General features: G+C 46.2%; 42 protein-coding genes and 1 tRNA gene (1 of these 43 running past the window's edge). 15 read left to right on the forward strand and 28 right to left on the reverse strand.

Translation table 11 applies throughout. The features are described from left to right. Positions 1-201 precede the first annotated feature (201 nt). Entirely contained in the window at positions 202-2343 is a 2142-nt protein-coding gene (locus QUA33_RS10450) for a phosphodiester glycosidase family protein (protein ID WP_333148547.1), read from the reverse strand. 115 nt (positions 2344-2458) lie between these two features. Continuing rightward, positions 2459-7945 (reverse strand): AAA family ATPase, encoded by a 5487-nt coding sequence (locus QUA33_RS10455; protein WP_333148548.1) that lies wholly within the window; start codon positions 7943-7945, stop codon positions 2459-2461. 1570 nt (positions 7946-9515) lie between these two features. Between QUA33_RS10455 and QUA33_RS10460 the strand changes: the two genes are divergently transcribed. Beyond that, a complete protein-coding gene (locus QUA33_RS10460) occupies positions 9516-14243 on the forward strand; it encodes a glutamate synthase-related protein (protein ID WP_333148549.1) in 4728 nt (1575 codons plus the stop codon). Between the two features lie 204 nt (positions 14244-14447). Here the strand turns inward: QUA33_RS10460 and QUA33_RS10465 are convergent, their stop codons facing one another. Then, positions 14448-14690, reverse strand: coding sequence for a hypothetical protein (locus QUA33_RS10465; RefSeq protein WP_333148550.1), 243 nt, complete (start codon positions 14688-14690; stop codon positions 14448-14450). 40 nt (positions 14691-14730) lie between these two features. Beyond that, positions 14731-14964 (reverse strand): hypothetical protein, encoded by a 234-nt coding sequence (locus QUA33_RS10470; protein ID WP_333148551.1) that lies wholly within the window; start codon positions 14962-14964, stop codon positions 14731-14733. A 330-nt stretch (positions 14965-15294) separates the two neighbouring features. Here QUA33_RS10470 and QUA33_RS10475 point away from each other — a divergent pair, with 330 nt between their 5' ends. Next, positions 15295-15564, forward strand: a complete 270-nt coding sequence (locus QUA33_RS10475) for a type II toxin-antitoxin system Phd/YefM family antitoxin (protein ID WP_006631613.1) — start codon at positions 15295-15297, stop codon at positions 15562-15564. Beyond that, on the forward strand, positions 15551-15829 hold the full coding sequence (locus QUA33_RS10480; protein ID WP_006631614.1) for a type II toxin-antitoxin system RelE family toxin: 279 nt from the start codon (positions 15551-15553) through the stop codon (positions 15827-15829). The genes QUA33_RS10475 and QUA33_RS10480 overlap by 14 nt, the downstream gene beginning before the upstream one ends. Positions 15830-15865: 36 nt before the next feature. On the opposite strand, the gene QUA33_RS10485 is transcribed toward QUA33_RS10480, so the two are convergent. From QUA33_RS10485 to QUA33_RS10495, 3 genes are all read right to left on the reverse strand, one after another. Beyond that, positions 15866-16045, reverse strand: coding sequence for a hypothetical protein (locus tag QUA33_RS10485; protein ID WP_333148552.1), 180 nt, complete (start codon positions 16043-16045; stop codon positions 15866-15868). A 2-nt stretch (positions 16046-16047) separates the two neighbouring features. Continuing rightward, positions 16048-17244, reverse strand: a complete 1197-nt coding sequence (locus QUA33_RS10490; RefSeq protein ID WP_333148553.1) for an IS4 family transposase — start codon at positions 17242-17244, stop codon at positions 16048-16050. 89 nt (positions 17245-17333) lie between these two features. Beyond that, entirely contained in the window at positions 17334-20576 is a 3243-nt protein-coding gene (locus tag QUA33_RS10495; RefSeq protein WP_333148554.1) for an Eco57I restriction-modification methylase domain-containing protein, read from the reverse strand. Positions 20577-20960: 384 nt separating this feature from the next. On the opposite strand from QUA33_RS10495, the gene QUA33_RS10500 reads away from it, so the two are divergent. The 3 genes from QUA33_RS10500 (at position 20961) to gcvT (ending at position 22734) form a co-directional block, all read left to right on the forward strand. After that, complete coding sequence (locus tag QUA33_RS10500) at positions 20961-21164, forward strand: hypothetical protein (protein WP_333079270.1); 204 nt, start codon at positions 20961-20963, stop codon at positions 21162-21164. A 153-nt stretch (positions 21165-21317) separates the two neighbouring features. After that, positions 21318-21390 (forward strand) — tRNA-Ala (locus tag QUA33_RS10505). A 192-nt stretch (positions 21391-21582) separates the two neighbouring features. Continuing rightward, positions 21583-22734, forward strand: a complete 1152-nt coding sequence (gene gcvT, locus QUA33_RS10510) for a glycine cleavage system aminomethyltransferase GcvT (protein ID WP_333148555.1) — start codon at positions 21583-21585, stop codon at positions 22732-22734. A 100-nt stretch (positions 22735-22834) separates the two neighbouring features. On the opposite strand, the gene QUA33_RS10515 is transcribed toward gcvT, so the two are convergent. After that, entirely contained in the window at positions 22835-23677 is an 843-nt protein-coding gene (locus QUA33_RS10515; protein ID WP_333148556.1) for an alpha/beta hydrolase, read from the reverse strand. Between the two features lie 59 nt (positions 23678-23736). On the opposite strand from QUA33_RS10515, the gene gcvH reads away from it, so the two are divergent. From gcvH to QUA33_RS10530, 3 genes are all read left to right on the forward strand, one after another. Continuing rightward, the gene (gene gcvH, locus QUA33_RS10520) at positions 23737-24126 is read left to right on the forward strand and encodes a glycine cleavage system protein GcvH (protein ID WP_333067642.1); all 390 of its coding nucleotides are present in this window, start codon (positions 23737-23739) and stop codon (positions 24124-24126) included. A gap of 311 nt (positions 24127-24437) precedes the next feature. Continuing rightward, positions 24438-27389, forward strand: coding sequence for an aminomethyl-transferring glycine dehydrogenase (gene gcvP / locus QUA33_RS10525; protein WP_333148558.1), 2952 nt, complete (start codon positions 24438-24440; stop codon positions 27387-27389). A 113-nt stretch (positions 27390-27502) separates the two neighbouring features. Next, a complete protein-coding gene (locus QUA33_RS10530) occupies positions 27503-27700 on the forward strand; it encodes a hypothetical protein (RefSeq protein ID WP_333148559.1) in 198 nt (65 codons plus the stop codon). A 9-nt stretch (positions 27701-27709) separates the two neighbouring features. Here the strand turns inward: QUA33_RS10530 and QUA33_RS10535 are convergent, their stop codons facing one another. The 12 genes from QUA33_RS10535 to nfi all read right to left on the reverse strand — a co-directional run bounded on the left by QUA33_RS10535 (position 27710) and on the right by nfi (position 41580). Next, positions 27710-27877 (reverse strand): hypothetical protein, encoded by a 168-nt coding sequence (locus QUA33_RS10535; RefSeq protein ID WP_333148560.1) that lies wholly within the window; start codon positions 27875-27877, stop codon positions 27710-27712. 192 nt (positions 27878-28069) lie between these two features. After that, positions 28070-28942, reverse strand: a complete 873-nt coding sequence (locus tag QUA33_RS10540; protein ID WP_333148561.1) for an MBL fold metallo-hydrolase — start codon at positions 28940-28942, stop codon at positions 28070-28072. 240 nt (positions 28943-29182) lie between these two features. Beyond that, positions 29183-30472 (reverse strand): HhoA/HhoB/HtrA family serine endopeptidase, encoded by a 1290-nt coding sequence (locus QUA33_RS10545; protein WP_333148562.1) that lies wholly within the window; start codon positions 30470-30472, stop codon positions 29183-29185. A gap of 531 nt (positions 30473-31003) precedes the next feature. After that, complete coding sequence (locus QUA33_RS10550; RefSeq protein WP_333148563.1) at positions 31004-32086, reverse strand: AI-2E family transporter; 1083 nt, start codon at positions 32084-32086, stop codon at positions 31004-31006. Between the two features lie 261 nt (positions 32087-32347). Continuing rightward, a complete protein-coding gene (locus QUA33_RS10555; RefSeq protein ID WP_333148564.1) occupies positions 32348-33418 on the reverse strand; it encodes a D-alanine--D-alanine ligase family protein in 1071 nt (356 codons plus the stop codon). A gap of 197 nt (positions 33419-33615) precedes the next feature. Continuing rightward, complete coding sequence (gene miaB / locus QUA33_RS10560; RefSeq protein ID WP_333148565.1) at positions 33616-34956, reverse strand: tRNA (N6-isopentenyl adenosine(37)-C2)-methylthiotransferase MiaB; 1341 nt, start codon at positions 34954-34956, stop codon at positions 33616-33618. A 256-nt stretch (positions 34957-35212) separates the two neighbouring features. Next, positions 35213-36355, reverse strand: a complete 1143-nt coding sequence (locus QUA33_RS10565; RefSeq protein WP_333148566.1) for a DNA cytosine methyltransferase — start codon at positions 36353-36355, stop codon at positions 35213-35215. Between the two features lie 197 nt (positions 36356-36552). Beyond that, positions 36553-36981: a hypothetical protein gene (locus tag QUA33_RS10570; protein WP_333148567.1), complete on the reverse strand. Its 429-nt coding sequence runs from the start codon at positions 36979-36981 to the stop codon at positions 36553-36555. Positions 36982-37130: 149 nt separating this feature from the next. Then, on the reverse strand, positions 37131-39134 hold the full coding sequence (locus QUA33_RS10575) for an FHA domain-containing protein (protein WP_333148568.1): 2004 nt from the start codon (positions 39132-39134) through the stop codon (positions 37131-37133). Between the two features lie 105 nt (positions 39135-39239). Further along, on the reverse strand, positions 39240-39770 hold the full coding sequence (locus QUA33_RS10580; RefSeq protein WP_333100794.1) for an FHA domain-containing protein: 531 nt from the start codon (positions 39768-39770) through the stop codon (positions 39240-39242). Positions 39771-40242: 472 nt separating this feature from the next. After that, on the reverse strand, positions 40243-40473 hold the full coding sequence (locus QUA33_RS10585) for a KGG domain-containing protein (RefSeq protein WP_006631632.1): 231 nt from the start codon (positions 40471-40473) through the stop codon (positions 40243-40245). A 453-nt stretch (positions 40474-40926) separates the two neighbouring features. After that, entirely contained in the window at positions 40927-41580 is a 654-nt protein-coding gene (gene nfi, locus QUA33_RS10590) for a deoxyribonuclease V (RefSeq protein ID WP_333072842.1), read from the reverse strand. Between the two features lie 628 nt (positions 41581-42208). On the opposite strand from nfi, the gene QUA33_RS10595 reads away from it, so the two are divergent. The 3 genes from QUA33_RS10595 to QUA33_RS10605 all read left to right on the forward strand — a co-directional run bounded on the left by QUA33_RS10595 (position 42209) and on the right by QUA33_RS10605 (position 47192). Then, on the forward strand, positions 42209-43042 hold the full coding sequence (locus QUA33_RS10595) for a prohibitin family protein (RefSeq protein WP_333100634.1): 834 nt from the start codon (positions 42209-42211) through the stop codon (positions 43040-43042). A 267-nt stretch (positions 43043-43309) separates the two neighbouring features. Further along, on the forward strand, positions 43310-46321 hold the full coding sequence (locus tag QUA33_RS10600; protein WP_445243234.1) for an EAL domain-containing protein: 3012 nt from the start codon (positions 43310-43312) through the stop codon (positions 46319-46321). A 133-nt stretch (positions 46322-46454) separates the two neighbouring features. After that, positions 46455-47192 carry a Uma2 family endonuclease gene (locus tag QUA33_RS10605; RefSeq protein WP_333148570.1) on the forward strand — a complete coding sequence of 246 codons (738 nt, stop codon included), beginning with the start codon at positions 46455-46457 and terminating at the stop codon, positions 47190-47192. 59 nt (positions 47193-47251) lie between these two features. On the opposite strand, the gene QUA33_RS10610 is transcribed toward QUA33_RS10605, so the two are convergent. Genes QUA33_RS10610 through QUA33_RS10620 form a run of 3 tightly spaced genes read right to left on the reverse strand, consistent with a single transcriptional unit; the run spans position 47252 to position 51298 of the window. Continuing rightward, positions 47252-48739 carry a DUF1802 family protein gene (locus QUA33_RS10610; protein WP_333148571.1) on the reverse strand — a complete coding sequence of 496 codons (1488 nt, stop codon included), beginning with the start codon at positions 48737-48739 and terminating at the stop codon, positions 47252-47254. Position 48740: 1 nt separating this feature from the next. Further along, positions 48741-50561, reverse strand: a complete 1821-nt coding sequence (locus QUA33_RS10615; RefSeq protein WP_333148572.1) for a hypothetical protein — start codon at positions 50559-50561, stop codon at positions 48741-48743. A 17-nt stretch (positions 50562-50578) separates the two neighbouring features. After that, positions 50579-51298 carry a hypothetical protein gene (locus QUA33_RS10620; RefSeq protein WP_333148573.1) on the reverse strand — a complete coding sequence of 240 codons (720 nt, stop codon included), beginning with the start codon at positions 51296-51298 and terminating at the stop codon, positions 50579-50581. A 145-nt stretch (positions 51299-51443) separates the two neighbouring features. On the opposite strand from QUA33_RS10620, the gene QUA33_RS10625 reads away from it, so the two are divergent. Beyond that, positions 51444-51686, forward strand: a complete 243-nt coding sequence (locus QUA33_RS10625; protein WP_333100629.1) for a hypothetical protein — start codon at positions 51444-51446, stop codon at positions 51684-51686. Positions 51687-51715: 29 nt separating this feature from the next. Next, positions 51716-52195, forward strand: a complete 480-nt coding sequence (locus tag QUA33_RS10630; protein ID WP_333148574.1) for a rhodanese-like domain-containing protein — start codon at positions 51716-51718, stop codon at positions 52193-52195. Positions 52196-52455: 260 nt separating this feature from the next. Here the strand turns inward: QUA33_RS10630 and QUA33_RS10635 are convergent, their stop codons facing one another. From QUA33_RS10635 to QUA33_RS10655, 5 genes are all read right to left on the reverse strand, one after another. Continuing rightward, positions 52456-52923, reverse strand: a complete 468-nt coding sequence (locus QUA33_RS10635; RefSeq protein ID WP_333148575.1) for an NUDIX domain-containing protein — start codon at positions 52921-52923, stop codon at positions 52456-52458. Positions 52924-52960: 37 nt separating this feature from the next. Then, positions 52961-53686, reverse strand: a complete 726-nt coding sequence (locus QUA33_RS10640; protein ID WP_333148576.1) for a peptidase — start codon at positions 53684-53686, stop codon at positions 52961-52963. A 91-nt stretch (positions 53687-53777) separates the two neighbouring features. Next, entirely contained in the window at positions 53778-54017 is a 240-nt protein-coding gene (gene secG / locus QUA33_RS10645; RefSeq protein ID WP_015175238.1) for a preprotein translocase subunit SecG, read from the reverse strand. 327 nt (positions 54018-54344) lie between these two features. Beyond that, positions 54345-55943 (reverse strand): 2,3-bisphosphoglycerate-independent phosphoglycerate mutase, encoded by a 1599-nt coding sequence (gene gpmI, locus QUA33_RS10650; protein WP_333148577.1) that lies wholly within the window; start codon positions 55941-55943, stop codon positions 54345-54347. A gap of 429 nt (positions 55944-56372) precedes the next feature. Continuing rightward, positions 56373-57044, reverse strand: coding sequence for a retropepsin-like aspartic protease (locus tag QUA33_RS10655; protein WP_333148578.1), 672 nt, complete (start codon positions 57042-57044; stop codon positions 56373-56375). A gap of 229 nt (positions 57045-57273) precedes the next feature. Between QUA33_RS10655 and QUA33_RS10660 the strand changes: the two genes are divergently transcribed. Next, positions 57274-57671: the 5' end (the start) of a hypothetical protein gene (locus QUA33_RS10660; RefSeq protein WP_333148579.1), read on the forward strand. 1504 nt of this gene lie beyond the right edge of the window; only the first 398 of its 1902 coding nucleotides appear in the window; it begins with the start codon at positions 57274-57276; the stop codon falls past the right edge of the window.

Here is a 57671-nt window from a genome sequence, read left to right on the forward strand (position 1 = left end):
CGTGATGCTATATCTGCCCATTCTTGTGGCTTTTTCATGCCTTCTCTTGTTCCCCAATCAAAGACCTGAATCCTTACGGTCTAACTATTACTCCCGGCTTAGCAAGGGGGGACAAGAGTTTTTAGGGTGCGTCAGTGCGGAGATTCTCAATTTTTGAGAAGATAACGCACACTGACGCACCCTAAAATTTAAGGTGACGGTTTATGGTTGAATGAAAATACCGATCGCATTATGAACTCTCGCAGCAGTTGACGGAGGTCGATCGAGCAAACTCCCTCCCAAATACAAACTCGTCGAACTTCCCCCATCCAAATTTAAAGCCTCCACAGCACCCATTTGCTGCAATATCTGCGCCAGTTCTGCGAAATTTGGCCCCGCCCCGCCCGCGCGATTGTGCACCGCTACAATCAGCAAATTCCCCGCAGCATTTCGCCCGATCGCACTTCTAATTGCTGTCTGTCTAACATACGCATCGCTAAACCCTTCCGCCTTCGCATCCAGCACAACTTGACTGTTTTGTACCAACACCGGCCCGCCGCCGAGAATGTACGGAAAACGGTTAAAATCAGCAGGAAAAGTGTTAGTTTCTAAACGCAATAAAGTGCCGATAGATAGTTCAGATGCAGGGAAAAAATCCGAACGCAAAACCAAAATATAACCGTTAGCTGGAATGGGAAAAGTTGTTGTTCCCGCCGCACCTCCGGGGGATTGGCTGACAACTCGCTCGCCCGCAACTGTCACAACTATTTCATTGCCAGATAACGGAGTATAAGTTGTTCCCCAATCAGGATTGTAGCGAGCTATTCCCGATTGCACGTAGGCACTATTGAGATGAGAAACGGGCAAAGGTTGATTTGCCGGAGTTATCACAGTTTCTTGCAAAGTTAAACGATCGATCGCAAATTCGCCCCCATCGTTCCAGGCGATCGCCCCCCGGTTCAATATCGGCCCCGAAAGCCATTTATTGTCCCGCCGAATTGCCCCTAAAGATAACCTATTAATTCGATTGAAAAAACCTGCATTAATCGCCGCAGCCGCTCCCGAAACTTCGGCTGTTTGCAATAAAGGTGCAGTCCCTTGATCTGTCTGCCGATTGCTGAGAATTGGTCTAATTTTTACACCAGCTTGACGCGGATTAACTTCTAGCCAAACTACCGGAAAACGACCAGTTCCTAAATTGTGATACTGCTGCCGCCACTGCACACCCGGCGCCCAAACAATGTTTTTTTCTACTAACCAATCTGGCCGAATGTCGATAACTAATCGATTGGGATTTCCCAGGCTGAAAACTTGCGGCCGCCAACCTAAAGGAATCGTCACTTTGACCTTGGTTTGAACGCCGTCAGGTTCGACTTTTAGTGATAGCAATTGTTGGCTGGTTGAGAAAGTCTGCTGAAGTAAGGCGGGTGCCACTTTGGCATCGATCGCGATCGACCATTCTTGACCGGCGATCGGCGCTGCGGGCGTTATTTGCACTGGGAGAGTGGGTTTTGTCGGGTCGTCTGGTGTTTCGAGGTTTGGCGCTGTATGGAGGTTGGGCAGTGGGATAGCGGGCTTTGTGGGGTCGTCCGTCGGGTTGGGTGTGGGTGTCGGCGACGGGATTGGTTTATTGACAAAGTTGACTTGCCAAGGGGCCGGTCGATCGAGATCTACTACAATGCGATCGCCCGATTCTATTTCCGCTTGCCGAATTCCGGTAACACTTGCAGTTTGAGAAGTAATTTTTAGAATATTCCCATCAGCAGATATCTCCCAGCCCGCAAGTCTAGCAAAATCGGTAACATCTAAGTAACGATACGAGCCTGTTGCCCGCGCTGCTAAGCTTTGAGCGCCGCTTAAAGATATCGAAAACCATTGCACCGGTTGTTTGGCACTGTCGGCGCTGCTAAGCAAATCCACTCCCCCACTTTGCATCAATCCAACGTCAGCAATCCAAGTTCGGAAATTCGCAGAAGTGCTGTTTGCCGGCTGCTGAGTCCAAGCTAGGGGCAGAATGCGACCGTTTAGAGAAACTTGGCGACCTTGTTTGATTGTGGAAGTTGGCGGTAGGGATTGAGTCAAAAACTTAAAGTCCGACAGGGGTTGAAACCCCTGTCTCATAGCTGAAGTTCTCTCAAGAGAACTATCGCTCCATATTTCAGTCGGTTTTAACCGACTTTCGCTATCAGCCAGGGAATTCATTCCCTGGCGGGATATCGAAGCATGAATCAGCGCAGCCCTCTCCCCCTGTTGTGCTCTTGCGGGTTGATTCCAGACTAAAGACGGGGCAGACGGGGCGATGGCCAGTACGGGTAAAATCGAGACTGACAATATGGAACGCCAACAGGACAAATTAAGTTTCACAGCTTAAAACTCACACTTTCACTTCTAAACGCATCGGTATCTAGAAACCCGGAATATCCGTATGTTTCTTCTTACTAAACGGTGCTAATTGCGCTAAAGCCCTACTACAAAAGGCTCACCCCGGAATAGAAATCACAAACTCCGAACCCTGCCCCAAAGAAGAATTTACGAGTAACGTACCTCCATGTTTTTCCACAACAATTTGGTGGGCGATCGACAATCCTAATCCAGTTCCTTTACCCACAGGCTTGGTTGTAAATAAATGGTTAAAGATGTTTTCCTTGACTTCGTTCGACATCCCCACTCCATTATCCTTAATGCAAATCAAAACCTGATTGTTGGATTCGATCAGAGAAGTTTGAACCGTGATTTGATTGGGTTGGGCTTTAATTTCACTAAAACTCCGCTCCTTATTTGACTCTTCCAGAGCGTCAATGGCATTAGCCAGTATGTTCATAAATACCTGGTTCAACTGTCCGGGAAAGCATTTCACTAGGGGCAAGTTACCATACTCTTTCACAACTTCAATGGCAGGGCGAAACTCGCTGGCTTTTAAACGGTGCTTGAGAATTAGCAGAGTGCTTTCGAGCCCATCGTGAATATTGAAAGAAACTGGTCGATCGCTATCTGCCCTGGAAAACGTTCTCAAACTCGTACTGATATTGCGAATACGCTCGACTCCCTCCTTCATCGAGCTAATCAATTTGGGCAAATCTTCTCGCAAATACTCCAAGTCTATATCCTCAATTTCTGTTTCAATTTCCCCTCCCGGATTGGGAAATTTTTCTTGATAGAGATCGATCAAATTGAATAAATCCCCCACGTATTCTTGAGCAGGTTGCAAGTTACCCGCGATAAAGCCTACGGGATTGTTAATTTCGTGGGCTACCCCTGCGACTAAATTTCCGAGAGCAGACATCTTTTCCCCCTGCACCAATTGCAGTTGCATCTGTTTGAGATCCTGGATAGACTGCTCCAGTTTTTGGGCATAATCCTGAGATTGTTGATAAAGTTGTTGAGATTGTTGATACAATCGGGCGTTTTCCAGCGAGATGGCCGCTTGGGAGCAGAGGATGTTGAGGAGGGCGACGCGATCGCCAGTGAAGGCCCCTGTCGTCAGATTATTTTCCAAATACAGAATTGCCATCATTTTGCCTTGATGGATAATCGGATTACAGAGGATGCTCTTAGGTTGATGCTGCTTGATATAGGGGTCAGAAGTAAACATTAATTCAGTCTTGACATCATCGAAAACTAGGGTTTTCTGGGTGCGTTTGACATAATTAATCACAGTCAGGGGAATTGATTCGCTCTCCTCAATCCCAATAGTTTCTTGCAGAAGACAACCTTGGCGATCGCTACAGTGGACGGCGATTGTCCAGTTGTCCTCTTCTTTCAAAATTAATACTCCTGTTTGAGCGCCTGCATTCTGAATCGCTACTTCCATAAGGGTAGTGAGCAATTGTTCCAGCTTAATTTCGCTAGACAAAGCTTGATAAGCTTTGATAACTGTTGGTAAATCTATTACTGTGGTACTCGTACTTCCAGCAATTGTTTGGCGATGACTAGAAATTAATGAATTCTCATAGGAAGTAGTACCTTTCTCGAACGAACCAGCATTCTCCTGTTTGAAGATAGGAGCCAGAAGTTCGGGATAGTGTTGCTCTAGAGCCTCGATTTTTGCTTTCGCTCCCCAACGAGCATAAGCATAGTACGCATCTATTAGATACACCTGGCCAAGTTTTTCTTTCCCCCATGCCAGATAGAATTTAGCAGCCAATTCATTCGCCAGAGCTTCTTCGTTGAGATAATCGTTTTCTTTAGCAAGAACAATGGCGCGATCGTAACTTTCCATCGCCTGCACATTTTCACCCAGCACTCGGAAGAGTTCGGCTTCCACTAGGTAACATTTGTGAGAGAAATTCATGGGGGCGTGATGTGCCCATTTATGAAGGGTTTCTTGGTTGCTTTTTACTTTTTGCAGATGTTCTTGTTTCTCTTCGGAGGAAGCCACATCGGTACAAACGCCCAGCCGTGCTAGAGAGTCATAAAAGTAGAACATCGGCACATTGAGCATACCTGTCACCGCGTCTAAATACTGTTCGGCTTGCCTAGAATTTTCTAAAGCTTGCTCGGTTTCTCCAAACAGGTAACACACAAGCAGCTTATGGAAGTACAAATAGTGGAGTCCGTTGCGATCGTTTGCTTGGATGTGAAAGGGGAGCATTTTTTCTTCATTGTAGGCATCTCCCACAAATTGACAGGGATTTTCCGATCGCCCCAGCAGGTTTAATAAAGCCTGATGAACGATTTGGGTATAATTTAACGCTACTTCTTGTTTGAATTCAACCAGCGCATTGCAGTAGGTCGCTACCTCCTCTTCTAGTCCGGCAATTTCCCGACCGATTAAATATGAATATTGAGAGATTTCTTTGGCTGAATATCCTAATTCTAGCTCTCCGGTTTCCAGTCCTCTGGCGTAACCCTCTTTTAAAAGAGGGATGGTTTCTTTAACATGATGTTTACCATGTATGATGTGAACGCCGACTGTATAATATACTTTGGTTTTGAGGTAATTAGCATTAAATAAATCAACAATATTTAACGCCAATTGCCCAAATTCAAACCCTCTTTCAATATCTTGAACTACACCGCTTAATACCAATCCATACAAGCCGTAAGCAAAAGCAGATAAGGGAGCATTTCCATAACTAACCGACAAATGCACCATTTCCACAATAACCAGTGGCAGGAGAAGTGGAGCCGTGATGTAGGCTGGAGAAACTAAACCTGAGAGAATCCGCAATGCTGCTTGCTTTTGGAGATTTTCCATTTCTGGCAAATCAATAAACTCCGCGATTTTTTTACCCGCAAAAAGTGAGGCGGTTTGTTCTAGTCGCTGCTGAATATCTGCCGGAGTTGGATTTTCTGGGAAGCAGATTCCCAAGAGTTTGAGAACTGCTAACCCCATTTCAACGGCTTGTTTAGGTTTGACTTGCGCCGTACAAGCAGAAAGCTCGATTTCATAAACTTTGACCTTATCCAGCAGCGTTCTGGCATTGTGCAGAACTAAAGCTGCTAATTGCTCCATGTCCTGAAAATCGTAGCTCAGGTATGCGGTTTCTGCCGCTAATACGTGCAGATCGAGGGCTGTTTCATAGTGAGTTTGCCAGCTATCGGGAGCTAGGATTTGCCTGCCAAAACTTAAATATTTGCGTGCAGCAGCATAAGCAGTAGCAGTCTTCGCCTTGCGTCCCGCGATCAAATTCAACTCAGCCAGTTGGTAACGCTGTGTTGGTTCGGCAATTAAATCAATGCCATAATTTAACTGGTTGACTATATTAAAAATTTGCTCTTCCCTTTCTGTTGTGGGAGTATTAATCAACAAACGTTGACCAATATTGAGGTGAGTGGATTGTTTCTGGGATTCTGGAATTAAAACGTAAGCTGCTTGCTGTACGCGATCGTGCAAAAACTTGTAATTACAGGAGTCGGGATTCTGGAACCACGAGTCAGAAGTATTGTTTTCTCCCTCTGAATTCTGATTTCTGAATTCCAACTCCTCTGAAGTGAAAAATTTATAAACTTCAGTTAGTGGGAGAATCAACCCTGCTTGCAAAGCAGGCCACAAGTTGGCTGCTGTATCTGAAGCAGATTTTTCACAAACTACCACCAGCGTTGCTAAATCGAATTCGTTGCCAATGCAGGCAGCTAACTTTAAAACTTCTTGAGTCTGGGATGGCAACTTTTGCAATTGAAGCGCCATGAACTCTACAACATCATCTGTCAGGGCTAAGGTTCGCACTGTGGCGAGATCGCACTGCCAATACCGCTCGTCAAAATTAAATGTAATTAGCCCATCTTCATGCAAAGATTTGAGGAATTGTGTGCTGAAAAATGGATTGCCTTGGGTTTTTTGATCGACCAGTTCGGTTAAGGGCATAGCCAACGCTCTAGAACAAACTAAAGTATCGGCAATCAAACAATTCAAATTGAAGCAATCGAGGGGCGCGAGGCTAATGGTGTTTATCGTAGCTCCGGTTTGTTGAATGTCGGATAATGTCAGCACTAAAGGGTGTACGGGACTGACTTCGTTATCTCGATACGCTCCAATTAATAAGAGATAGCGCCGATCGCTCGTCAGAAGTTTAATCAAGTTCAATGAGGCTGAGTCGGCCCATTGCAAGTCGTCTAAGAAGATGACGAGGGGATGTTCTTTGGTTGTGAAGAGTTGAATGAAGTTCTCTAATAACCGATTGAAGCGATTTTGGGCAGCACTGCCCGAAAGTTCTGGTGTCGGTGGTTGCTCGCCGATAATCCGCTCTAATTCGGGAATTACCTCAACGATTACCTGAGCATTCTCGCCCAATGCTGACAGGATTTGAGTCTTCCACTGTTCAACTTTAGCATCTGTTTCGCTCAGCAATTGGTTTATTAAATCGCGAAAAGCTTGTACAAAAGCTGAGAATGGTTGGCTGCGTCCAAATTGGTCGAATTTGCCTTTAATGAAGTAGCCTCTAGCTGCGACAATCGGTTTGTGAACTTCGTTGACGACAGCGGTTTTGCCAATGCCTGAGAAGCCAGCCACCAGCATCATTTCGGCACTTCCTGCACTAACGCGATCGAAGGCTGCTAGTAGGGAGAATACTTCGTTCTCTCTACCATATAATTTTTCGGGAATGATGAAGCGATCGCACAAATCTCGCTGGCCTAGTTTAAAAGAGGCGATTTCTCCAGTTTGTTGCCACTGGTACAAACAATTTTCCAAATCAAACTTGAGTCCGATCGCACTTTGATACCTATTTTCAGCATTCTTCGCCATCAGTTTGCTCACAATTTCAGACAGCACCAATGGAACGCTTTTGTTAAGGTGATGGATTGGAATAGGCTGTTTGGCAAGGTGAGAGTGTACTAACTCTATCGGATCTTCGCTTTGGAAAGGCAACTGTCTCGTCAGTAGTTCGTAGAATGTGACTCCCAGAGAGTAGAAATCCGTGCGGTAGTCAATACCTCGGTTCATTCGTCCAGTTTGTTCTGGAGATATGTAAGGTAAAGTGCCTTCGAGGAGGTTGGGGTTTTGAATTTCTTGAGTTTGGCGTGGCAACAGGGAAGCGATGCTGAAGTCAATCAGCTTAACTTGTTTGCTGACAGGGTTAATTAGAATGTTGGCGGGTTTGAGGTCTTTATGGATGATGTGGTGGCGATAAAGTCCGTCAAGCGAGTTGGCAATTTGAATGGCAATGGGAAGAAACTCGTTAATGGGCAACCCTTCCAGAGGTTCCCTGCTGGCGAACACCAGACTAGCGAGGTAGCTACTTAAGGAAATTCCGCCAAAGTCTTCCATTACCAGAGCATAGTGGTTATGGTAAGTCTCCAGGCTGTATGCCTTGACAGTGCCAGGGATCTCTAAGTTTTTAGTAATGACAAACTGATTGCGGAAGTGAACCAGTTCGTGGAAGCGGGGAAAGTCATTTCGCAGCAGTTTGATAACTACGGGCTGCCGATCGGAAGACCGACGGCCACGATAAACTAGAGTTCGATTCCCTGCGTATATTTGCTCGTTAATCTCATATCCTCGAAAAATATTTGTTATGCTAGCCATATCTACGTATTCCTACTGCTTCTGTCTAGCTGAAGCTTTTTAGAGTTAATATCTACTATTTTCCCTCTATCGGCTGTGCTATTGATTAACTATCTTTAGTTTAAGCTACTTTCTAGCTTAAATTATAAAAAAGCGATTTTTCAAACAAGACTTAATATTTGGGGTGCTTTAGGTTGTCTACTTATTATTTTGAGATCGCGCCGACCTAAAGTAACTTTAGCTTTTTGCCTATTTGCTGAGTCATTAACACCCAAAAATAAAAGTTGGTAGGCTTGATTTGATCTAACCTCTTCGTTACGAGAAGAGCTTGAATTCTCAAGCTACCTGCCATTTTAATCAGTGTCAACTTATTTGAAATTCTATTTTTCATGTAATATGATTACCAGCATTTATATCACTGAATCCAGGTCTACCTGTATGCAGAATTGAGCGTAATAACCATCGGCACATTTTACCACTCTTACGATTTCCGCTAAATGGCTTTCTTTTATAAAAGATAAGCCTGAAATATTCCCCATGCCAATCAAATCTGTAAAAACGCTCACGGTTGAGCTAAACAAAATTACCAATGACAAGGTTGTGAGCGTTAGTCGAGTTGAGTTTGAGATTTGAGATTTACTTCAATGAATCTGGCAGCTTGAACAGTAGTCTAAAATTTTTGCCTCTCCCCGAATCCTGTCAGCAAGCAAGTATCCATTTGGGGGCGTGGTCAAAAAGGTGGCGCCGGCTCTACCAGATGCTCCTAATGTGTTAGAAATCCTTGAAATATCCTGCATTGATGAGTGATATCCATTCCGGTTGTATCGGAATGATTAAACCGCAGAGGACGCAGAGGATACAGAGAAAGGGAAGAGAGAGATGAATACAGGACGATGCCAACGGATTTGAGATGACAAAACTTTGTGGGTAAAAAAATCTCAATTAGAGTTATGGAAAACTGTCAACCTTTTTCGGCTAGGCATCTTAGCGTGAGTTCTGGACGATCGCTGACAAGACTTGCACGCAAACTCTAAGTCTAATGGGTGAAATTTTATCAATTTTTTGATAAACTTGATGTTCGCGGCTTGAGAGTTGACTTCACAATAAGACAGGTTTCACCAGTTGTGAACCGCGCTGCTACATTGCACCTACCGACTGAGCGGGCAGGTGGCTTTTGTGTCCGCGGGCGCTGACGAAAGCAACTCAACAGCGCAGCAACCAAAATAACGCTAAAGTTACTATCTACCTGAGTCCGCAAGGCTACCCTTCTGAACTCAGGAAAAACCCACACAAAAAACTAGATCGCCTGCAATGTATCTAGTTGCAGGGCGGCGATCGCCCAAAGAATCACTGCTTTTTAACAGCAGGGTATTCTAGGAGACATCTCCGAGGGGATGCGAGCGAGATAATTTAAAATCTGCAAACAGGGTTTCAGTGCTAAGTACAGGCCGCATAGACGTAAATTTTTAATCAAATCAGCTTCCAACGTGCTGTCTTAAAGTTTACTAGGCTCCCACCGCTCGGCAGCCTTCTCTCTCCGAGCTATAAAAACGCATCAACCACACAATCACGGAAATAACATTCAATCAACATGGGTAACACGATCGATCCAAACAGAAACGTGCATCAAACTGAGCGAGGAACTCCATTCGCCGGCCAAAGCTGGTTAGTGGAAGAAAGAGATGCCTGCGGTGTGGGCTTTATTGCCAACCAAAGCGGTGAAGCCACCCACTCGATTATTGAGAAAGCGCTCCCAGCTTTAACTTGTTTAGAACATCGCGGCGGTTGCAGCGCCGACCAAGATTCCGGCGACGGTGCGGGTTTGATGACCGCGATTCCTTGGGAATTGCTGGATGCTTGGTTTGCCGAACAGGGAATTGTGCCTCCCGCACGGGAAAACTGTGGCGTGGGAATGCTGTTTCTGTCTCAAGATAAATTTCAAGCGACTATAGCGCGGCAGGTGGTTGAGCAAGTTCTGACCGATCGCGGGCTGACAGTTGTGGGATGGCGCAAAGTTCCCATTGTACCGTCGGTTTTGGGCGAGCAAGCGCTAGAAAATCAACCTCAAATCGAACAAGTAATTGTCAGTTCACCGCAATTAGCCGGAGACGAACTCGACAGACACCTATTTCTGGCGCGCCGCACGATCGGACACGCGCTGTCAAATCGCCCCAACTTCACCCGCGAAGACTTTTATACTTGCTCTTTCTCCTGCCGCACGATCGTCTATAAAGGCATGGTGCGATCGGCCGTACTGGCAGAATTTTACCCCGACCTGAAAAATCCCGCTTATAAAAGCTCCTTTGCCGTCTATCACCGGCGCTTCAGCACCAACACCCTGCCCCGCTGGCGCTTAGCCCAGCCGATGCGCTTGCTGGGACACAACGGGGAAATTAACACGCTGTTGGGCAATATTACCTGGATGAAAGCGCGGCAAGCGAATTTAGCTCACCCGAATTGGAGTCAAGCTGATATCGACACGTTTAACCCAATTGTCAATCCCGAAAGCAGCGATTCGGCAAACTTGGACAACGTGATGGAGTTGTTGGTACACTCCGGCCGCACCCCCCTGGAATCCCTGACAATTCTGGTTCCGGAAGCTTACAAAAATCAGCCGGATTTGGCGCCCTATCCAGAAATTGTCGATTTTTACGAATATTACAGCGGCATTCAAGAACCTTGGGACGGCCCCGCACTGCTGGTGTTCAGCGACGGCAAACAAGTAGGTGCTACGCTCGATCGCAACGGTTTGCGGCCGGCGCGCTACTGCATTACTAAAGACGGTTTGGTAATTGTGGCTTCCGAAGCGGGAGTTGTGGATATTCCCGAAGCAGATATTGTCGAAAAGGGCCGTTTGGGACCCGGACAAATGATTGCCGTTGACCTCCAAACTCAAGAAATTCTCAAAAATTGGCAACTCAAACAGCGAATTGCTAAGCGGCATCCCTACGGCGAATGGCTGCAAAAACACCGCGAAACCTTGGAACCGCAGCCTTTTGCTGAAACAGCAACCCTCGACTCGCAAACGCTGTTAGCCACCCAAACTGCTTTCGGTTATACAGCCGAAGATTTGGACATGGTGATCGTGGAGATGGCCAGTTCTGGGAAAGAACCTACTTTCTGCATGGGCGACGACGTTCCCTTGGCTGTGTTGTCAGAAAAGCCTCAGTTGCTGTACAACTATTTCAAACAGCGGTTCGCTCAAGTGACAAATCCGCCGATCGACCCCCTGCGCGAGGGGATGGTGATGTCGCTGACGATGAATGTCGGCCTGCGGGGCAATTTGCTGCAAGCAGTACCAGAAAACGCCAAGCGGCTGAAAATTGATTCCCCCGTACTCAACGACGCTGAACTGTCTGTCTTGAAAGACCAAAAGTCTTTCCTAGCTACCGAATTGTCAACGCTTTACAAAATTGCCGCCGGGCCTAGCGGTTTGAACACAGCAGTCGAGCAACTTTGTCAAGAGGCGGCTCAAGCGGTGCGCGAGGGTTCGAGAATTCTGATTTTGAGCGATCGACTTTTGAAGGCAGAAGGGGAATCTTCTGTGGGATTGAGTGCAGAATGCACTTATATTCCGCCCTTCCTGGCAGTTGGCGCTGTTCACCACCACTTAATTAGCGTCGGCCTGCGGATGCAAACTTCCCTAGTGGTCGATACCGCCCAATGTTGGAGCACTCACCACTTCGCTTGTTTGCTCGGTTACGGGGCGGTGGCTGTTTGCCCTTACCTGGCATTAGAAAGCGTGCGCGCCTGGTGGTCTGACGCCAAGACTCAAAACTTGATGCAGCACGGCAAAGTTCCCAATATTACCGTGACGCAGGCTCAAGCTAGATACCGCACAGCAGTGGAAAACGGCTTGCTGAAGATTATGTCGAAAATGGGAATTTCGCTATTGTCTAGCTATCAGGGGGCGCAAATCTTTGAGGCGATCGGCATTGGCGGTGATTTGCTCGATTTGGGTTTCAAAGGCACTGTTTCTCGGATCGGCGGTTTGAGTGTGGCGGAACTGGCTAACGAGGTAATGTCTTTCCACAGTCAGGCTTTCCCAGAATTGCACCTCAAAAAGCTGGAAAATTACGGCTTTGTGCAGTACCGCCGGGGCGGTGAATATCACATGAACAGCCCGGAAATGGCGAAGGCTTTGCACAAGGCTGTGACTACTTTTAAGGCTCAAACTAACAGTAATGGCAATGGGGCCCAAGCAAAAATGGAACCAATTGGTTCCAAAAATTCTGAAACGGCTTACGATCACTACGAGGTTTACAAGCAACAGCTCGAAAATCGCCCGGTAACGGCTTTGCGGGATTTGCTGGATTTCCAGAGCGATCGGCCTTCTATTGCCATCGAAGACGTAGAATCTGTAGCAGATATTGTCAAGCGGTTTGCCACCGGCGGTATGTCTCTCGGCGCTTTGTCCCCAGAAGCCCACGAAACGCTAGCCATTGCCATGAACCGCATCGGCGGCAAATCCAACTCCGGCGAGGGCGGGGAAGACCCGGTGCGCTACAAAGTGCTAAACGATGTGAGTGCGGCTGGTTTCTCACAAACGCTACCTCACTTGAAAGGTTTGCAAAACGGCGATACAGCTTCTTCATCCATCAAACAAGTAGCTTCGGGACGATTCGGGGTGACACCTGAGTACCTGATGAACGCCGAACAAATCGAAATTAAGATCGCACAAGGTGCGAAACCGGGTGAAGGCGGTCAATTGCCGGGGCCGAAAGTGAGCGAGTACATTGCTTATTTGCGCCGATCGAAACCGGGTGTCACGCTGATTTCGCCTCCTCCTCACCACGACATTTATTCGATCGAAGATTTGGCGCAGTTGATTTTTGACTTGCACCAAATCAATCCGAAAGCAGGAGTTTCGGTGAAGTTGGTGTCGGAAGTCGGCATCGGGACTGTCGCCGCGGGTGTCGCCAAGGCAAATGCTGATGTGATTCAAATTTCCGGTCACGATGGCGGCACCGGTGCTTCGCCACTGAGTTCGATTAAGCACGCAGGTTCTCCGTGGGAACTCGGATTGACAGAAGTTCACCGGGTGCTGATGGAAAATAAATTGCGCGATCGAGTTTTGCTGCGCGTTGACGGTGGCTTTAAAAGCGGCTGGGACGTGATTGTAGGCGCTTTGATGGGCGGCGAAGAGTACGGTTTCGGCACGGTGGCAATGATTGCAGAAGGCTGCATTATGGCTCGCGTTTGCCACATGAATAGTTGTCCGGTGGGGGTGACAACTCAACAAGAACACTTGCGGAAACGGTTCCCCGGAACGCCGGAACACGTTGTTAATTTCTTCTATTTCGTAGCACAAGAAGTGCGGAGTTTGCTGGCGAAATTGGGTTATAAGTCGATCGCAGATATCATCGGCCGCGCGGATTTGCTGAAAATGCGCGAGGGGGTGCAACTAACTAAAACGCAAGCAATTAATTTGGATTGTTTGACCAAGTTACCGGATACTAAGAGCGATCGAGCTTTCTTGATCCACGGCGACGTACACACCAACGGGCCAGTGTTAGATGATGATTTGCTCGCGGATGCGGAGATTCAAAGTGCGATCGCCAATCACGGCACTGTTAGCAAGAATGTAAAATTGGTGAATACCGATCGCACTGTGGGAGCGCGTTTGGCAGGTGCGATCGCACAGCAACACGGTAACACTGGCTTTAGCGGTCAAATCACCCTCAACTTCACTGGTAGCGCAGGCCAAAGCTTCGGCGCGTTCAATTTGCCGGGGATGACGCTGGTGCTGTCAGGCCAAGCCAACGACTACGTTGGTAAAGGAATGCACGGTGGCGAAATCGCGATCGCACCGCCGGCTGGTGCGAGTTATGATGCTTCCGAAAATGCGATCGTCGGTAACACTTGTTTGTATGGTGCGACGGGGGGAACTCTGTTGGCTGCGGGTAAAGCTGGCGAACGGTTTGCGGTGCGAAACTCGATGGCGAAAGCAGTCATTGAAGGTGCGGGCGATCACTGCTGCGAGTACATGACTGGCGGCGCGATCGTCGTGTTAGGAAAAGTTGGCCGCAACGTCGGCGCTGGAATGACTGGCGGCTTGGCTTATTTCCTCGATGAAGATGGGACTTTCCCGGCTCACGTCAACGGGGAGATTGTGAAGGTGCAGCGCGTTTGTACGGCGGCTGGGGAGGCGCAATTGAAGGAGTTGATTGAGGCTCAGCGCGATCGAACGGGCAGCAAGAAAGCTGAAAAGATTTTAGCAAATTGGTCGGAATATTTGCCTAAGTTCTGGCAAGTTGTGCCGCCGAGTGAAGCGAATTCGCCGGAGGCTTCGGAACAAAAGATTGCTGTGGAAGTGTAATTTTCCAATTGATTAAATAGATGAGGGGCGACGCGAGTTGCCCCTTTTTTCATCTTCATATCAAATCCCTTGGTATCGAAATTATTCATCTCTCTCTTCTCTTCCTCAGCGTCCTCTGCGCTCTCTGCGGTTTAATAATTCCTTTGATTTTATGCCCAAACGCTTCACCCTGCCCCAGGGAGAGATTCATACTACAATGGATGCTTAAGCAGTTCGATCGCGAACCTCTCCCCAAATTTCATCAGGATTTAAACCCAGTTCATGCAGTTGATATTTTTCACGAAATGCACTGAGAGATTCTCCAAAGCTCAGTTCGAGATTCTGTGGCTGTTTGCGGCGTTGAATGTATTCGCGCAAGGCGATTTCAACTAAGGTTTCGATCGCAATTTCTCGCTCCAGTTCGAGATGCTCTTGCAGCAGTGCCGTATCCACATTTAGGTTCGTCACTATTGGCTTTCCTCTTTTAAATGACATATTTCATCGGCAGCTATGACCAATCTAATTCATCGTCAGTATCCCCTTGAAACTCGGCAATCTCGAAATCGTCTGCGGTGGATTGTTGAGTACCAGCAAACATTCCAAACTTGATAAATGTAGGCGATCGAGGAATGGATGGCGCAGCCAAAAAAGTAATCAGGACGCGGCTTTCATAAATGTTTTCAGGAACTTCTAAAAGTTCGATGACTCCATTTCTGTAAAATCCTTCAAATGCTTGGAGCATAATGATTCACCTCGCGTACAAAGTATGGTTAATCGACTCGCTAGCTCACAATCCCAGTCTAACAAATCTTCCCCAAAAAACACCAATTTTTGATATGATATAGTCCGGCACGCAAAAACAACGTGTTTCTGTTATTACGAGCGTAGCGCCGACTAATTGCAACCTTTTTGTTTTTAGGCTTATAGTGCATCCAGGACTGAAGGAATTCCTGATGACGAGGTTCTGCTGTTGGCTAGGTTTGCTGTTGGCTAAACGTGACATTGGCGATCGATCTCCCACTTCCTGCCGATTTTGCCTAAAATAGACATAACCCACAAAATAACATCTGTTATGCAAAGTTACACCCTCGCAGAAGCCTGCAATCCACAGGGGACAGTCTTTAATCAAGCTGCTGTCGAGCCAGTTTTACTCACTGATAAATCGCAGCCCAGTCACGTAATTATGTCCGCTGATGCTTATCAGCGCTTGATAGAGAGACTGATGGAATTAGAAGATATGCTTTTAGGCAAAGCAGCAAAATCCGCCCTGAGTCAGTCTCAAATGGTGGGTACCCAAACCTTTGTAGAAACACTAAAACAACTGGCAAATGGCGAAACTTGATGGTTTACAAACAGTTCTCGACTTTCTCAAGGGTTTGCAACCTAAAATAGCGGCTCAAATTGCTAAAAAAGTGTTAGCGCTGAATGTCGAGCCTTTACCTAATGATAGCAAGCAATTAATAGGATATCCGGGTTATTATCGGGTAGATAGTGGCGAGTATAGGATTGTTTACAACTTTAATCCAGATGAAGATTTGGTAGAAGTTATTTTAGTTGGCAAACGTAACGATGATGAAGTGTACAAAAAATTAGAGCGCCTTTTATAAGAAACTCATTCTCAGTGATACTGCTCTAATATTCTATCAAATCTGTCGGGCGATCGGCATTCGCGGAGGTGCTGTTTTCCACATCAAATCTATTTCTTCCGGTGTCAATCCGTAAGCTTGATTAACTAAGTCGGATAAACGGTGTTCCAGTCTCAATGCCTCAGCTTTGCGAGATTGAATGGCCGGTGCATATTCATTCTCAAGGGGTGACAACAAGGCTACAAGGCACTCTCGATCAGGGATAGAGCGTGAAGTCCTTGTTTAAAATTGAGTCGTTTGTGGGGTTTGAGATTCATCAGATTCCAGGCTAAATCCGACCAATTATGGAAAGATTGGCCCCAATCAGGAGCGTGCAATCCCATCCAAAAAGTGCTATAACGCTCTGTTAAACGTCCGGTTTCAGTAGGACGACAAATATACTCAACAACAGTTCGATGTTGTAAAGAAGCACCCTGTAAAGTGGCTAGAGTATAAGCAATAGAAATGAGTAAAACTAGCGCCATTAAGCGACGCTCGTTAACTTTTGTATTTTCGAGATTATAGCCTCCAGTTTTTAAATCGCGAAACATTGTTTCGATACCCCATCGAGCGGCATAGATAGAAAGAGTTCGGGGTAAACTGTTTAAGCTCGTCAAAATATACCAAGGTTCTTTTGGACCTCTACCTCGATATTTTCTTTTCCAATAAGCCGCTAAATTAAACCCTCCAAGCTGATGCGCTTTGGTACAATAAATGTTGGCATAAAATCGAGATTTTCCCGGTTTAATTTCTAAGTCTTTTAGTGCTCGATAAACTGCATCATCATCGGCAATACAAGTGCCTTTTTTCTGCCGCAATGCGAAGTCTATATTCCTTTGCTTGAGCCAATAAGCCAGTTGGACGCTGTGAAATTCTCTATCGGCTAAGACCAGAACTGGATAAGGCTTCAACAGCCGCAATACCGGAGTTAAAACTTTTTTTTGTTCGCGCAAGTTACTACTTCCTTTTTTTGGTAATATTTCCCAATAAACGGGAATAGCGTGTTTCCCCCAAGCTAAACTTAACACGATTAAATTTCGCTCTTGCCATTGCGTTCGATCGATAATTAAGAACAAATGTCCTTGATGAATGAGTGGGAGTTTCTTGATTCGTCTTCGTTGTTGTCGATTGCTCGGTTGGTGGCGAAACTCTTGTTTGACGAGCTGTTTGATGAGGGGAAACCACAACAGCTTGGCTGTGAGTTGAGGTAAGTCTAAAAACCGTTGCAAGTTTCTCACTCGACTTTCATACTTGATCAGTTGTGGAAACTTGTTAGCTAAAGTAGATAAGCTGACATCTCGATAGCTTTGTAACATTAACACTAACAATTGTAGCGTTAGATACTGGCGAGGATTTAGATGCGTCTCGAAAACTTTTTGGTATAATTGAGGGAACATATATTTTGTGTGGGGGTCGCAGCGACCCCCAATTTTTGGGGACTACGATTGGCTCAAACCCTTATTCTACCTGATTTGCAGCCTCCTTGTCACCCCTTGAGATATTCATTATAAGTTTCGCGGACGGCTTTTAGTCCCGCAACGCCGAGAGGATCGGAGGATTTAGTTTTCGGCATTCGCTTTCTGATTTCTGCTACGAACTCTGCAAAGGAAAGGGCAGAAAAATCTTCGAGTTTTTGTCCGACTTTATCAATTAAATAAGTTATTTCCAGCCAGTGCAAGACATCTCGGTGAGTTTCTTGATTAGTTTTGGCGATTTCAATTAAACGGCTGACAATTGGCTCTACTTCGGCACGAATTGAGTCAGTTGGTGGTGCGATGGGTAAAGTTTCTACCTGTTCTCTAAACATTCGCAGTGTGTCATTGATTCCTTTTTGCAAAGTGTGGTGACAAATCCACCAAGTTATTGGCGAACACAGCCACCCAAGCATATAAAGATTTCCTGTTGGCCATAGATAGCAAGTATTCACTGGGTATACCTCTTGATCGAGGATGCAAAACCAAGAATAAGTAGCCAAATCTTGAGTGATAATTTTTGGTTCTTGAAAAACGTTATAGTAAGCACAGCTACGCAGTTCCCACCAGTAACGCCCTTGGTCGGAACGCTTAGACAGTTTTTCTTGCATCGGCTTCATATACTTATATACCGATGGAAATGTTTGTGCAAATACTTCCTCTGCTTGATCGTTTGCGGTACTCCACGGCCATACACTATCGCTGCTAGACTTCAGCAAAATAATCCAAAGATTTGCCCACTCTGGACTCCAGCGTTTAATATCTTGACCTCGTAAATAAGGCTTGATAATTTCAGCGGATTTAGGGTCTGCTTGAACCAGACTATTTTTAGTAGCTTCATCAATCAAAAAAGCTTCGTTAAATCCTGTTTTTATGCCATATAAAGGCTTAACGCCTGCAAAATCTTTTAACGGAACACCCACTCGTTGAATTTTCTGCATCAACTCATCAACAGCAGGAGGTTCCAGACTCCAAGCATTCGCAGTGAAACGATCTCGCGAAATTTGATAGCCGTGTTGTTGAACATATTGTGTAAGGTTGATATTAGCAAGTTCCTCGCGCGGAACCGGACAAACAATCACAGGCGAATTAGGTTCAGATTTACCTTGCTCAATCTCGCTTTCAGTTTCAGAGATACATAGAGAAGCGTTAGGTTTTCTGACTGCGACTATACAGGGAAAAGTATCAGCATCCTCAAAAATTGGCGCGTGTCCGAAATCAATAATTTGCTCTAGTAAACCTTGACTGGCAAAGAACTTGCGTAGAGGTTCGCCGTATCCCGACCTCAGCCATTTATTTGTGACAATATACGAAAGCACTCCCTTCGGTTTGAGAATGTTTAATCCGAGTTCATAAAAGTAAGTATAAAGGTCTGCTACGCCGTTATAGGATTCATAATTTGCTTGCAAGTATGGTTTAATTGGAGACAGCAACTCCTGCCGCACGTAAGGCGGATTGCCAAGGACAACATCAAAACCGCCATCAGCAAAAATCTGGGGAAATTCAGCTTGCCAATCAAACGCTGTATCTGCTACATTACTGTCAGCGACGATCGAGTTTCCCGCTTTAATATTATCATCCAAATACGTCAGGGTTTTACCAGGTTCCGCCGTCTTCAACCACAGAGAAAGTTTGGTAATTTCCGCCGATTCCGGCAGCAAATCTACCCCGTACAGGTTGTTGCTTAAAATGCTTCTGTCAAATTCCAGCGAGTTGCCGTTTTTTGGCTTACAGCCCAAAGCATTCAATTCGCGATCGACTCTTTCGTACTGCTGCATCAAATAATCAAAAGCCGCAATCAAAAAAGCTCCCGAACCGCACGCCGGATCGATGACGCGCGTTTTTTTCAGCACCTCGTCTCGATACGCTTTCCAAAACTTAATTGCAGTTTTCTTTGGTGGCTGCACCGACACTTCAGCAACTTCACCCATTAGGAAGAAATCGCGCAACTCTTGCTCTCGACGCTGCAAATAACCACCGAGAGAAACCTCGACAATATACTGAGTAATAAAAGCTGGCGTGTAAAACACACCTTGAGTTTTTCGCTTGCCTTTTTTCTGATTGTACTCCTGTCCGGCAGTTTCAGCATTTAATTCTTCCAAATCAGTAACAGACTGCTCGAAAATATGCCCCAAAATATCGACGGAAACTTCGGTATCAAAATCAAATCTGGTCAGCTTATTAAGCAGACTGCATAAAGGATTTGGCACAGTCAATTGTGCGTCTAAAACCGAATCGAATTTAAATAAACCGCCGTTGTATCCCGGTACAGGAGGGTCATCATTTCCCACATCTACCCAGCGAAATACAGATTGATAATTTTCCCAAATTAATCTAGGATTGTATTGGTCTTTGTGGTCGTGAGCGTTGCTCAGGGTGTTTCGCGGCAGCAACCCTTTATCTTCACAAAAAGCAATGAATAAAACGCGGTCTAAAGTTTTTTGAGCTTTTTCGATGAGTACGCGATCGCGGTTAGGGATATCCTGCGGCCCAGAAAAGCGAAAATGCTTGACGAGAGCGAGTCGAATTGCTTTGTACTCTTGATATAATTTATTGGTAATTTCTTCTTGAGCTTCGTCAGAGTCTTTTAACAGTCTGTCAATAACAGAAACTGTTTGAGCTTGGTTTTGAGGCAAAAAATTGTGGCGACACAGCAGAAAGTAAAACCGCTTAAAAGCTTCAATATCCGCCAAGTCAGTCAGAAAAAATTGTTCGTAATAAGCGGGAGTTTTATTGGTATGATAAAGTCGCAGCTCTCGATAATTCGAGACAATAATCCAGCGACAATCGGGTGTATAATTAGCGTAGCGCCAACCTTGGTCAACTGCTGACTCGGCTCGACCGGATGCGGCACGGTCTAAATCATTTTTCGCTCCCTTGAGTTCGATCGGAGCAATCACTTTACCTTGCAGGGAGACGGTTTTGCCTTTAGGATTGCCAGCAGCAGTAAAAAAGCCGATCGCCCCGTCAGCAGAACCGCCGCCATCAGATATCGTTTGTTCCGCGTTAATTTCCCAAGCTTTCCCCCCACCTTGAATTATCGAGCAATATCCCAAAACATCCTGAAAGATATCATTAATAAAACTGCCGTGCAGGGAAACTTCTTTAACTTCGTCTAACGTACCCGTTTTAAGTGCATCAATCCACCTTCCCAATTTTTGGCGGCGCACTTCCATATCTTGCGGAAAGCTAAAAGCACGCAAAGCAGTGTTCAGTGTTTTGCTGTGAAAAAGGGCGCGAGTCGAGCGATTTGTCATCTTTTCAAGCAGGTTAATAAAGTTAATTTTACAGCATCCAAGTGCAACAGCGCGGCTCAGACCTTCTGCTATCAAATCAGTTATACTCAAAGGTCGATCCTCTTCGAGGGCTTCGCTAACGCACCCTGACCCCTCAAAAAAGCGTGTAAAGCGCAGCTATCGGGCTCTTAATCGATCGCTCAACAGTCAAAAACGCCACCTCTAAAGCTGAGCTAGCTCTCATTTACTTTGCATATTGTAATTATCAATAAAAGCTATAAGTTTTTCTCACTAGCTTTCCCCTGCTCCCTCCGGGTTTTACAGCAAAAGTTAAATACGCCTGAGCTTATCTGCACGGAGCGAAAAGTTTTGTTACAATAGGTGAGCTGTTACAAATCGTAACTTATGCTGATTTCTATTTTAATAATTGACGTTGCCCTCGTTGCCTGGTCTTTGCACTTAATGCAAGAGGCGATCGCGCAACGGGAATTTTCACTAATGCTAGCAGGTGCTCTAGTTGCGGTCTCAGCCGCCGCCCTGCTAGTCGTCTACTTTCTCATGGGGTCTTGTTTGAGCCATTTAACTGAAATATCCCAACACACTTACTAAATGATAGTAGGCAATTGACCCTTGTCCAGAAGCGAGGAGAGTTTTGCGAAAAAAAAGCCGAAAGCCTTGCTAGCCGAAGGCTCAAAACTAATTTCTCCAAAAAGCTTGACAAATATTGGTCAGTTAAGGCATGATTGAGAGCGCGAAAAGAAAGGGGAATTAGCTCAGTTGGTAGAGCACTACAATGGCATTGTAGGGGTCAGCGGTTCGAGCCCGCTATTCTCCATTAATCAAGATTAGGGATACATCACTGCTGTGTCCTAATTTGTACCGAAACATTACCACCGGGTGCTTAAATTCGATCGCGACTTGTACCTAAACAGCATTGCCGTGTCCTTAAATTCGATCGGGCTACACACCGCGAAAACCAATTTTCCCGTAAAATCAAAACAGTCTACCCGCAACCAAAGCGCTACCTGTGGCAAAGTCAACTGAATCCAGCAATCCAGAGAGTCCGAGCCAACTTGCCCGCACGCCTCTGTACGACCTATCATTAGAACTCAAAGCCCGGATGGTACCCTTTTCCGGGTGGGAGATGGCGGTGCAGTACGCAGGCATCAGCAGCGAACACCAAGCAGTACGCCAGCAAGCAGGAATGTTCGACATTTCCCACATGGGAAAATTCTGTTTGACAGGGAAACAAGTAAGAGAAAAATTTCAACCCTTAGTACCCTCAGACTTGAGCCGCTTGCAACCCGGTCAAGCTCAATATACAGTCTTGCTAAATGCCAAAGGCTGCATCTTAGACGACATTATTTTCTACTGCCAAGAACCCGACCCTATCACTAGCGAAGAACGTGCAGTAATCATTGTCAACGCCGCCACTCGCCTCGCCGACAAAGCATGGATTGCTACTCACTTAGAATTGAGCGAACTCAGTTTTACAGACCTCTCCGAAGATAAAGTTTTAATTGCAATTCAAGGGCCCGAAGCTGTTAACTATCTCCAGCCTTTTGTGGAAGACAGCCTCGCACCAATTAAAGCTTTCGGTCACTTAGAAACAAATCTGTTGGGACAGCCGAGTTTTATCGCCAGAACAGGTTACACCGGCGAAGATGGGTTTGAAATCATGGTGGATGCCGAAGTAGGAAAAGAACTGTGGCAAAAATTGTTAGCTGCTGGCGTTGTTCCCTGCGGATTGGGCGCGAGAGATACTTTGCGTTTAGAAGCAGCAATGGCTCTTTACGGTCAAGATATCGACGACAATATCACGCCTTTAGAGGCTGGATTGGGTTGGGTAGTTCACCTCGATAGCAAAGGTGATTTTATTGGCCGCGAGGTTTTGGAACAGCAGAAAGCGAGTGGAGTATCAAAAAGGTTGGTAGGGCTAGAAATGCAGGGGCGGCACATTGCACGCCACGGCTATCCGGTAATATTTGAAAGCGAAACAGTAGGAGAGGTTACTAGCGGTACATTATCGCCTACTTTGAATCGGGCAGTAGCCCTCGCGGTTGTTCCAGCAAAATTAGCGAAAATCGGTCAGCAATTAGAAATCGAAATTCGCGGGAAAAACTATCCGGCTAATGTGGTGAAAAAACCATTTTATAAATCGCAAAACCGCCCCAGTTAGATTAAGTAGGTGAGCATTAATTCAGGGGCAGACTAGGAGCAACGACCGAAAAAAAAGTGAAGTGTATGTGTTGTTGTGGAACGGGCTTCTAGCCCGTTGCTCATATTGGTCGAGAAGATTCATCTACTAGCTTAGCAAATTTTTGCAAAGTTTCAGCATAGCGATCGCCCGCCACATCCATCAAATCATTATGACCGGCCCCATCAACCCAAAAATTTAATTTCGGCTGCTTCGCCGCTGCAAACAACTTCTCTCCATGCCAAAAATGCACCACCTCATCAGCCTTACCATGAATCACCAAAACAGGCGATCGAACTTTGCCAATTTTATCAATATTCACAAACTTATCAAAGGGTAAAATCGAAATCCGTGTCAACACCCGAAAAGCCGAAACAAAGGAACTTTCAACCACCAAACCGCCGACTTTTTGCCGCGACGCCAAATCAATTGCCGGCCCACCCCCCACCGAACGCCCGTAAAGAATAATTTGCTGTGCAGGTACTCCCAACTGTTGGGTTAAATAATTGTAAGCAGCCTGAATATCACGATAAGTATTATACTCAGAAGGATTTCCCTGACTCGTGCCGTAACCTTGATAATCATAGCCAAACACAGCAAACCCGCTATCTCGAATCTCTCTGAGTAGCCACAAAATCCCGCCCAAGTCTTCCGCATTCCCGTGACTGTAAAGTATAGTATATTTAGCTTTCGGGTTAGGAAAATGAACAGCAGAAATTTTCACGCCATTAGCTGAGCTAACTTTGATAAATTCCCTGCTATCACTCTGGCTAGATGGCGGAGGTTGAAAAATTAGCCGTTCTGAAAAAAAGAAACCGTAAAAACACAGAAATGCGTAAATAAAAATTATAGATCGCATAAGTCGTTTGACAGAAAAGTCTCCGAAAAGCAAGCGTTTAATATTTTTTTTGTTCCAGTTAGCCATCACTAAAGGCTCATAGTTGAATAAGATTTAACTAATACTTTTTTATTGCGAGAAAAGACATGGCACTAACATACCCCGATGACCTGAAATACCTAGACACTCACGAATACATCCGACTCGAAGGCGAAATTGCCACCATCGGCATTAGTGCCTTTGCAGTTGACCAACTCGGCGATATCGTTTTTCTAGATTTACCAGAAGTCGGTGCAGGGTTGGAAAAGGGCGAAGCTTTCGGTACAGTCGAGTCAGTCAAAGCGGTTGAAGACTTGAAAGCACCAGTTACCGGTATCGTCGTAGAACGCAATGATGACATTGTAGAGTCTCCCGAAAATTTGGCCGAAGACCCCTACAGGGACGGGTGGCTGCTGAAAGTGCGCGTTGACAACACCAGCGAAGTCGATGACGCTTTATCCGCCGAGAAGTATCGCCAAATGGTCGAAGGGGAATAGTTTTGAGTTGGGAGTTTTGAGTGGGAATTTGGGCCTAGGACTCGTTGATTCCTCCACAATCCGCCAGGGGTTGAAACCCACGGGGCTTTTAGCACAAGTCGTCTTTAGACGACTGAAATACTAACCAGTTGCGCGGGGAGTGGCGATAAGTGCGCCTTAATCTACAGTCGTCTTCAGACGACTTTAGCTATGAGACAGGGGTTTCACCCCCTGTCGGACTGTCGCACTTTGATAGACGCAGAAAATCTTCCTGGTTTTCTTAGCAAAATGTTACAAACAAAGAAGCAAAAGTCTATTCAGGAGAATCCGCCTTGGTACTCTACAGCCCTCAACTTGAACCCAGTCAGCAGCAAAACCTTTCCCCCATCAATGGTTTTGCGGGCCGGCACATTGGCCCGACACCCAGCGAAATCCAGCAAATGCTCAATGTTTTGGGCATTTCCAGCCTCGATGAGTTGATTGACAAAACGGTTCCAGCGGCGATTCGCATTTCTGCACCCCTACAACTTCCCGCAGCGCAAAGCGAGTACAGCGCTTTGGCAGAATTGAAAGAAATTGCGGCAAAAAATCAGGTATTTCGATCGTACATCGGCACTGGATATCACGACTGCATCACTCCCCCCGTCATCCAGCGGAATATCCTAGAAAATCCCGGCTGGTATACAGCTTACACTCCCTACCAAGCCGAAATTGCTCAAGGACGATTGGAAGCTTTACTGAACTTCCAAACCATGATAATTGACCTCACGGGTTTGGAAATTGCCAACGCTTCCTTGCTAGATGAAGGGACTGCGGCAGCGGAAGCGATGGCGGTGAGTTACGGCGCCAGCAAGAAGGGGGCAAAAGCGTTTTTTGTTTCCCAAAATTGCCACCCTCAAACTGTGGAAGTGGTGCAAACTCGCGCTAAGCCGTTGGGAATTGAGGTAATTGTCGGCGACCATCAAAGCTTTGAGTTCGATCGTACAATCTTCGGCGCTCTCCTGCAATACCCCGCCACAGACGGCGCAATTTACGACTATACGGATTTTATTCGATCGGCACACGAAGTCGGCGCATTAGTCACAGTAGCCGCCGACATTTTGAGCCTTTGCTTGCTCACACCCCCCGGCGAATTCGGTGCGGATATAGCAGTAGGAAGCACTCAGCGCTTCGGAGTGCCGATGGGATTCGGAGGGCCCCACGCAGCCTATTTCGCCACGCGAGAAGAGTTTAAACGGCAAGTTCCGGGGCGAATTGTCGGCGTTTCTAAAGATGCCAACGGCAAATCTGCTTTGCGCTTGGCGTTACAAACTCGCGAACAGCACATCCGCCGCGAAAAAGCAACCAGCAATATTTGTACTGCTCAAGTTTTGCTGGCAGTGATGGCGAGTATGTATGCTGTTTATCACGGCCCGTCTGGACTCAAAGATATTGCTGAGAAAGTATGGAGTTTAACGGCACTTTTGGCATCCGGTTTAAGAAGTTTCGGATACAAAATTGGCTCTCAACATTTCTTCGATACTTTGCGGGTAGAATTGGGAGACAAACCGCTGCCAGAACTTCTAGAAGCTGCTAAAGCTCGCAAAATTAATCTCCGAGTTTTCGATGATTCGACAGTGGGAATAACTTTAGATGAAACTGTCACCGTTGAAGATGTGCAAGAGTTGTGGAAAATTTTTGCACAGGATAAAGATTATATCAGGGCTGACGGGGAGAATGCTCTAAACATTCCGCTGGATGCAGACGGATTGAATTCATATTTGACCTTACCAGATTTTTGCGATCGCACCAGCAGCTATCTCGCCCACCCAGTTTTCAACAGCTATCATTCAGAAACTGAACTTTTGCGCTATTTGCACCGTTTAGAAGCCAAGGATTTATCGCTAAATACCTCGATGATTCCCTTGGGTTCTTGCACGATGAAATTGAATGCAACAGCAGAGATGATGCCCGTGACTTGGGCGGAATTTGGCAATATACATCCTTTTGCACCCCGCGATCAAACTCGCGGCTATCAAAAGATGTTCGTGCAACTAGAACAGTGGCTGGCAGAAATCACAGGTTTTGCGGGAATTTCTTTGCAGCCCAACGCCGGTTCCCAAGGCGAATACGCGGGTTTGTTAGTTATTCGTCAATACCACGAACACCGAGGCGAGTCCCACCGAAATATCTGTTTGATTCCCCAGTCAGCCCACGGTACAAATCCGGCTAGCGCGGTGATGGCGGGGATGAAAGTAGTTGCTGTAGAGTGCGATTCTCAGGGCAATATTGATGTAGCAGATTTACATAAAAAAGCAGAAAAACACAAAAATGAACTGGCGGCGTTGATGGTGACATATCCATCAACGCACGGCGTTTTTGAGGAAGAAATTAAAGAGATTTGCGATATTGTCCACAACTGCGGCGGACAAGTTTATATGGACGGCGCAAATATGAATGCTCAAGTTGGTTTGTGCCGCCCCGGTGATTTTGGTGCTGATGTTTGCCACTTGAATTTGCACAAAACTTTCTGTATTCCTCACGGTGGCGGCGGCCCGGGAATGGGGCCGATTGGGGTAATGTCTCATTTAGTAGAATTTTTGCCCAGTCATTCTATTCTTAACAGTCAACAGTCAACTGTTAACAGTCAACAAATATCAGTTGGTGCTGTTTCCGCCGCGCCTTGGGGAAGTGCTAGCATTTTGCCTATTTCTTGGATGTACATTCGGATGATGGGAGGAGTGGGTTTAACTGAGGCGACAAAAGTAGCAATTCTTAATGCTAATTACATGGCCAAACGGTTAGAATCTTATTATCCAGTTTTGTACAAAGGGAAAGCTGGTTTGGTGGCGCACGAGTGTATTCTAGATTTGCGATCGCTCAAAAAATCTGCGGCTATTGAAGTTGAAGATATTGCTAAACGGTTGATGGATTACGGCTATCACGCGCCGACGGTTTCTTGGCCGGTTGCTGGTACGGTAATGGTGGAACCAACTGAAAGCGAATCGAAGCAGGAACTAGACCGTTTTTGCGATGCAATGATTGCAATTCGATCTGAAATTGCGGAGATTGAAAACGGTAATGTTGACGCGCAAAATAACGTATTGAAAAATGCGCCGCACACCGCAGAATCTCTGATGGTTGATGAGTGGAATCGTCCTTATACTCGCGCGCAAGCGGCTTATCCGGCCTCTTGGACTCGCGAACATAAGTTTTGGCCCGCGGTGGGCAGGATAGATAATGCGTTTGGCGATCGCAATTTTGTCTGTTCTTGTTTGCCAATGGAGGCTTACACTCAAGGTTAAAGTCTGCAACACTTAAGAATCAGTCGGTAACAATTATCCCCCCCCGTTTTGAGAGTGGGTAAAACAGGATTATCCAAGTACAAAAGTCACAATTACTGAATACCATTGGGGGTTTGGAGTCGATTAACGGGGCCTTAGACCAAGGCGACCTACGGGGGATTTGTGAGCGAGAACAAGTGGATTTAGCGACGCTGTGGGGGCCTCCGAAGTCTTCTGATCCGGGGGCCTATTCTTTCCGAATGTACATGAATTACGACGCTAAGGGCAGTAAGTACGGGGATACTTCGGTGCGATCGCACAGCACAGATTAAGGACTTTTGTTAATCTACGTAGCCGATCGCACAAGCGACAGTGCTTTGACGCTGGTAATAATTAATAAAACCAGCCAAAATTTGACCAGCAACTTGAATTTGAAAGGATTTAACCCAGCCGCCAAAGCTCAATTTTACACTTACAGCGAGGCGAATTAGGGGGCGATCGTCTGTCACAGCGATTTAGGTGTCAGCGCCGCTGGAGTTCAGGCAAATTCTGCCGCTACTTCTATCACTTTGGTAGCCATTCCAAAGGCTTAATACCCAATCTGGCTTAAATATCCCACTTCTTCTCAGTCCCCCTCTGATCGGACCAAAGTGTGTGTAGGATTGGTTCCACCTGCCTACTAGAAAAGGGGTTTTCAACTATTAAGCATCTACCATCCAAGCAATACACTTTTGCATTTGCTCGCCCATTGTTTCTCGATCGGCATAATACCTGCGGCCGTGTCCCGGCAACACCCATTCAAACGAGTAATTAGTCAAATTCTGCATAGATTTGATTTGTTCCGGCCAAGAATACCAACAGACTTGGCGAAAGCCAACTAGCTGCTGCACTCTTTCCGACCAAGCAAGATGATCGCCGGTGAACAAAAACTTGTTATTGTAAAGCAAAACTGTGTGACCTTTCGTGTGACCGGGAACAGGTATAATCAACAAGTCATCTGCTATTTGATGCGGTTCTCTGCCCGACAATTGAATTTCTACACTGCGAGTACCCGTGTTAATTTCGTCAGCATGGAGAATGCGATCGCACCCAAAATGATCGCGGTATTGTTGATGATCTGCCACGTCGTCGCGGTGAGTCAAGTACAGATAGCGAATGCCGCCCATTGCCTCTATATTTTTAACTAGCGGCGGGACAAAACGGGGAGAATCAACTAAAATGTTTCCTTCAGGACGGACAATTAAATAGCTGGCTGCGGCGTAGGATTTCTCTGAGTGGTAGCCGCAGTGATAGACATTTTCTGCTACGACTGCGGGCAACAGTTGCTGGGCTTCTTTGATCCTTTTGGGTTTTTCTACAGTGCCGATGGAACTTGTGGGACAAGACAACAGAGCCGCGAGCGATCGTATTTCTTCAGTTTCATTAGTTGGCTGGTGGTAAACCGCAGACTGTTCTCCCGCTTGACCAAATACTTCAGGTGCCATCCACCGACAAGTATCACAGTCAATGCAGGTACTGTCTACATAAAAGTTACCGTTAATATTTTCAGTACGCCTCCGATTAATGTTAGCCATTTTTCTACCTCTTAATAACCCATATAAATTATGGTAACAATGAGTACCCCCCCACATCCCGCCGGGGGTTGAAACCGTCTCACAGCACAATCCGGTTAAAACTCACCTCTGGCACCATTCTCAAGAACGGGCTCTTCGGCCCGTTCCACAAGAAAATTAATCTTTTGTGGAACGGGCATCTTACCTGTTCATAAAAGGATTATGGACAATGGTGCAAGATCTAAGTTTCAATCAACAATTCTACTGCTGCTGATCCGCTGGAAAAGCACCCGCTTTCACCGCCACAGTAACAGGTTGTCCGCCGCGGCTCAATTCAAGCTGCAGATCGCTGCCCACTGTACTTTTCTCGACAATTTCTTGTACGCTGCCAGCATCGCTGACTTCTTTACCGTTGATTTTCTTGATCACATCGGCAAGGCGAACTCCAGCTTGTGCCGCCGGAGAATTTTTCGCAACTCCCAAAACTAACACGCCTTTATCTTCAGTCAGCCTCAATTTGGTGTTGGGATTTTGATTAAATTCTTTCTTGATTTCGGGAGTAATGCTCAACATCCGAACGCCGAGATAAGGATGTTGGGCTTTTCCTGTTGTTACTAATTGCTGGGCAATTTGTTGTGCTCGATCGATCGGAATTGCAAAACCCAATCCTTGAGCGCCTTGAATAATCGCCGTATTCATGCCGATAACTTGACCGCGCTGGTTCAGCAGCGGACCACCGGAATTGCCGGGATTAATCGCAGCATCGGTTTGAATAAAGCTGACGCGCTTGTCAGGAACACCTACATCGGCGCTAGAACGGCCTGTAGCGCTAATAATGCCCACAGTCACAGTATTGTCCAAACCGAGGGGATTGCCGATCGCGATCGCCCATTCTCCCGGCTGTAACTCTTCAGATTTGCCCAAATTCACCACAGGCAAATTGTTAGCTTCTATTTTAACAACAGCCACATCAGTAACTGTATCTACGCCTAAAACTTTGCCGACAAATTCGCGGCCATCCTTCAGTTTTACCGTCACCGTATCTGCACCGTCAACAACGTGAGCGTTAGTCAAAATGCGGCCGTCGGAACCAAAAACAAAACCCGAACCCGAACCCCTTTCTACCCGATTTCCCGGTTGAATGGGAGATTCCGGGCCGAAGAAGCGGCGGAATTGCTCGGGGATCTCATCTGGAACTTGATTCCTCACCGTGCGGGACGAATTGATCCGCACCACTGCCGGGCCGACTTCCTGCACAACTTTAGTGACAAAATTAGAGTCTTGAGAGGGCAGTATATTCGCAGGCAATGCTGAGATTGGCGCTGTAGTTGAAGGTTCAGCTTTGATGGCGTTAGAACTTCCAGGAACTTGAGAAGTTAGGGCGCTGCACCCAACCGTTGCGGTGGAGCCGAGCAAAACAAGGGATAAAAAAGCCAGTTTTTTCGGCAACGAGAAATGGCTAGAACGCACAGTGGTAGCAGGCATATTTTTGGTTGACATAGTATTGAGTTGGTGGGAGTTAGAGCAAGAGTTATAATTAGGATTTTGCATTTTTAGCACCTACTGTAATTTAATTACAACTTAAGGTTGTTTAATTTTAATTCAAGCATTGATGATCTCTGCTTGACTGGTGGGGTTTACCCTACAAGCTGGGGTAGAAACCGGACAGTCGCAGGCAAATTGTTTGTGAAATCGAGCTTTTGAGTGCCATCGAACTGGGTCTGCACTGGCGAATTGGTGTCTGAGTGCGATAATACAAACTACGCTAGCCGGCTCGCATATTCCGTATTTCCCGCAAATTTTTCACAGGATTTATATCCGAAGTCAACAACTATCCTGCACTCAAAAAAACCTGGTTTCTAAGCAAAATCTTTGTTGTGAGCGATCGACGTTAACCTAGAAACGGGGTTTTGACCCCGCCTGCATCCAGAAAGGCTAGCAGCTAAAGCACCGCAAAGCCTCACCCTAAAGCATGAAGTAACAAAAACTGTAAAGCCTCAAGCTAAAGTACCAACTACATCTAAGTCTAAATAGCCTGCAAAAATTCTCTTCAAATCTCAAATTTGACCCTATGGAGGAATTTTATTGCTGCATAGGTTCAATCGAACTAACCGAATCGATTTCCCTCGACTTGTTCCTCGATCTTTCCAAAATATCAACAGTATTCTTAATAAAACCAGCCATCGGCACCGCAACTAACAAACCTGCTACTCCTGCCACCTTAACCCCTACCAGCAGTGACACTAAAATCCACACAGGATTGAGACCGATAAAACCGCCTAATAGACGAGGAGCAACCCCACTTTCAATTATTTGCTCAATTACTGTAGCGACAGCTAAAACTGTAACGCCGAGCCAAAAATTGTTTAATGCGATCAGTAAACTGACAATGCAAATACTGAAAGGTGCCCCGAAGGGAATCATAGTCATTACACCCACACCCAAACCGAACAGAAGTCCGAAGGGAACTCGCAAAATTAAAAAAGCAACAGTGATAGACAGTCCCATCAAACCTGCCAAAGTTGCTTGCCCGACGAAGTAGTTGTGGAAGCTTCGCGCCAGCAACTCTCGCAATTGAAGGCTTAGCTTGGAAGGAAACCATTTAAACAAACCTTCCCAGACGCGATCGCCGTGCAAGAGCAAGTAGAATGTCACGACTATTGTGAGGAGGAAATTCAACAGGCCGTCAGCAGCACCCAAGCCAAATTTGAGAACTTCGCCAGTGAGTGACTGCAATTGAGATGAAAGTCGATCGCTCAATTTGGTAGTCAAACCGCTCACATCAATGCGGAGATTGCGATTCTCCGCCCACTTGTGGAACGCTTCAATCTGTTCTGTGCCAGAAACTATCCAAGTCGGCAGTCGGGTGGCAAGTTCAGTAATTTGGTTTAGCAGAATCGGGGCCAGAGTGACACCTAAAACCACCAATACCAGTAAAGTCAAAAACAATACCGACAAAACTGCTCGATCGCGCTTCAGACCGTATCTGTGCAGAAAGCGCACTGGATAATCTAGCAAAAAAGACAGCACTGTAGCCACTACCAAAACAGTAATCAGGGCGCGAAAATATTCAAAGACTAGGAGGGCTAACCAGCAGTTGAGTACCGCTAGGGGAAATACCAGTCCGTAAGTCCACCACTGCGGCAGTTGAGTGAAACGTCTCATCTAAGTTAACCGAGTTAAAATTTGAGATGCAAGATGTGAGATTGACACTGCTATTCGCCCTTCTCCGTTAACCATTTTATGTTGCATTTATTTATACCCGACCGCTGAAAATTCCCAGTTGCTCGACCCGCAGCGGAAATTGGGTTGCTGGCAGGCAGTGCCTGCCACAACCATGTTATATCGTTTCCGCTGGTATGGATATATCACCTGCGAAAAAAATATTTTTTGCTGTTGGCAAGGCAGCATTTTGCAGCGCGCGATTCAACCTTTTTCCCCGTGCCGTTCAAGAGCTAATTGAATTAAACGGTCTACTAATTCAGGGAAAGAAATGCCGTCCGCTGCCCACATTTGCGGATACATACTGGTAGCTGTAAAGCCGGGAAAAGTGTTAATTTCGTTAATCAAAACTTCTCCGGTTGATTCAATGTAGAAAAAGTCTACTCGCGCTAAACCTGCCGCGTCTACAGCCAAAAATGCTTGTACTGCCATTTCTTGGATTTGCGAGACGATCGCACTGCTGACTTTTGCCGGGATTGAGCAGTCTGCTTGTCCCTGGGTATATTTAGTTTCGTAGTCGTAGAAATCGCTTTGAAAAGTAATTTCTCCTACGGTAGAAGCTTTGGGGTTATCGTTGCCTAAAACTGCACATTCTAATTCTCTAGCCACCACACCCGCTTCGACAATTATCCGCCTGTCGTAGCTGGCGGCGCTGTCGAGAGCTGCTTCTAATTCAGGGCGCGATCGAGCTTTAGAAATTCCCACAGACGAACCCAAATTGGCTGGTTTTACAAAGCAAGGATAGCCCAACTCTGCTTCAATTTTATCGCACAATTTGGGGAAAACGCAAGGATTAGACCAGATTTCGGAACGGTTGACAGCGATGTATTTTACCTGCGGCAAACCAGCCTGAGCAAAAGCCATTTTCATCGCAATTTTATCCATTCCCAGCGCCGAACCTAAAACCCCGGAACCGACAAAAGGAACTTGCAATAATTTCAACAATCCTTGCACCGTACCGTCTTCGCCGTTTGGCCCGTGCAAAACAGGGAACCAAACATCTACGGCATTAAAATTAGGAAACTGTCCAGCGGGAGAATCATCTTCTGCTGTTTGTTCCTCTATTTCCAGAGGTTTTCCGGTGGCTAAGACTTGTTGAGGTAATGTTCCCGACAGCCAGCGGCCGTTTTTTTGAATGTAAAAGGGCAGAACTTCGTATTTAGAGGCATTTTCCTCAGCAGCGAGGGCGCGGGCGATCGCCCGCGCTGAACTAATTGAGACTTCGTGTTCGCCCGATCGCCCCCCGAACAATAGCCCGATCCGCATCTTTGTCATTTTTCAATACTCCTAGCACTTTTCGACAAATATACACGCAGAGAGCGCAACTAAGGCACATACGAACCGCTTTAAAACTACTTATCTCCTCCCTTCCACTCTTCCTCTGTGTCCTCTGCGCTCTCTGCGGTAAAAAAAATTACATCTTCTTAGAAAAGTTCACCAGTAAGCCGTCCCCTATCTCATTCCGGTGCTATTTAAAGCATTTCCCCCGTCAAACTAAAAGCGCGAATATCTGTAATTTTAACCCGCACAATTTTACCCGCCAATTCAGCAATATCGCCCTTAAAAAATGTGAGGCGATTGCCGCGAGTGCGTCCCATCACCTGAGTTGAATCTTTAAGATTCTGGACTTCCACCAAAACCTCTTCAGTGCGTCCGAAATAGCGCTGCGATCGTTCCATCGCCGTTGTTGTGACTACATGATTGATTCGTTGCAGGCGATCGGCTTTCACCTCCTCACTCAACTGATTTTCCCACACAGCCGCCGGCGTCCCAGGGCGAGGCGAATAAGCCGCAGTATTCACCAAATCGAAACCAACGTCTTCGATCAACTTCAAAGTCTTCTCAAACTGGGCTTCAGTCTCCCCAGGAAAACCGACAATCGCATCGGCAGTAATCGAAGCATCCGGCATATAACGGCGAATTGTATCAATAATCCGGCGATATTTTTCCTGAGTATAGCCCCGCGACATCGCTTTCAAAATATCATTATCTCCCGACTGAAAAGGAATGTGAAAATGTTCGCAAACCTGCGGTAATTCAGCACAAGCCTTAATCAATCTCTCCGTAAAATAGCGCGGGTGGCTAGTAGCAAATCTGAGGCGATCGACTCCAGGCACATCCTGCACAAAATAAAGCAAATCCGTCAAAGTATGCTGGTTGCTGCCGTCCGGTTTTGTCCCCGGCAAATCGCGTCCGTAAGCATCAATATTTTGCCCCAACAAAGTTACTTCCTTGTAACCTTGACGGCCCAAATCTTCCATCTCAGCGCGAATTGCCTCCGGCATTCGCGACTGTTCAACCCCGCGAACATTCGGCACAACACAATAAGTGCAGCGTTCATTGCAGCCGTAAATTACATTCACCCAAGCAGTCACCTTGCTGTCGCGGCGCGGCTTAGTAATATCCTCCATAATCTCAACAGCTTCAGTCGCCACAACTTGATTGCCCTCAAAAACTTGTTCCAGCAAATCTTCAAGTCTGTTAGCGTGTTGCGGGCCCATTACTAAGTCTAATTCCGGCACTCTCCGCAGCAGCGCTTCACCTTCCTGCTGCGCCACGCATCCAGCTACAATTAAAGTTAAACCCGGTTCTTGGCGCTTGCGATGAGCTTGCCTTCCGAGGTTAGAATAAACTCTTTGTTCGGCATTATCGCGAATTGTGCAAGTATTGTAGAGAATCAAGCTAGCTTCGTTCGGGTCTTCCGAGAACTCAAAGCCCATATTTTCCAGAATGCCGGCCATCCGTTCCGAATCGGCTTTATTCATCTGGCATCCGAAAGTAGTGATGTGATAGCGGCGGGGTTTAACGGTCATGGCGAATTGCAGGCAATAAAAAATATAGGTTTTCAACCTTAACCAACTATTATATAACAAGTCTAAACCATTTGTGAATATTTCTTTTTATGAGTTCATTTAAACAACGGCGTTCACCAATCTCTAGCGTGTGTGAGGCGCAACAATTAACTGTTACAGGGGTCTAGAAACCCGGCTTCTACGAGTTTTGGGATTAGTCACGACAAATCTAGCAATAAACCGGGTTTCTGAAATACTTTTGCGCTTATTTATCTATTTATTTTGTCTGTAAAAACTGTAAAATTGTTTTGGCAATACCTTGTGCAGCCAAATAAGGAACTCCATTGCCAACAGTTTTAAACATATTAGTCAACGTCATCTTTGCTGGCAGTGCAAAATCTTTTGGCAGTGACTGAATAGCCAGTGTTTCTGCAACAGAAAGCCGGCGAAGTTTGTAAGGGTGCAAGTGAACTTCATTATTGCCATAACAAGCGGTTGGCGAATAACGCCATCGGTGCAATCGCTTGAAAGATTTTTTTGAATCATCTCCTTCATCAACGGAAGCAAACCGCTTAAGGCCGGCTTTGGGTTGGAAATAGTGTTTGGCATTGGGATGGTTGAGAACGTCATTTTTTTGGAACCAAAATTCTACCGTTAAATCTTGGGGAATGCCATCAGGACAAGGCACGAAACAATCATCTGCAAAGGCTGTTCTATCAGGCCAAGGATGAGAAAAAATTTCTGATTTGGGATATAATACCTGACTTTGCCAAGGAAATAAACTTTCTGCTAACATTTGGTTTTTTTCCTCTAGGGAAATGCCCAGATTTTTGACAAGGTTTTTTCTAAGCCCAATCAAAATAATTCTATCTCTATCTTGCGGAACCCCGTATTCTATTGCATTAATTAAACGTTCGGCAAAAACGTATCCCGAATCCGCCAACTGATGTTTTAGTTCATCGTAAAAAGCTTTATGTTTTTTTGTTCTCCACAAACCTTTGACATTTTCAAATAAAAAGAAATCTGGCTGCTGCTGACAAATCAATTCAATGTATGAAGCGGAAAGTTTGCCTTTATCTCCTTCTTGACCTCGGTTTTTGCCACCAATAGAAAAGTCAGGACAAGGCGGCCCCGCGATAAACCCCACAATATCGTGATGCTTGCGGGCATCCTGCATCAATTCCCGCAGGCGAAAAGCTGCTTCTCCCCCTACAAGTCGAGTTACATCTGCTTCCTCTCCTTCGCAATATCCGTATTCTGGTAGCGGCAAATTCAGGCATTGCCGAGAATAGCGGTATGCTTGCATGAAAGGTGGGAAAATTTCATTGACATACGCTACATTAAAGCCGATCGACTCAAAACCCAGATCGAGCAAGCCAGAACCCGAAAAAAATGAGAAAATACAAGGAGGACGGTGCATTGAAGGATCACAGAAATTTTGAGTTGAGCTTTCTATAAATTCTGTCGGGTGCGGAGGGAGCGCTGAACCTTACTATAAATTCTGTAGGGTGCACAATGCGCACCTTTTATTATTAAAAGTCGCAGATCCCGCCGGAAACGGCAATGCCGTTCCCCTACTGGTGCGTATTGCGCACCTTACTATACTCAAAACTATTCTTAAAACCATTCACCGCCTCGGAAACGCCAGTGGGGAAACAAAATCCGCATCAGTGTTTGCGACGCCAGATAAATAGCCAGCCACACTAAACTATAATGCAAAGCAAAAGCTCCCAAGTCAAAATCTTGTGCAGATATCCCCGGTAAACCGATAACTTTGATTAAAAATAACACAAAAAGTGCTTCCCAAATTCCGGCGAGCAATTGAAATGCACCGGGCCAATCTCGATCCCAGCGGAACTGCTGGATGTATATATATAAAGCATCCCAGCCGAAACCAAAAATCGCGACATACCCTAAAATCCAGAAAAAAATTGAGCCGGATTTGGATGTCATTAAACCTATAAAAAAGGGCAGGGTTACTAAAACGCCTACTGTTGCAAATAGCAATAACCGAGTTTGCCAGCGGCCGAATAAGGTGGGAGTCATGCGATTTTAGATTTTAGATTTTAGATTTTAGATTACATGGCAAAATTGTTCGATTTTTAATTGAGATTTTAGATTTTAGATTGAAAGCAAAGCTAGTTTAAATCTATTAAATCCCCTACATTGCTTGTTGCCGAGCTTCCTCCTTGCAGTTAGTCGGGAGATTTATTGAAAATCCACTTCAACCACTGCACGAACGATCGCCAAACGCTCAATTTCCGCACACCCGGAACTCGGTTGGCGGCCAGACTTTCAACCGAACGCAAGGCGGCGTATTGCAAGCCCAAAAAGCTGTCTACGGGCGCGTAAGGCCCTCCCAAAGTAATCGCGCCTGCTGCGTATACCCGGCCTTCTGTGTTGCTACCAGAAGAATTCCGCAATTCGGGGACTTCAAAATCGTTGTTAACACTCAGCCGCCCCAAACCGTTGAGGGGAAGATTGTATTGAACTACCAAATCGTTTAACAGCGGACTGGTTTTTACCTTAGCGTCCAAACCCGTAGCATCAATAATAAAATCAGCTTCTAACTTAATTTGCCCCTTGAGTTCCTTCTCCTGAATGTACGTCACCGTGCGGTTTTGACTGTCGCGCTCGACTCGCTCGACTTCCCCGAAGGTAATTTGATACCATCCTTGACTTAAGCCTTCTTTGACAATCCGCCGCCAGTCGCTGCGCTGGGCTGTCGTAGTTCCGCCCCAGTCTGTAAGCAACTGCGGGCGAAATTCGGGGGCGGCTTTTTCCAAAAGTACGCGGAGTTCCCCGCCCCAGCAAGCTTTTGGCCAGTTGAAAGGTTGAAATTCGTAGTGATTTTCGACCCTGCGCTGAGCGAGTTTAAATTTGTTACCTTGAGGTTTGGGCGATCGCATCAAATGCAATACTTGAATGTTGCGGTTCCGCTGCCGCGCTTCGTAAATCCGCTGCACCACGCGGGAAGCCACAATTCCCCGGCCTCTAATTAACACGCTGCCGCCGCTGGCCTCCAATTTTTCGTAAACGCCGTCGTGCTTTTCGTAAGCGTTGACAACCGACTCAAAATCCTGGGTTTTTTCGCGGTAAGCTTGCAAGTCGGGCAGAAATTGAATGGCGGGATAGCCGGTGGCTAAGTGTACGTATTTGGCGATTAAAAAAGCGTGCTCGCGGTGATCCGCATCCGATCGAGAATAAGCGATCGCGTACCTGCCGTCATCTGTTTTGCGAATTCCCCGCACTCTACCGTAGCGAAACATCTGATTCCACCCAATTCGATCGACTTCCCTGTCAATAGAATCAAACACATTCCCCGCGCGAGGCGTATAAGTTTCGGCAAAAGTCGGTTCCGCAAACACCTGCCACATCAACTTCAACGACATCCCCAAACGCCCTTTCCGCAATTCCTGCCCAGCTTCCCGCAAAGCATAGGGAGGCCACCCCCAAATGTTGTCTGGACAAGAGTCAGAATTCGATCGCAGGCGTTCCCGCAGCGGAATTTGAGAATTCAGGCACAGGCGCAGGTAGCGGGCGTAAGGCTGCTTTTCCATGCCCAAAACCGCAATTCGATCGATTTTCACGCCGCAAATTCTCAGCAAATCCACCCAAATAAAGCTGCCCAAACCGCCGCCAACGGCAGCCCAATCAACTTCTGTCACAGGGAGTCCCCTAGATTCGAGCGATCGCATTGACACTTGAGAAGCTTGCAAAAATGCGATCGGCGGAAATTCTTCCCTACTACTTGTTTGAGGAAGCTGCAACATTATTGGCTGGCCCAATGCCGGGTCTGGCCCATTGGTCTGCGGGTTAAAGAAAATGTGAAAATTGACCGACGGCGTTTCTGGGGAATTCACAGCAAAAGAAATGCCGATCGCGTAGGGCCCAACTTGCAGCATATCGCCGTTTGCCAGCACGCACCGGGTTTGGCGAACGCCGTTAACAAAAGTACCGTTGCGGCTACCCGTGTCAGTGAGTAAAATACTGTTACCTTCGGTGCCAATCACTGCGTGGAAGCGAGAAACTTGACTGCTGCTGAGGGCAATTCGAGAAACTCGTTTCCCGTTGATTGTGGCGGGCATAGCTTCAAAAATTCGTCCCAAAGCGATGGGTAAGTCGAGTATGGGGGATCGACAATCCCCCGTAGCTGTATCTGTCCAAGTCAGTCGCAGGCGCAAGGGTTGAGAATTCATGATTATTTTTTAAACATCAGCCGTCGGCTTTGAGCTTTCTGCAAAAAAAGATTTTTGAAGTTGAGAGTGTTTAGCGGATAGCCCGATTTTCCCTTTTTTACACTCTCACGGAGAGATGACCACACTCGCCGCCGCCGCCAAAGAAGTACCGCACCACGGACACCCCGCATTCAACTGCGCGTAAGGCGAAATTCGGCTGCATTTGGGACATTGCAAACCATATTTTGAAAGCCCCGTCGGCTGAAAGTTACCAGGTGCGGGAGGTCCAGACAGCAAAACTGTCTGGGGCGCGGCTACCTGCACCTCGGTCACATTCACCACCTCAATTTGCAGTTGGCCTAAATGGATGTGGCTTCCCGATTTCAATTTTGCTTCGCCTCGGGCGAGAATTTTTCCATCTACCAGGGGCGGATTGCTTTCGCGCAAATTCCGCACTGCATACTCCTGCAATTCCTGATTAAAAAATATTTCAACGTGCAGAGCCGATACGCTGGGATGCGAAAATACTATATCGCACTTCGCCGGATCGCGTCCGAGCCTCACGCTTCCCGGATTTTTGCTCGGCTGTCCGTTTTGAATTGTCTGAGTTTGACGCACCCCAGCTTCTGACCATGCTAGAGTGAGCTGGTTTGTCATGATTGTCTAGTTTGCTCAAAAATATAAAAAAATATTAGCTGATTTATTTTGAGGACGGACTTCCTCACCAAAAAACTTAATTAGAATTATTGACGCGGACTCGCTCAAACTTCTGAAAATATTATGTGCAGCACAAAAAGCCCCGACTTCGGGGCTTTTTGTGCTCGCATTGGCTTTTTTTGAGAGACTGGCTCGCGCTTGCCAGCTTTTCTTTCCCACAAAATTATTGACCCCAGTACACCTTTGTTAAAATTTTGCTGTTAAAGATTGAGCAGCGATTACTAAAAACTAATTGCTGTGGGGTTTCCAGATTTGCGAAGGTTTGGGGCGCTAGTGACGAATTTTGGAAGTTGGGCGATGGAACTACCTCGGTAACTTCGATCGCCCAACCTCCTCAAACGTTCACTGTCCTAGTGCTATCTCTCACGCTGCAACTGTGCAATCTTTCATTACAGGGCCAGCCTTGAGAGACTTAAGCTTCGCTCTTGCGGCTTTTCCGACCGCCTTCGCGACCAATTTGAGCCATGTGTTCGCGATTTCTGCTGACAGCTTCGCCGCCTTTTTGACCAGCTTGTCTGGCTTCTTCAGGGGTGAATTCGTGTGCAGTTCCTTTCTCGTGTGCAGCTTTTCCGCCTTTGCTAGCAATTGCGCGCTGTTTTTCTGCATCCATAGAAGCGAATCCGCGTTTGCTTTTCTCAGCCATGACTGTCTCCTTGTTTTTTTCTGATTTTTTAGCTCGATCGCGCCTTCGCCTCCCACTGTCATGGTTACTTCCAGTCAGTGGTGAGATATCCGACGGTAATTTATGAAACCTCATCAGACGAATCTAAGCTTTTGGTTTAACTCGCAGGATGAATCTTTCATAATTTACAAATGTGAACTAAAAATAGTTCACGCCCGGGCACTATAGTTAGAGCCGCCAATGTTTTAAGCTGGTTACTGTCTTTCAATCATTCTATAAACCCCCCCAACTTTTATACCTCTTTCTCAGGTATAGTCATTCTTTAGTTCGCTGGAAGGATGGAACCCAAAGCTGATTGGCAGTAGACTCAGAGGATTTTTCGACTTAACCGCGCCACCTCAAAAATTAAAAGTCCAAAGAGGGATGCTTGTTTGGTCTTTTTACTTTTTTTTTGATGCCTTCCGCGCTTGCCAGTTATCCCGATGTTAGTTGGTCTGCCGATCGAGTTGTTTCTGGTAAGCGATATTTTGGGGCGCAGCGCAGGACGTACTCGATCGCACTTATCAAGTTTACCTTATGACCGATCGAAACATAAATCGGTTTTACTCCTGTTTGCGTCCTTAGCGCTGCTCCTACCGTTGATCCCTCCAGCAGCAAGGGTTGCCAACTGCCGCGGTCGAGTCCGACTTCTAAATGTTCTCCGATAAATCGATTTTTGGCAACTCCGATCGTGGCAATCCCTGTCAAAACCCCCAAATGGCAGGCAAGACCGAACCTGCGGGGATGGGCTAGTCCTTGACCGTCGCACAATATCAAGTCTGGCCTCAAACTGATATTTTCCAAAGCTTCAAGGACTGCCGGTACTTCTCGAAAAGACAGGAAACCCGGAACGTAAGGAAAAGTTGTAGGACTGCGAACCACAGCTTGCTGCTGCAATTGCAAGTCGGGAAAGCTCAGAACTGTTACAGCGGCCTGCGATACGTCGTTTGCACTGTCGTAGCCGACATCTACGCCTGCGACGTATCGAACTGTGTCCAGTTGATTTGTGGTAATTACCTCTGACCGAAGCTGTTCTTGAATGGCGATCGCCTCTTCAACTGTCTGCGGCCAAGGGTGTCGCTGCAACATTTTGATTTTTCTTCAACCGTTCTCATCTAAGCTTAACTTATTTTCAGGCATTTTTAAACTCAGATTTTTATCGTTTGTAGCTATAAATTCCTAGCCTGCCCAAGGAGTCTTTTTTTCTACTCAGGAGGGTTGAGAAATGCGGGCTGATGCCAATTCTACCAATAGAGTCTGTAGGTCGGAGAGTGAAATTCTATCTTTCGCTTGTGCTGGAACCAACCCCCAAAGGTTTTATCGGCACGCGCCTCCAATTTTCTACTCAAAATTTACAAAAAATACCTATTTGATGCCGATCTTTTAGCTTTCTAGAAAGCTTTTTCTTTCCGATCGCCATTTTATTCGTTGTCTGAGAGCGCGCGAGCTATTTATTTACTTCTTCTTTATCTAATTTTATCCTCATTGTCAAGATACTTGAAACATTTATTCATTAATAATCTCACCCAGCTACAAGTGCCATTGTTCATCCCCGCTCATCGAGCTAAGAGGTCCCCAGACCCTCGCAAATATATGACTTTTATGAAAAAAAATCAATGAATTTATGAGTTGTTTCACCCTTAACATGAAGTTATAATCTTAGATAATATCGGATAGAAAACTAACATCAAGTAACACAACATTGGTGAATAAACATATGAAAACCATGCAAAATGTTCAGTATAACCTAGCTCTCTACATCGTCGGTGGCATCGTCTTCATCATCGCCGCCTTAATTTTAAGACCTTTTGCCCTCGTCGGCGCAGGGGAACGCGGCGTCGTGATGCGCTTCGGCAAAGTTCAAGACGCGATTTTAGATGAAGGCATCCACCCAATTTTACCGATCGTCACCTCTGTAAAAACTATCAGCGTGCGCGTACAAAAAACAGATTTGAAAGCAGATGCAGCATCCAAAGATTTGCAAAGCATTACTACAGATTTGGCAGTCAACTGGAATGTTGACCCCGCCAAAGTAAATCAAATTTTCCAACAAGTGGGAGACGAAGAACAAATTGTTACCAGCATTCTGAGTCCGGCAATTTCGGAAGTTCTCAAAGCAGCAACTTCTAAAAAAACCGCAGAAGAAATTATCACTAAGCGCACGGAACTAAAAACAGAAATCGACAACAGCCTCAAAAAGCGCTTGGAGCCTTACGGCGTCATTGTCAGAGATGTTTCGTTAATAAATTTTGGCTTTTCTCCAGAATTTAGCAAAGCCATCGAATCCAAACAAATAGCCGAACAAGAAGCTAAACAAGCAGAATTTACAGTTAAAAAAGCCACCCAAGATGCTCAAGCGGAAATTAACCGTGCTAAAGGTAAAGCTGAAGCTCAACGCTTGCAGCGGCAAACATTAACAGCCGAAATTTTGCAGCAGCAAGCAATTGAAAAATGGAACGGCCAGTTTCCGACAGTAATGGGAGGAGGCGGAACTTTGCCATTAATTAATATTGCGCCGCCGAGTTCTCAAGCTGCAACTCCTGCTAAATAAGCTGCAGCAGATCGTGATTGCCAGGGCGCGGGGAGAAGGGAAGAGGGGGAGAGAGTCTGAGGGGGAGAAGAATAGAGGGTTTTGCACTGCGGATGTGAAGATGTGCTTTTTTAAATGCCCAACAGCAAGGGTAGAAAATACCAAGCAACTAAGGTGAAATCCCGCTTACTTAAATGCCCAGATACAATTTACGTTGCGCGAGTCCTGAAAAACGTTACAGTAAGAAACAACTCGGAAATTGTAAAGGTTTGCTTGAAAGTTCGGCTGATGGGAGATCGGGAGAACCAGTCAATTTCTAATTTAGGTGAAGTGGGGGATGTCGGCGATCGCCATACTGCGTCAGAAGACCTGTGGCTACGCGATCGAGCTTTGGCAGCTACTAGCAGCGGCATTGTTATTGCTGACGCCAATGCACCCGACTGTCCCATAATTTATTGCAATCCGGCCTTTGAACGGATGACAGGTTACTGCGCCGATGAAATCTTGGGGCGCAATTGCCGATTTTTGCAAGGCCCGGATACCGATCGAACTACCGTAGCTAAGATCCGCGAGGCCTTGCGCCAAGGTCGAGAAATCCAGACAACAATCAAAAATTACCGCAAAGACGGCACTCCTTTTTGGAGCAAATTGTCGCTATCTCCCGTGCGAGACGACAGCGCTAATTTGACTCATTTCGTAGGGATTCAGTCGGACTTGTCGGAACGCATCTGTGAAGTGCACGAAGCATTGCAGCAAGCTAACGACCAACTGCAGACGATTTTGGAAGCAGTTCCGGGAACAGTATCTTGGATTAGCTCGGATTTGCGCTATTTGGGGGTTAACCAGCACTTAGCCAAACTGCATGGTTTGCGGCCGTCGGCTTTTGTCGGTCAAGATATTGGTTTTCTGGGCGCTAGCTCGGATTTTAACTCTTTTGTGGTGGAGTTTTTTGGCAGCGACGCTACGGAAGCGGTTAAAGAACTCAACGTTAAGGTACAAACCGAGGCGGGAGAGTCGGAAGGATACTATTTGATTGTGGCTCAAAAGTACGATCGCGGCAAAGCAGCTTGTCTGGTAGGGATTGACATTACCGAGCGCAAGCGGGCAGAAGAAGCTCTGGTGCTGACTCGCAAGGCGGTGGAAAGTTCGAGTGACGCGATCGGCATCAGCGATGCGAACGGCACTCACATTTATCAAAATCAAGCGTTTTCTCAGCTATTTGAATGGGACACCGCAGAGGAATTTAAACTAGCCGGAGGTATATCGGCAGTTTTTGCTGACGCCCCAGTCGCCAGGGAGGTACTCGACACGATCGCCCAGGGTTATTCTTGGTGTGGTGAAATTACCAACCGCACTAAAAGCGGTAAAACTTTGCAAGTGTTGCTGCGGGCCGATGCTATTAAAGACCGCACGGGGAAAATTGTCGGTCTGATTTACATGAATACCGATATTACCGACCAAAAGCGCACGGAACAAGAGCTGCGGCAAAGCGAGAAGCGCTTTCGATCGTTGATTGAAAATGCTAGAGACATTATTGTGATTCTCGACGAGAAAGGCTTTTGCCGCTACGTATCTCCTTCCCTAGAGAGGATTTTGGGCTACCCGACGGGGGAAGTCCTCGGCAGATCTATATTTGACTTGATTCACCCTGACGAATTGCTAATAGTGGATCAAGTGTTCAAAGGTGTCATGCAAAAGCCGAGAGTTAGCCAGGGAATGGCGGAATACCGCGTGAAACACAAGGACGGTTCGTGGTGCGTGTTGGAAGCGGTGGCGACGAATTTGCTCAACGAACCTTCGGTGCGGGGAATTGTGGTTAACTGTCACGACGTGACTGAGCGCAAGATGGCTGAAGAACAATTGTTGCACGATGCTTTGCACGATGCGCTGACAGAGTTACCGAACCGTGCTTTGTTGACTGACAGGTTGGGCCAAGCTTTTGCCCGCGCCCAACGGCATCCGACCTATCAGTTTGCGGTGCTGTTTCTGGATTTGGACAGGTTTAAGGTGATTAATGACAGTCAGGGACACCGCATGGGCGATCGGCTTTTGGTCGCTGTGGCTCGCCGTCTCTTGACTTGTTTGCGGCCGGGCGATACGGTGGCTCGTCTGGGGGGAGATGAGTTTGTGATTTTGCTGGATGAAATTCACGGTGTTGATGAGGCGATCGCCCAAGCAAAGGAAATTCTCAAAACAATCGAACGACCGCTTTATTTGGACGGTAATAAAGTTTTAATTACTGCTAGCATCGGCATTGCTTTGAGTACCAACAAATATCAGTGGCCGGGAGATATTTTGCGCGATGCTGATATTGCGATGTACCGCGCCAAAGCTCTCGGTAAAGCTCGCTACGAAGTTTTTACCAGTGCGATGCACACTCAAGCTGTGGCTTTGATGCACTTGGAACACGATTTGCGGGAGTCGGTTGAAGAACTAAATTTGAAATATTCCATAGTGGATTTCGCCTGTGGGACGGCGGCGGAAAACTCGCCGATGAGTGAAACGGATCGGAGATTGGAGCGTCCGAAGTCGCCATTGCCTACTTTAAAATTGGAATGTCCTTTTACTGTTTATTATCAGCCGATCGTTTGTTTAAAAAGCGGTTCAGTTATCGGATTTGAGGCGCTGGTGCGCTGGCTGCACCCGGAAAGGGGTTTAGTTTCCCCCATGGAATTTATTGCGATGGCGGAGGAAACGGGGTTAATTACGCCTTTGGGTTTGTGGGTTTTGAACGAAAGCTGCCGCCAAATTATTAAGTGGAAGAGTTTGAATTTACCTGTGGGAAATTCGCCGCTGACAGTCGCAGTAAATCTTTCCGGGAGGCAGTTTGCGGAACCGGAATCCATCGAACAAATTAAGCAAGTTTTGCAGGAAACGGGTGTTGATGCTCGCTGTTTGAAGTTGGAGATTACTGAGACTGTGGTGATGGAAGATGGGGAAGCGGCGGCGGCGATGCTTTCGCAGTTGAGAGATTTGGGTATCGGGCTGTGTATTGATGATTTCGGCACTGGTTATTCGTCTCTGAGTTATTTGCACAAGTTCCCGATTAATATTTTGAAGGTCGATCGCTCTTTTGTTACCCGCATCGGGGAAATGGGCGAAAATTTGGAAATTGTGCGGGCGATCGTCATGCTGGCCCGCAGTTTGGGCATGGAGGTAGTGGCCGAAGGTGTTGAAACCGCCGTCCAATTGGCTCAAATGCGGGCGATCGGCTGCGAGTACGGTCAGGGATACTTTTTCTCTAAACCTCTCGACAGTGAGGCAGCTACAGCCTTGTTGAGGCGATCGCCCAAATGGTGAACTGAACCAAATTTTTAACCGGATCAAATTGCTTGATTGTCAATAAGGGCGATCGATCTTTTCGTACTCAATGCCTTGGGTGTTAAAATCAAAATTTAGTATAATAGAAAACTATCGAGATAGGTAAAAATATATGTCTCAATCTATTGTGCCAGCAGTCGAAGAAAAACAGCTCGATACTTCGCCGACCTTAACTTTTGAAGAATACCGATTTTATCAAGGCAAGGACGATGTAAAATACGAATTGTACAAAGGCAAATTAATCCCGATGCCAACAGCCACAATTTTACCTATCAAAATTTGCGAATATTTAGTTTACCAATTGCAGCGTTACCTAGCTGAACACAATCTCGACTTAGTAGTGAAAACGGGTCTGGGAGTGAGAACAGATGAAGATAAATCTCGGATTCCCGATGTAGTTGTCTGCACTCAAAGTCTTTTGGAACAAGCTGCTGCTAGACCCGGTGCAGGTATCCTCGATTGTGAGGAAAAGCCACTGTTAGTGGTAGAGGTGGTGAGCGAAAATCGCCGTGCAGATTACGTGATTAAACGCGGAGAGTACGAATTAGCGAATGTGCCAGAATATTGCATTGTAGATCCGAAAAGTGGCAAGCAAAAAATCCGGCTTTTTGCATTGATTGAAGGTGAAGATGGTTACACGTATACAGATTTCTTACCTGGTGAGGAAATGGAATCGGTAGTATTTCCCAATCTGAGATTATCTGTCAATGAAATTTTAGATCCGCCATTGGTGGAAGGGTTAATTAAGGCAGAACAAGCTCAATTGCAGCAATTACAAACAGTCGAACAACGCGCTGAAAGATTGGCGGCGAGGTTGCGGGAATTGGGCGTAGATCCTGATGCTGTGTAGGAAATTGGATGAAGTACGTGAAGCGAAGATATCCCGCAGGGAATCGCCCTTGACGTATCTTAATCATCTAGCGGCAAGTCGCGCAGGAAATAAAAGCGATCGCTCCGCCACTCCTCTCCTTGAATTCGCCCTAAGTAACCCGTCAATGGTGAGGAAAGCTCTATTAAAATTTCGTGCATTTCTTTAAGCTTCAATGGCTGAGGTGGATTTGGATTAGCATAATATGCCCCATCAATAGCATCAACTCCAACATTTTCAACCCCTCTGATTTCTAGACGATTTTTCACGATTTTGACAAGGTGCGATCGCACTTTAAGCTTTTCCCGCACATCGTCAATATAGCGATTAACCTTAACATCGGCTTCCTCACCAAACGGCTGTTGTTCCAAACAAGGTTTTAACTGTAATAAATCGATCGAACCTGGTTGCTTAGCTTTCAGTTCAACCAGCTTTTGCAATGTTTCAGGGCGAATTACGTTCATTTTACTACCAATAGCTGCTTGATTAGCTGGATTAGTTAAAAGCCCAGCCGCCAAAATAATTTTAATCGATCGATCGAACTTATCTTGACCCAAGTGAGTCAAGCCTAAATGAACCAATTGAGCGGTGACACTATTAGGTACACTTTCATATTTGCTAGCTTTGCACTCTCCCGCTACTGGATATGGAGTCTCGCAATAAAAGTCTAAACCACCAGCGCCGCCTGTTGATTCTGGATTGAGACTAGCTTTCGGATTGGTATTAGAATTAGCAAATCCTAGCTTGATAAAACTTTTGCGGACTAACTTTTCAAATGTATTACCATCGCTAGAGTTTCCGATTTGTGCGATCGCACTTATCCATGCTAAATCTCGGTCTGGTTTTGCTGTTGGTGAATTTTCAGACCAACCTAGAAATATTTTGATATCATCGTTGAGCTGATTGGCAGCTAAGTTGCTACTACCAATTTCCTCAACTTGCAACTGCAAAGCTTCTAAATATTTATAAGGATAGACTTCTCCCGCCACCAAGAGAGCTTTACGCTGATAAAAACTAGCTTCAGAAATCACCGGAGTATCAATCTCGCTATTCATTGCCATCACATCGTCGCGCTGCGGCCAATAGAAGGCTCCTGACTCTGTTTGCACATTGACTACGCAAGAATTAGACAGGCGATAAATTCGTAAAATCAATAGCTTAAGAACTTGGTATTTTTCAAAAATATGTTCCAAAGCTTCCAATTTCCAAACTGTTGACTGTGCAATTTTCTCTAAAAGGTATTTTTGCTGTGGATTAATCCGCCAATGATATTCACAACGCGCCCAGACTTTAATCTGAATAGGATATGTTTGAAGTTCAGCAAATGCACTTTCAGCCTTCGTCAAATATTGAGTCTGATAGTATCGATCGAGGCTAAGATTATCAGGAAGGTGTTGACTGGGATAGAGCCAGAGTACCTCACCTTCTCTGATATTTTGCCTGAATGGTACAGCAATTAGCCTGCCTAATGTTAGCAGGTCAACATCACAAGCTGGTAATTGAATACCCTTAATAATTCCAAGATTCATATTAAGTAGGAGCGCTTAGAATTTCACAAAGTAGTGGATTTTTAGCAGCCAGGTTTAATTCTTGAACGAAGTCAATCACTTCCTGCTTAGTAAACCCGTAGTTCTCAGCCTCCTCGTAAATTTGATGAAGTGCTGCTAAAGGCTTGATCTCATCCTTCTTTAGAACAACAACTTCACCTCCTTGTTCCTGTACAAGTTTTTCTTCAAGCTGTTTGCCTTTCTTCCAACTGAGGGGAACGGGTGTTGAGCGGACTAAGCAACCACGAGTAATGTTATGTTTGGCATATTTCAACAGTCGTTGCATTACTGCATTGAATGTCATGCCAGTCAAAGTTTCGGAAACTCTGACTCCAATTCTTACTGTTTTTTGTTGAAGAGAATCGTGACCCTCAATAATCAAATGTAGATCGTGACCTGCCTGCTTAATATGTGTAACCGAAGTAATTATTACATTTTCTGTTCCATCTTTAGGAATCATTGCCATTGTAGAGGCAATAATACCAGCTAACTGGTCATCGTTTGCATCGGGTACGGAAACACGACTCAAGAGTTCATTATAAGCATCCAGAAACTCTTGCCGTTTATTGTCGTTCGGGTCTATGGTTGAAGTACCGGGAGCTACAATTTCCACTGAATCAAATTGTTCAGCACACCATTTCATCAAGTTTCGCACACTAGCAGCTTTATTTGCAATACCTCTGATTTCGTTAGCATCGAAAGGATATAAATTCGGATAATCATCAGAATTTAGACTGTTTTGGCTGTGAAACCAAGCTAGCCTCAATTTAACAAGCTCTAACATCTGATCGGCAGTCGGTGGGTTTGTAGTTACAGACCGTTGTCCTACACGATCGGGTATGCCACTTCCCATTTGTTCAATTTCCCTCCATCTGTCGCTAATAACGCAACAGAGGAGAAGTACGTTGCTACATTGAAAGTAAATTCTATCTATGCAGCTAGCTACTATTTGAGCTCCGCTATCTCCGCAGTCATTACTCCCACTAGGATTGTCTAATTGATCGAAACAAATCAATACTGGTCGTGATGAAACTCCAGCAAGCTTACATATCTGCTCTATGAACCAAATAGACTTGGCATCTTGTTCTTGCTGCGAAAACTCTGGTAAACCCCTTTGCTTGGTTTCAGGATGATCTATACCTTGAATCCAAGCCATACCAACTTGAGCGATTGGAGCCGATCTAAATATGAGAAATAAAACGGCTTTCAAAAAATTAAAGTCAAGGTCATGTTGAGATTCTAAGATTGCTTCGATTACCTCATCAATAAATTCATATCTTTGAGGTGGGTTGAGATTTTGAATGAGGTATTTCCTTAATTCTTCAGGATGATTGCATTTTTCAAGATAGGGCTGGTATTTTTCTTCAAATTCTGTTCCCTTAAGAGTCGCAATCATAGACGCAGCAAGTTGCTGCCATTGCGTTACTCCTCTGACATCTTGGTGCTTAAAGCTGAGTGAAAGGTAGAATCGTACATGGGAGTCAATTCGACTAGCGTTAGTAAATTGAGGGATGTAGGCAAATACAGCTCCGCCCTCACGCTCAATAGTTTTCCATATCCGGTGGATTGTATGACTTTTGCCTGTGCCTCTATCACCTTTGACTGCAATCCCGATTTTATCAGAATATTTTTGGCGGACTTCAGAAATTGCTTTATAGATTGTTTGGTCAACCTGTTGGTTGAGGTCAGGGAGATCAGTTACGACTTCACCCCAAACCTCATCCGCGCTTACGATGGGTTTCAATTTGAAAGGATTCGGCTGTTGCTTGCGTGCTTCTTCAAACGGTGTATACGGATCAGTCATTGTTTTCTGCCTCAATCTCAAGATGGTTTGCTAGCGAAAAATAAAAGACCTCTTATGTCATCGCTGATCGAGTCTTGCTTTTGTTCATCAGTTGCTCCACGAGCCTCTCCACTTTGGAGATAAAATAAACGATCGGCCTGCATCTGCATAATCAAGTCTTTGAAATTCTCCCGGCTAACCTGTTCCCCTAGCTCACGGCGCAGATGCCAGATTGGGACAAGTCCCATGTAGTTGTAGCCTTTGTCCAATTTCTCAAATAGGGCAAGGGCTTGGGACTTAAAATCGTCATAGGATGCGATCGTCCCTACCTCTGCCTTCCCTTTCTCAACCCGAACACTTGCTGCACCATCCTGATGCCGAATCCACTTCAACAAAGAATTTCCCAGCCGAGTACCAATTTGAGAACCATCAAACTCAAACAGAGAATCCTTACTTTTCAAGCCTTGCGCTAAAACTTCTTTCCCCTTCGCCGTCAATTCCACCAGCGTCACCCGATTTACCAGCGAATACTCGATCGCCCCAGTCGCCTGCAACTCGCCGAGAACTTCCACATATCTCTGACTCGTCTCATTAGTCCGCACAATCCGCTTAGTCAACTCTCCCTTTTTCACCTTCATCTTCCCGCCGCTCAAATCCCACAAATTCAACAGTACCCGAACTTTCGCCTTCGCATCCCAAAGCGCTTGCTCTTCCGGTGTCAAAGGTTTAGGCACCGCAATTTCATCTTTTTCAGACATAATCTATACCTTTAAATACTTGTTGTTACTATCAAATTTTACCAGAAACGTTGCTGACAAACATTTCAACTTTTCAAAACAATCCCCTGGGAAGCTACACATAACGTATGCAAATTTTATTTAAAAATAATTGGGATTGACTAAAATGCGATCCTTTGATAAAATAAATACCGAATCAAACGAGCGATCGCAGTTCCAATTCTCTGCAGTAAATTGGATAGAAACAATTTTAAGCACAGCCCGCTACCTCCTAGCAACCTCAACAAATGTAGCGATCCCAACCGCAGCTAAAAACCAGCAAATCCGCTTAACTGCGACTTTAGTTCAATGCCTGATTCTGCCTTTAGAAAGACGAATTCAACCTAAACATCTTGTTACATTGCAATAGCAATCAAAACATTGAACAACATTTTACCCATGAAAACTATTCCCGACCAAATTTCCAACATCAAAGAAAAACTTCCCGACGTTACTCCCACCCCTCCTGGTTTAAAAGCTCAAGCATCTAGCCACGACCTCAAAGCTCGTTTAGATTGGGGCGAACCCGGACTCACAATCATCGACGCTCGTGACTTTGAAAGCTTCACCAAAAGCCACATTACCGGCGCCGTAATGATGCCAATGAATGAATTAGTCGATCGAGCACAATCGAGTTTAGAACCCATCCGCGACATCTACATTTACGGTGAAAACGACGAACAAACCGCCGAAGCTGCCAATCTCCTCCGCGCAGCAGGCTTTAGAAAAGTAGCCGAACTAAAAGGCGGAATTCCTGCTTGGAAAGCCATCGACGGCCCCATCGACGGCGCTGCCGAACACGATACTCCCGGCCCCGACGCCTACAACGTTTTCTCTCGCTTGCAACACCACGCCGAAGCCCAGAAAATCAACAAATAATCACACAGAATACCTAGATACCCTACTTATTGAAGAAGTTGGGTATCTAACAAAATAATTTGTTTGTAGTAAGGAATCGAGCTCTCTCTTAAAGCTTGCAGTCACTAAGCACTAAAGTCCTTACTACAAACTTAATTGCGATCGTATAACCGGACTAGATATTAACATTCGCGGACGCAAAAAGTGCTTTAACAGGCTACTTATAGCGTAAAGTGAACAATGCACATCCTACATAAACAAGTGTGTATATCCAAGACTGATTAACACTCCTTCCTCGCGTCCAAAAATGCTTTGACTTCCCTTAAAACTTGCCGATTCCCATCAAAAGTAATCAGATTAACTGCATCCTCAAATGAACCCCATGCCGAATTTTGAACTTCCTCTACTTGCAAGTGAACTTCCATGGAATTTACAAAAGCCAAAAAATAAGTAACAGTCTTTTCAATTGATTCCCCTTCTTTGGCAATGGAATAATGTTCCACAGAACTCGGCTTCCCTTCCTTAACAAAGGAATAACGTTCCACAAAACTAGGCTCCTCAAGCACCTCACAATCGCGGATGCCAGTTTCCTCCTCAAACTCCCGCTTCGCCGTTTCTAGCGCCGATTCCCCCGGATTCGCGTGACCTTTAGGAAACGCCCAATGTCCCGCTTGATGTTGAATCAACAAAAACAAACTATCAGTTTCAGTGGCAAAAACTGGCACAATGCCAAAAGCTTCATCTTTCATCTTTTTACTGACAAAATTTTACATATCAAAACTTATATTACCACCCCAACCGAGTCGGCTGTTCATAAACGCGCTTCAAAGTATTAACATCCCTAGCCGAAATAGGCGGAGGGTTTCTCACCTGAGAAAAATAAAGCACATCAGTTTCCATCAAACTGTGGCCCCAAATTCCCAAAGCGTGACCCAACTCGTGCCGCGCCGTCGCCGGAATATACTTACCCACTTGAGTCGGACTCAAATAAACCGAAAACCTATGAGATAGCACAGTTTTATTTCCATCCAGACGGGTATACAATTCATAGGTAGCCTCTCCAGAGCGCGATCGCAAAACTCCTTGACGCAAAGGGGGAGCCCGACGTAAAATCCTAATATCAGCCACCTCCGAACTATCCACCACTTCCAAAGGCAAATAAACCCCCCATTCTCGCACCACCTCCAACACAGCCGCCACCCATTCTTCAGACTTATTAGCATCAACTGGACGCTCAACATAAACCTGAATCGGAAACTTAGACCATAGCAAATGACCGAAATTCGGTGGCTTAACCTGGTCAAAATAATCACCACTATCCGTGGAATCTTGCCAATTGGCCAGCGTTGGCGGCAAAGGGTGAACCTGTGGATGTGGCAAACTATTAGGGAGAGAAGAAAGACTCGCCGCCGGAGTATTAACCTGAGTAAAAATTATCAAGCTAAAACAACATAAAGCCAATCCCAAACCAGCCAGCAATCGAGATTTTACCGTAACTTTCCACAACCGCATTTTTGCAACCGCAGATAGACACAAATAAACGCAGATGAACTTGAGATTATCTGCGTCTATCTGCGTTCATCTGCGGTTAAAAATCCAAATCTTATAACTTAGGCGCCAACCAACCAGCACTCAAAATCACAGTCAAACCCATAAAAACAATAGACAGACCCCAAGTAATCCGGTTCAGACTCGTTTCTGCACTCTTGGCGCTGGTAAACAATTGAGCCTGTCCGCCAATCCCTCCAATGCCATCGCCTTTAGGACTGTGCAGCAACACAAAAACCACAAGTCCTAAAGCAGACAAAGACCAGATAACTTGTAACACAGAAACAATATTCATAATCTGGAGTAATTGGTAATTAGTAATCGGTAATTTATTATCATATCAAATTCGGTCGATCGCACACAATTTATGCAGGGACACTCCAAGAGTCCATTGGTGTCAACTTAAGCCTGAAAGCCTTGATAAATCTCGTTTTTACCTGAGTCCAGATCCCCCTAAATCCCCCTTAAAAAGGGGGACTTTGATCCATTTCCTGTTCCCCCCTTCTTAAAGGGGGCTAGGGGGGATCTAGGCTTAATAGTCAAACAGTATTCTGTGACTGGGTTTGACGTTAAATTGACACGAAGAAGGGCGAAAGCCTTTGTCCCTAGTGCTGCGTTCCTACTACAATCGGACTCGCACAGGAGTGCGGTTGGCGCGAACTTCAAACTCAGCCGATCGAATCATAGAACGTCCCGTCATCTCCGGGGGCTGAGGCAACCTCAACAGCTCCAGAATCGTCGGCGCAATATCCGCCAAACAACCATCCGCCCTCAGAGGAACATCCGTTCCGTGACCCGGAATCTTCCGACCTTCGCCTTCTACCAGAATAAACGGCACCGGGTTAGTAGTGTGAGCCGTCCAGGGATTCCCGTCCTCGTCAAACATCTGCTCAGCATTTCCGTGGTCAGCAATAATAATTGCCGTTCCCCCAGCTTTACTAATGGCGCTCAACAGCCGCCCCAAACATTTATCCACAGTTTCGATCGCACTTATCGTCGCATCCATTCTCCCCGTATGACCAACCATATCCGGGTTAGCGTAGTTAATCACCATAAACGAATAGATGCCTTTTTCCAAAGCCGTCACCACCCCATCCGTCACCAAGTCCGCCGACATCTGGGGCGCCTCATCGTAAGTCGCCACCATCGGGCTCTGCACCAACTCCCGGTGTTCCCCGATAAAAGGCTCTTCCAGACCCCCATTAAAAAAATAAGTCACATGAGCGTACTTTTCAGTTTCCGCCGTCCGCAACTGCTGCAAACCGTGCTTAGAAATCACCTCGCCCAGAATATTGTTCAAATTCTGCGGTTCAAAAGCCACCATTACCGACAGTTTCGGGTCGTACTGAGTAAAAGTCGCAAACGCCAGCGGCTCAATTAACTGCCGTTCAAACCCCTTAAAATCGGGAGATACAAAAGCCTGAGTCAATTCTCTAGCCCTGTCCGGGCGAAAATTGAAGAAAATTACCCCATCGCCGGATGCTACCGCCCCCGGAGAAATCCGAGTCGGAACTGCAAACTCGTCGGTCACTCCTTCAGCATAGGAGGCCTGCAACACATCCACAGCCGATCGACCGTCAGGCGCACCCTCAGTCGTCATTACCTCGTAAGCACGCTGCACCCGATCCCAGCGCTTGTCCCTGTCCATCGCGTAGTAGCGGCCGCTGATGGTCGCAATCCGACCGACCCCTACCTCTGCGATATAACTTTCAATCTTTGTTAGAGCTTCGACACCCTCTTTCGGAGTAGTATCACGACCGTCTGTAATCGCGTGAATGCAAACCTCAGAAATTCCCTGTGCCTTTGCTAATTGCAGCAAACCCTTAATATGACTGAGATGGGAATGAACCCCACCTTCAGAACAAAGACCAGTCAGGTGCAACTTGCCGCCGGTGGCGCGGACTTTCTCGCAAAGCCCAACCAGCGCGCGGTTGTTGAGCAAAGAACCATCTTCCACTGCATCCGAGATCCGCACCAACTCTTGAGGAACCACCCGGCCCGCGCCAAGATTCAAGTGACCAACCTCTGAGTTACCCATTTGCCCGTCTGGCAGCCCTACCGCCCGGCCCGATGTTTTAATCAGAGTTCTGGGATAAGCAGCCCAGAGACTGTCCATCACGGGTGTTTTCGCAGCGGCGATCGCATTTCCGTCTTGTTCTTCACGATAACCCCAGCCGTCTAGAATAATCAGCACTACAGGAGATACAGACGCTTGTGCCATGTGAATACCTTATTTACAATAATTAATTTCTCGATCGTCATGATTTCCGATTTTGCGGAACATCTGCCGCTAATCAGTTTACATACTTTCTCAGCTCCGGCTGAACAAGGCCAACCAAAATTCCCTCAGCCACAGCATTTTGGGAACTTATTTCGACCGGCTTGGCGAATTGTTTAATTGATTGCCTTGGCTTGTACTGTGAATCGTTGTCGGAGACTGTTACCGATCTCACCAACAGCAGCCGTGCTTTTGTGGCCGGATTTCACGGATAGTTTAACCGTCGGTGGCTCTTGAAACACTAAGAACAATACCACACTTGGTTGCATTTTGCTACCGCCTCAACCAATAATTTGAAAAGCCTTGACCGGGCTGCGAATAACTTTATAGGACACGAGTTGAGCAAAAATCGCTTGTCTACTCTGCTCTCTTTCAGCGGATATAAAATTCTACAACATCTTTTTTAATTTTGACATCGTAATTGCCAAAGAAATCGTGACCGAGCAGACCTATTGGCATTTGTCTGGCGATCGCCACTTCGACATTTTGGATCGCAACACCCCCAACCCGAATCGATCGCACTACGCCGATCGGGAACTCGACAACGCTACCGTCAGCGATCCCCGCTCTCACGGTACGCACCGGCCTCACTCCCAGTGCAGTAGCCATCCGCTGAGAAATCAAAGTGCCACTTGCCCCGGTATCGAGAATCATCTCAAAAGTCTTGTTGCCGTTAAATACCACATCAATCACCGGCGTCCCGCCTGCGCGACGCTTGATTTTAGCTTGAAATACCTGTGGATTCCCCCGTGGCTTCGTCGGTTGATTTGCTCGCGGTTTGGCACCAGAATTTGACGGGTTCCAAAACTGAGAGTACAATTCTCCAGTTGTCAATCCCGATCCCGTTATAGTGCGATTCCCTTCGGGATAGCTCCGCTTCACCAGCGGCTGGGAACTCACATCGGGCACCAATGTCATCACCTGGGTTTCTGGCTGATGTGAATGAGAATGTACCTGGCTGCCCCCCACCGATCCCAGACCAACCAAAACGCTCGCACAAACCAAGGTCGATCGCCAAATTGGCTTGAGAATCACTTTTGCCATAATCTAAATACCTTAATTGATTCAATATGTCGAACAACAACCGCCACTGATATCCTAACCCGCTCCCAAAAACCGATCGCCCGATCCCCAGATCGGATCGTCAGGAAAACTTGGCAATTTTCAAGCGATCGCATAACATCGAACACAGATAAACTGATAAACGGCAACAGGCTGTAATTGCAGAGCCTTGTTGGAGATCTTGAAATTAAGCATTTAGGGGCGATCGGCAATGTACAAACTTTTATATTTTGCGACTATAGGACTACTAGCTTTCTCGATCGGAGGATGCGGTGGCGACGAAAGCAGCAACACAGCCAGCCCCAGCCCCAGCCCTAGTGAAGCATCTCCGTCTCCGGCAGCCTCTGCCAGCCCCACTCCAGGAACTCAGACTTTCCAGTCTCCAATAGTAGCCGCCCAGCCTCCAGGGTTAATTCGATCGACCAACCCAGACGAACGAGCAAGACAGGCTCAAACAGGCATCGGCAATAACAAAAACAGGAATCCAACGCTTCCGCTTCAGCCGGTGCCCCAAGGCCCTTTGACAGCCAATCCTTCTCAGTTAGACCCCTTTGGGCCGCTGCCGCCGATCGTAGTTCAAAACCCTCCCGGAGTTGGCGATGTCCCGGG

Source organism: Microcoleus sp. Pol14D4 (assembly GCF_036701245.1).
Lineage (GTDB): Bacteria > Cyanobacteriota > Cyanobacteriia > Cyanobacteriales > Microcoleaceae > Microcoleus.

Coding starts and splice junctions, on each gene's coding strand:
- QUA33_RS10455 (WP_333148548.1), bottom strand. CDS start 7,945: ATGGCTAGCATAACAAATATTTTTCGAGGATATGAGATTAACGAGCAA.
- QUA33_RS10460 (WP_333148549.1), top strand. CDS start 9,516: ATGGGTAACACGATCGATCCAAACAGAAACGTGCATCAAACTGAGCGA.
- QUA33_RS10470 (WP_333148551.1), bottom strand. CDS start 14,964: ATGCTCCAAGCATTTGAAGGATTTTACAGAAATGGAGTCATCGAACTT.
- QUA33_RS10475 (WP_006631613.1), top strand. CDS start 15,295: ATGCAAAGTTACACCCTCGCAGAAGCCTGCAATCCACAGGGGACAGTC.
- QUA33_RS10480 (WP_006631614.1), top strand. CDS start 15,551: ATGGCGAAACTTGATGGTTTACAAACAGTTCTCGACTTTCTCAAGGGT.
- QUA33_RS10490 (WP_333148553.1), bottom strand. CDS start 17,244: ATGTTCCCTCAATTATACCAAAAAGTTTTCGAGACGCATCTAAATCCT.
- QUA33_RS10495 (WP_333148554.1), bottom strand. CDS start 20,576: ATGACAAATCGCTCGACTCGCGCCCTTTTTCACAGCAAAACACTGAAC.
- QUA33_RS10500 (WP_333079270.1), top strand. CDS start 20,961: ATGCTGATTTCTATTTTAATAATTGACGTTGCCCTCGTTGCCTGGTCT.
- QUA33_RS10515 (WP_333148556.1), bottom strand. CDS start 23,677: ATGGCTAACTGGAACAAAAAAAATATTAAACGCTTGCTTTTCGGAGAC.
- gcvH (WP_333067642.1), top strand. CDS start 23,737: ATGGCACTAACATACCCCGATGACCTGAAATACCTAGACACTCACGAA.
- QUA33_RS10540 (WP_333148561.1), bottom strand. CDS start 28,942: ATGGCTAACATTAATCGGAGGCGTACTGAAAATATTAACGGTAACTTT.
- QUA33_RS10545 (WP_333148562.1), bottom strand. CDS start 30,472: ATGCAAAATCCTAATTATAACTCTTGCTCTAACTCCCACCAACTCAAT.
- QUA33_RS10550 (WP_333148563.1), bottom strand. CDS start 32,086: ATGAGACGTTTCACTCAACTGCCGCAGTGGTGGACTTACGGACTGGTA.
- QUA33_RS10555 (WP_333148564.1), bottom strand. CDS start 33,418: ATGACAAAGATGCGGATCGGGCTATTGTTCGGGGGGCGATCGGGCGAA.
- miaB (WP_333148565.1), bottom strand. CDS start 34,956: ATGACCGTTAAACCCCGCCGCTATCACATCACTACTTTCGGATGCCAG.
- QUA33_RS10565 (WP_333148566.1), bottom strand. CDS start 36,355: ATGCACCGTCCTCCTTGTATTTTCTCATTTTTTTCGGGTTCTGGCTTG.
- QUA33_RS10570 (WP_333148567.1), bottom strand. CDS start 36,981: ATGACTCCCACCTTATTCGGCCGCTGGCAAACTCGGTTATTGCTATTT.
- QUA33_RS10575 (WP_333148568.1), bottom strand. CDS start 39,134: ATGAATTCTCAACCCTTGCGCCTGCGACTGACTTGGACAGATACAGCT.
- QUA33_RS10580 (WP_333100794.1), bottom strand. CDS start 39,770: ATGACAAACCAGCTCACTCTAGCATGGTCAGAAGCTGGGGTGCGTCAA.
- QUA33_RS10585 (WP_006631632.1), bottom strand. CDS start 40,473: ATGGCTGAGAAAAGCAAACGCGGATTCGCTTCTATGGATGCAGAAAAA.
- nfi (WP_333072842.1), bottom strand. CDS start 41,580: ATGTTGCAGCGACACCCTTGGCCGCAGACAGTTGAAGAGGCGATCGCC.
- QUA33_RS10595 (WP_333100634.1), top strand. CDS start 42,209: ATGAAAACCATGCAAAATGTTCAGTATAACCTAGCTCTCTACATCGTC.
- QUA33_RS10600 (WP_445243234.1), top strand. CDS start 43,310: ATGGGAGATCGGGAGAACCAGTCAATTTCTAATTTAGGTGAAGTGGGG.
- QUA33_RS10605 (WP_333148570.1), top strand. CDS start 46,455: ATGTCTCAATCTATTGTGCCAGCAGTCGAAGAAAAACAGCTCGATACT.
- QUA33_RS10610 (WP_333148571.1), bottom strand. CDS start 48,739: ATGAATCTTGGAATTATTAAGGGTATTCAATTACCAGCTTGTGATGTT.
- QUA33_RS10615 (WP_333148572.1), bottom strand. CDS start 50,561: ATGACTGATCCGTATACACCGTTTGAAGAAGCACGCAAGCAACAGCCG.
- QUA33_RS10620 (WP_333148573.1), bottom strand. CDS start 51,298: ATGTCTGAAAAAGATGAAATTGCGGTGCCTAAACCTTTGACACCGGAA.
- QUA33_RS10625 (WP_333100629.1), top strand. CDS start 51,444: ATGCGATCCTTTGATAAAATAAATACCGAATCAAACGAGCGATCGCAG.
- QUA33_RS10630 (WP_333148574.1), top strand. CDS start 51,716: ATGAAAACTATTCCCGACCAAATTTCCAACATCAAAGAAAAACTTCCC.
- QUA33_RS10635 (WP_333148575.1), bottom strand. CDS start 52,923: ATGAAAGATGAAGCTTTTGGCATTGTGCCAGTTTTTGCCACTGAAACT.
- QUA33_RS10640 (WP_333148576.1), bottom strand. CDS start 53,686: ATGCGGTTGTGGAAAGTTACGGTAAAATCTCGATTGCTGGCTGGTTTG.
- secG (WP_015175238.1), bottom strand. CDS start 54,017: ATGAATATTGTTTCTGTGTTACAAGTTATCTGGTCTTTGTCTGCTTTA.
- gpmI (WP_333148577.1), bottom strand. CDS start 55,943: ATGGCACAAGCGTCTGTATCTCCTGTAGTGCTGATTATTCTAGACGGC.
- QUA33_RS10655 (WP_333148578.1), bottom strand. CDS start 57,044: ATGGCAAAAGTGATTCTCAAGCCAATTTGGCGATCGACCTTGGTTTGT.